Below are 56587 nucleotides of genomic sequence, written 5' to 3'. Positions count from 1 at the left end.
CTGGGAGTGGGGCCAGGCCCAGTGGTTCCTCAACGGCCGGCTCAACGTGTGCCACAACTGCGTGGACCGCCACGCCTCCACCCGCGGGTCCCAGACGGCCATCATCTGGGAGTCCGACACCCCGGGCGAGGGCCGCAGCATCGACTACCGCGAACTGCAGCGCGAGGTGTGCCGGCTGGCCAACGTCCTTCGCCACCACGGCATCAAGAAGGGCGACCGGGTCGCGATCTACATGCCCATGATCCCCGAGGCGGCCTACGCCATGCTGGCCTGCGCCCGCATCGGGGCCGTGCACAACGTGGTATTCGCCGGGTTCTCCGCGGAGAGCCTGCGCGACCGCATCAACGACGCCCGCTGCAAGGCCGTCATCACCGCCGACGAGGGCCTGCGGGGCGGCAAGATCATCCCCCTCAAGCGCACGGTGGACGAGGCCGTCATGGCCTGCCCCACGGTGAAGTTCGTCTTCATCGCCCAGCGCACCGGCAACAAGATCCCCTTCTACCCCCAGCGCGACGTGTGGCTCCGGCCCGCCATGGACAACGAGCGGCCCTTCTGCCCCATCGAGCACATGGACAGCGAGGACACGCTCTTCCTCCTCTACACCTCCGGCAGCACCGGCAAGCCCAAGGGGGTGGCCCACACCACGGGCGGCTACCTCCTGCACGCCGCGCTCTCCCACCGGTACGTCTTCGACTACCACCCCGGCGACGTCTACGCCTGCGTGGCCGACATCGGCTGGATCACGGGGCACACCTACGTGCTCTACGGCCCCCTGTGCAACGGGGCCACGACGGTGCTCTTCGAGTCCATCCCCAACTTCCCCGACGCGGGCCGGTACTGGGACATGGTGGAGCGCCTGGGCATCACCCAGTTCTACACGTCCCCCACCGCCATCCGCGCCGTGGCGCGCGAGGGCAGGACCTTCGTGGACAAGTACGACCGGTCCAGCCTGCGCATCCTGGGCAGCGTGGGCGAGCCCATCAACCCCGAGGCCTGGCGCTGGTACTACGAGGTGGTCGGCGAGAGCCGCTGCCCGGTGGTGGACACCTGGTGGCAGACGGAGACCGGCGGGATCATGATCAGCCCGATGCCGGGGTGCACGCCCCTGAAGCCGGGCTCGGCCACCCTGCCCTTCTTCGGGGTGGACCCGGTGGTCCTCGACGAGACGGGCAAGGAGATCCTGGGCAACGGCGTCTCGGGGCTCCTGGCCATCCGCAGCCCCTGGCCCGGCATGGCCCGCACCATCCAGAGCGATCACCAGCGTTTCGTGCAGACGTACCTGAGGCCCTTCCTGGGCTACTACATCACCGGCGACGGCTGCCGCCGGGACGAGGACGGCTACTACTGGATCACCGGCCGCGTGGACGACGTCATCAACGTCTCCGGCCACCGCATGGGCACCGCCGAGGTGGAGAGCGCCCTGGTGACCCACCCCGCCTGCGCCGAGGCCGCCGTGGTGGGCTACCCCCACGACATCAAGGGCCAGGGCATCTTCGCCTACGTCATCCTCACCGCGGGCTGGGAGGAATCCCAGGAACTCATCGGCGAGCTCAAGAACGAGGTGCGCCACCACATCGGCCCCTTCGCGACCCCCGACATCATCTGCATCACGCCCGGGCTCCCCAAGACCCGGTCCGGCAAGATCATGCGCCGCATCCTGCGCAAGATCGCGTCGGAGGAGTACGCCGAGCTGGGCGACATCACCACCCTGGCCGACCCCACCGTGGTGGAGGACCTCATCGTCAAGCGGAAGTCGCTCTGATCCATGGCCTGCATCCTCGCCCTGGACCAGGGCACCACCAGCAGCCGCGCGCTCCTCTTCGACGAGGGGGGCGCGGTGCTGGGGGTGGCCCAGAAGGAATTCACGCAGTTCTTCCCCGAACCCGGCCGGGTCGAGCACGACGCCCTGGAGATCTGGGCCTCGCAGCTTGACGTGGCCCGGGAGGTCCTGGCCCGGGCCGGGAATCCGGACGTCGCCGCCATCGGCATCACCAACCAGCGGGAGACCACGGTCCTGTGGGACCGGGCCACGGGGGTGCCCCTGGCGAAGGCCATCGTCTGGCAGGACCGGCGCACCGCCGGCATCTGCGAGGAGCTGAAGGCCCAGGGCCTCGCCCACTTCTTCCAGGAGCGCACGGGCCTCGTGCTGGACGCCTATTTCTCCGGCACGAAGCTCCAGTGGCTGCTGGACACGGTCCCCGGCGCCCGGGAGCGGGCCGGACGGGGTGAGCTGGCCTTCGGCACCGTCGACACCTGGCTCACCTGGAAGCTCACCGGCGCCCACGTCACCGATCCCAGCAACGCGTCCCGCACCCTCCTCTTCAACATCCACACCGGCGCCTGGGACGAGGAGCTCCTGGCGGTCCTGCGGATCCCCCGGGAGGTGCTGCCCCGGGTCGTGGACTCCAGCGGCGTCGTGGGCACCACCAGCCTCCTGGGAGGCTCCATCCCCGTGGCCGGCATCGCCGGGGACCAGCAGGCCGCCACCTTCGGCCAGGCCTGCCTGGCGCCCGGCATGGCCAAGAACACCTACGGCACCGGCTGCTTCCTCCTCCTCAACACCGGCGACCGCCCCACCACCAGCCGGAACCGCCTGCTCACCACCACCCTCTGGAAGCTGGGGGACCGCACGTCCTACGCCCTGGAAGGCAGCGTCTTCATGGCCGGGGCCGCCGTGCAGTGGCTGCGGGACGGCCTGGGGATCATCGCCTCGTCGGCCGAGGTGGAGCCCCTGGCGCGCAGCGTGCCCGGCAACGGCGGCGTCTACCACGTGCCCGCCTTCGTCGGTCTGGGCGCGCCCTGGTGGGACGCCGGCGCCCGGGGGGCCTTCTTCGGGCTGACCCGCGGCAGCGGCCGGGGACACATCGCCCGGGCCGTGCTCGAGTCCATCGCCTACCAGACCGCCGACGTCATCGGCGCCATGGAGGCGGATTCCGGCATCCGGCTCACGGAGCTGAGGGTGGACGGCGGAGCTTCGCGCAACGACCTGCTCATGCAGTTCCAGGCCGACATCCTCGACGTGGCCGTGGTGCGGCCCCAGGTCACCGAGACCACCGCCCTGGGCGCGGCCTACCTGGCCGGCCTCGCCGTGGGCTTCTGGAAGGACTCCGGCCAGATCTCGGAGAACTGGCGTCCAGGGGCCCGTTTCGAACCGGCCATGGCCGCCGCGGAGCGCTCGGCCCTCCTGGGCGAGTGGCGCAAGGCCGTGGAGCGCACCCGGGGCTGGGAGTCCTAGGGTGTGCTTCCCGTCCGAGGAATAGGCCGCAACGGCAGGGATCTGCCTGACCGATCTCAGTCGGGTAGGCCGGGGAGCTTGCGCCCCCGGCCCCCCTCAGATCCGGACGTGCGGGACTACCGCATCCGGCTCCTCGTCACGGTCGCTGAGGACGTAGTTTCGATGCGTAACTGATGGCTGGGGCCAGTGGGAACCGAGCCAGAAGCTTGTTCATGCGATCCCAGGTCATGCGGGCCCGCTGGGACCTCCGGTTGAGCCATCCACGCCACCTTCGCCCAACTTCATAGCGGAAGTGCGCCAGGGCCCTGGAGTTCCCCGTGATCCCGTAATACCTGAAGTGACCGACCAGTTTCTGGTTGATCGTCCGCCATTGCTCGCGCACCGGGAGGTGGCGGTGTTTGGCCATCCACTCCCCGATCTTCGTGAGCGCCCGACTCATCCGGCTCTTCGCGGTCTTCCGCTTCACCACCCACCGGCCGTTCTTGGCCGTGGCCCAGTAGTGGGTGAATCCCAGGAAGTCGAAGTGGCCTGGTCCCCCATTGGGGTCCCTGGGCTCCCTCGGCTTCCAGAACTCCACCAGCCGGGTCTTATCCGGGTGGATCGTCAGGCCATACCGCTCGAACCGCTTGGGCAGGACTTCCATAACCCGCTTGGCATCCTCCTCCTGGGCAAAGCCCATCACGAAGTCGTCCGCGTAGCGCACCAGGAAGGCCCGACCCCGGAGTCGGGGCTTGACCTCCCTTTCAAACCACACGTCCAGCACCTCGTGGAGGTAGATGTTGGCGAGCATCGGACTGACCACCCCGCCCTGGGGCGAGCCGGTTTCCGGGTGCGTGATGCATCCTTTCTCCAGCACGCCCGCGTTGAGCCATTTGCCGATCAGGCGCCTCAGAACGCCGTCCTTCATCCGCAGGTCAAGGATTTCCCGCAGCTTCCCGTGGTCCAAAGTATCGAAATACTTACGGATATCCACGTCAAGCACCCAGCCTCCCCCCATGTCCATCAACCCCTGCCAAATCGCCTCCAGCGCCATGTGCGCGGAGCGCCCGGGCCTGAACCCGTAGGAGCAGTCCAGGAAGTCCTGCTCATAGAGCGGTTCCATCACCATCACCACGGCCCTTTGCAGGACCTTGTCTTCGAAGGCGGGAATGCCCAGGGGGCGTTGGCTGCCATCCCCTTTCGGGATGTAGGTTCTCCGGACTGGAGGGGCCTTGTAGGTGTCGCCGTTCTTAGCCCGGTTCAGGAGGCTCTGGAGGTTGGACTCCAGGTTTTCCCCGTATTCCTTGCCCGTCACGCCGTCCACCCCGGTCGCCCCATCCTTGCGGGTGCGCCCGAAGGCTTCCTTCATCCAGTCCAGGTCCATGTGGTAGGCCAAGGAGGTGAAAGCCACCTCCGGGTGGATCCTGGCCAGTTCTGCGATCCGTTGTTGTTTCGTGGAGACGCTGTTGGATGTCATTGCACCCATTATCTTTCCCTTCAACGGTTCCGTGATCCGGCAGCTCCTTGGCTCCAGCGGGTCCCGGCGGCCCGGTTCCCCGCGATCATCGCTACTATGAGCTGCTCCGACTTCCGGCCACCCCTCCCGCGCTCCTTCGTTTCCTTCAGTTTGCGGTACCGCCCTGTGCCGGCTGTTCGCTCCCGCCGGGGGCGGCACCCCCCGGCGAGCCTGGGTTCGTTTTACGTGGCTTCCCTCACCACTGGGTTGTTGGCGGAGATGGCTGGATCTCCCAGGTTCCTGGGGAACCCCTGTGCACGTGCCCTGCTCTATGACCCCGGTGGGACCCTACGGTCAGGCCCTTGCGACCTTCGGGTGCTGTCTTCCGATCGGAGAACGGCGTCGACTCCCACGGTTGGATGCTTTCGGGGCTCCATCACACGGCCCATGCACTCCCTGTCTACGCTTCACGAGGTCGGTCGCCCTTCCCCACGCAAGACTCGGTTCCGGCTGCTGGCCAGCTTTGCCGGGCGGGGCTTGCTGCCTCCCCGCTGGGCTCCATTGCGAGGTTTCAGTCTGTCTTAGGTCATCCATCCTCCTCGCCCAGGCTTGGCCTGGCGCACTCCCCGTCTATCCCTGTGCATCCCCGGCTGATTCCTGCCGGAGTGGGTCCAGGCGAGTGGCCCATTCGCCCTACCCCGGCTGCAATAAGCGATTGAATTTGCCAGGGATGGAGGGTGATGTGAAAGGGATGACGGCCTCTTTGGCTCGATGGCGGCGGCGTCCGGGCCGGACGTGAGGGTGGGCGCCGGGTTGGGCCGCTTCCCGGAAAGGGGCGGGTTCGCCCCGTGGGCAAAGCCCTTGCGCGAATGAATTAATAATATATATTTCCTTCCATCCATCGTGAAGGATTCATAACCGATGCCCCCCACCCCCGGCCCCAACCTCCCCAAGTCCAAGATTCCCCCCTGGGAGCGCCGTCGCGGGCCGCAGACATGGAAGTGGAACGGCGAACGCCGGGGCGACCCCCGCCTGCCGCGCCTGGAGAGGTCCCTGGAGGCGAGCCCCGGACGCATCCTCGTCTATGCCGTGGCGGGGGCCCTCATCGGGGTCGGGATCCTGTTCCTGGCGTTGCACTGATTTTCATTGCGCCGGAGGAGGCCGGAGCGTAGATTGGTGTTTGAACATCTAATTCGGGCGGAGCGGTCTCCGTCCCCCGAGGTTCAAACGCCATGCGCACCCAGCCTGTCCTCTTCGTCTCCCACGGCTCCCCCATGCTCGCCCTGGGGGACTCCGCCTATGCCCGGGCCCTGGGCGCGTTCGCGGCAGGCCTGCCGGAGCGGCCCCGGGCGGTCCTGGTGGTCTCGGCGCACTGGCAGACCCCGGACCTGCGGGTGACCTCCAGCCGAAGGCCCGGGGTGCTCCACGACTTCGGCGGATTCCCACGGGAGCTCTACGCCCTGGACTACCCCGCCCCGGGCGACCCGGACCTCGCGGCCCGGGCGGCCGCGGCCCTGGGCGCGGAGGCCGACCCCCTGCGCCCCCTGGACCACGGGGCCTGGGCGGTGCTGCGCCACCTGTTCCCCGGGGCCGACGTCCCGGTGGTCCAGGTGAGCCTGCCGCGCGCCGCCCCGCCGGACCTCGTGGCCCTGGGCGAGGCCCTGCGCGCCTTCCGGGAGGAGGGGATCCTGATCCTGGCCAGCGGCGGGCTGGTGCACAACCTGAGCCTGGTGGACTGGGCCGCTCCCGATGGGCAGGCGGAAACCTGGGCCCTGGATGCCGAGCGCTGGTTCCTGGAGCGGCTCGGGGACGGCCGCCGGGAGGAGCTGCTGGACCACCGCCGGGCCTGGCCCCAGAGCCGGAGGGCCGCCGCCACGACGGAGCACCTGGATCCGCTCTTCGTGGCCATGGGCGCCGCGGACGGGCCCGTGCGCACCGTCTTCGACGGGTGGCAGCTGGCGACGATGAGCCTGAGGTGCCTGGCCTGGGGCTAGCCCAGCAGCTCCTCCACCAGGGCCGGCACCAGCACGGTGGCCGCCCCCTGGCGCTGCTCGAGGAACCTCGAGCTGACGCTGGAGGCCTCCAGGTTCAGTTCCAGGGTGTGGGTCCAGGCCGGAACCTGCTCCACGAAGCCCGCGGCCGGGTATACGTTGCCGGAGGTGCCCACGGCCACGAACAGGCCGCAGCGCGCCAGGGCCTCCCCGATCCGCTCCATCTCGAGGGGCATCTCGCCGAACCAGACGATGTGGGGGCGCATCGCGCCGCTGCGCCCGCAGGCGGGGCACGGGGTCTCCACGGTGGTCTCCCCTTCCCAGGGGTGGACCCTGGCGCAGCGCGCGCAGCGCACCTTCAGAAGCTCCCCGTGCATGTGGATGAGGTTCCGGCTGCCGGCGCGGTCATGGAGGTCGTCCACGTTCTGGGTGACCACGAGCACCTCGGAGGGCCACTCCCTTTCCAGGCGCGCCAGGGCGGCGTGGGCGGCGTTGGGCTGCGCCTCCTTCAGCTGGGCGCGGCGCTGGTTGTAGAACGCGTGCACCAGCGCCGGGTCCCGTTGGAAGGCCTCGGGCGTCGCCACGTCCTCCACCCGGTGGTTCTCCCAGAGCCCGCCGGCGTCCCGGAAGGTCTTCAGGCCGCTCTCGGCGGAGATGCCGGCACCGGTGAGGATGACGATGGACGACCGCGGCGATGGGCGCATGGGGACTCCGGAGGATGCCCCATTGTCCACCGGACGGGGGATGGGGGATAATCCCGGGATCCCCTGGAGCCGTCCATGCGCATCCTCACGCTCTGCCTCGCCCTCCTGCTCCCCGCCGCCGCCCAGGAGCCGGCCTGGCTCACCGACCTGGCCCAGGCCAAGGCCGCGGCCGTGGCCCAGAACAAGAAGATCCTGGCGGATTTCACGGGCTCGGGCTGGTGCCCCTACTGCGTCCTGCTCGACAAGGAGGTGTTCTCCACCCCGGCCTTCCCGGGCCTGGCCAGGGACTACGTCCTGCTCAAGCTGGACTACCCGCGCATGAGCGGGCGCACCCCGGAGCGGATCGCCGCCGATCCCGCCCTCAAGGCCCTCATGGCGCTCAAGGAGCAGTACCGGATCTCGGGCTTCCCCACGGTCCTCGTGCTGTCGGGGACGGGAGAGGAGCTGGCGAGGCACCAGGGCTACGCCACGGGACAGGGACCCGCGGCCTACATGGCCAGCCTGCGCAAGTAGGTCAGAGGGCCTTGTTCACGGCGCAGTGGATGGAGCCCTTGCGGATGGAGGCGAAGCAGGACAGGCATTCCAGGCACGGCTCGATCTCCGCGTCCCGGCCCGCCAGGAGCTTCTCCGCCACGCGGAAGTCGGCGATGAGGGGCCGGGCCAGGGCCACCAGGTCGGCCTGGCCCGCGTCCAGGACGCGCTGGGCGAGACCGGGGCCGGAGAGCTTGCCCACGGTGATGACGGGAATCCCCACCGCCTGGCGGATGCGCCTGGCGGAGGCGGCGTAGGAGCCCCCGGGGGAGCCCTTGGGGGGCACGGAGCTGGTGTTGAGGAAGGGCTGGCCCTCCCAGTCGCCCAGGCTGGACTGGCCGATGCCGGAGGCGTCGATGACGTCCACGCCCGCGGCCTCCAGGGCCTGGGCGAAACGGACGGCCTCGTCCGTGCCGAGCCCGCCCTCCACGTTCTCCACGCTGTGCATGCGGCAGAAGACGAGGCAGTCGGGGCCCACGGCGAGGCGCACGGCCCTGGCCACCTCGATGCCCAGGCGGAAGCGGTTCTCCTCGCTCCCCCCCCACCGGTCGGTGCGGTGGTTGGTGCGGGGCGACAGGAACTGGGAGAGGAGGTAGTAGTGGGCGGCGTGGATCTCCACGCCGTCGAACCCGGCGCGCCGGGCCCGGGCGGCGCCCTCGGCGAAGGCGCGGATGACGTCCTGGATCTCGGCCTCGGTCATCTCCCGGGGCGCGGGTCCGGGCAGGAGGGCCACGGGGGAGGGCGCGATGCGCTCCGCGGCCGGGTCGGCCCGCACGGAGCGGCCTCCGCCGTGGACGAGCTGGAGGACCGCGGCGGCCCCTCCGGCCTGGATGGCCCCGGCGATGGCGGCGAGGCCGGGGATCTGGGCATCCTCCCAGACGCCCAGGTTCCGGGGCAGGATGATGGCGTCGGGCAGGATGGCGGTCGCTTCGACGATGACCAGGCCCACGCTCGAACGTGCGTGCTGCCGGTACCACTCGACCTGGGCCTCGGTGGCCCGGTGGCCCTCGGCCATGCCGGTGGCCATGGGGGCCATTACCAGCCGGTTGCCCAGGCGGAGGCCTTTGTATTGGAATGGATCGGTTAGCACGGGCATGGACGACCTCGACAAGGGGGAACCTCCATTTCACCATGGCCCACGGGGAAACTTTCAGGAGTTTCCCATCGACTATTATGAGATTGCGTCTAGCATCGGGGTCACTTCCCAACAAAGGAGCTGATCGCATGGCCACCGGACCCCGTGACGACCTTCATGTTGCAGCGCAGTTGAGCGAATCCCAGCAGGCCGCGATCCAGCGCCTGCAGCGGGACGAGAACGTCATTCCCGCGCCGATCTGGCTCTCCCGCCAAGCCCACCTCGCCAACGACGCGGTGGAGCGGGCCCACGCGGAATCCGATCCCGACGGCTTCTGGGCGGACCGGGCCAAGCTCGTGGACTGGATGGAGCCCTACACCGCCGTCAGCCACTTCGACCCCCCCGCGCACCAGTGGTTCGTCGGCGGAAAGCTCAATGTGACGGTGAACTGCATCGACCGCCACGTGTACTCGGAGCGCCGCAACAAGGCCGCCCTCATCTGGGTGGGCGAGGACGGCGAGGAGCACGCCTACACCTACGGCCGGCTCTACCGGGAGGTGAACCGCTTCGCCAACACCCTCAAGAACATGGGGGTCAAGAAGGGCGACCGGGTCATCATCTACATGCCGCTGTGCCCCGAGGGGATCATCACCATGCTGGCCTGCGCCCGCATCGGCGCCATCCATTCGGTCGTCTACGCCGGCATGGGCACCCAGGCACTGCGCGCGCGCATCGAGGACTGCCAGGCCAAGCTGGTCGTGTGCTCCGACTTCACGTTCCGCCGGGGCAAGAAGGTACCCCTCAAGCCCACCGTGGACGAGGCGGTGCGCGACCTGTTCAGCGTCGACCACGTCATCGTGCACCGCCGGGGCTCCCGGCCCGGGGACGAGCCCTTCACCTTCGAGTCCGAGCGCGAGCACGACTTCTACGACTGCCAGGAGGCCCACAGCATCCATTGCACGCCCGAGCCCATGGACGCGGAGGATCCGCTGTTCATCCTCTACACCTCCGGCACCACCGGCAAGCCCAAGGGCGTCGTGCACGCCACCGGCGGCTACCTGGTGGGCGTGACCTACCTGGCCCGCGCCTTCTTCCAGATCACCGACCGGGACATCTACTGGAGCACGTCGGACATCGGCTGGATCGTGGGGCACTCCTTCATCGTCTACGGCCCCCTCTCCTGCGGCGCCACGGTGTTCTGCCGGGAGGGCGTGCCCGACTACCCCAGCGCCGAGGTCACCTGGGAGCTCTGCGAGCGGTACGGCGTGAACCTGATGTTCACGGCCCCCACGGCCATCCGCATGTGGATGAGCCACGGGCCCTCGGCCCCCGCCAAGTACGACCTCTCCCGCCTGCGCCTCATCGCCTGCGCCGGAGAGCCCCTCAACCCCGAGGCCCACCACTGGGCCCAGAAGCACCTGGCGGGCCAGAGCAACGGCATGGTCGTGGACAACTGGTGGCAGACGGAGATCGCCGCGCCGGTGCTGGGCACCCTGCCGACGTTCGAGGCCCGCCCGGGCAAGGTGGGCAAGGCCATGCCCGGCGTGGCCGCCGAGGTGGTGGACGCCGAAGGCAACCCCGTTCCCGCCGGGTCCGGCGGCCTCCTCATCCTCCGCAGGCCCCTGCCCTACATGATGCGCACCGTGTGGGGCGACCACCCCCGCTACGAGCGCTACTGGAACCAGGTGCCGGGCGGCGTCTACACGGCCGGCGACATCGCCGTGAAGGACGCCGACGGCTACTTCGCCGTGCTGGGGCGGTCCGACGACGTGATGAACGTGGCCGGCCACCGCATCGGCACCGCGGACGTCGAGGGCGCCCTGGTGCGCCACCCCGCCGTGGCGGAAGCCGCCGTCATCGGCCTCCCCGACCCCGTCAAGGGTGAGCGCATCAAGGCCTTCGTCGTGCTGCGCGTGGGCGTCGAGCAGGGACCCGGCCTCCTGGCCTCGCTGAAGGACCACGTGCGCCAGGACCTGGGCCCCATCGCGACGCCTTCGGAAATCGAGGTGCGCACGTCGCTGCCCAAGACCCGCTCCGGGAAGATCGTCCGCCGCTACCTCAAGGCGATCGAGATGGGCGAGGACCCGGGGGACCTCTCCACCCTGGCCGACTAGCTAAACCCCGGGCCCCCTTCCGGCGTTACCCTTGCAGGAATCCATCCTGCAGGAGATAGCTATGCGTTCGTTGACCTGGTTGACGGTGCCCATGGTGCTGGCGGCGGGGGCCTCCGCCCACGCCCAGATCGATGCGAGATTAATGCGGTATCCCGATGTCTCGGCCACCCGCATCGCCTTCACCTACGCGTCCGACATCTGGGTCGTGGCCAAGACCGGTGGCCTTGCCCAGAGGGTTTCCACCCCCAAGGGGGAGGAGATGTTCGCCCGGTTCTCGCCCGACGGCAAGGAGATCGCCTTCTCCGCAAATTATGACGGGAACATGGATGTCTACGTCATGCCCGTGGGCGGGGGCGTGCCGGTGCGCGTCACCCACAACCCCGCCCCGGACCGGGTCGTGGGCTGGACCCCCGACGGGAAGTCCATCCTCTTCGCCTCGGGCATGGAATCGGGCCGGGACCGGTTCAGCAAGCTCTTCACCGTGCCCAAGGCAGGCGGCCTCCCCCAGGCGCTGCCCGTGCCCTACGGGGAGTTCGGCGCGCTCTCCCCCGACGGGAAGACCCTGGCCTACATGCCCATCTCCACCGATTTCCGCACCTGGAAGCGGTACCGGGGCGGCATGGCCTCGGAGATCTGGTTCTACGACCTGGAGAAGAAGACGTCCCTGCGCCTCCCCAGCGAAGGCGGGTCCAACGACTCCATGCCCATGTGGCACGGCGACACCCTCTATTTCCTGTCGGACCGCGACGCGGTCAAGCGCGGCAACGTCTGGTCCTACAACATGAAGACCAAGGCCTTCAAGCAGATCACCTTCTTCAAGGAGTTCGACGCCCACTTCCCGGCCATCGGCCCGAGCGACATCGTCCTGGAGGCCGGGGGCCGGCTCCACCGCATCGACCTGGCCACGGAAAGCATCTCCGAGGTGAAGGTGGAGGCGGTGACCGATCGCGCCGCCCTCAAGCCGCGCACGGACAACGCTTCCAAGCTCATCCGCAACGCCTCGCCCTCCCCCCAGGGCAAACGCGCCGTGTTCGAGGCCCGGGGCGAGGTGTTCTCGGTGCCCGCGGAGCGGGGCTACGTGATGAACCTCACCCACACGCCCGGCGTCGCCGAGCGCTTCCCCTCCCTTTCCCCCGACGGCAGGCAGGTCGCCTATTTCAGCGACCGCAGCGGCGAGTACGAACTCTGCCTGAAGGCCGCGGACGGCTCCGGGGAGGAGCGCCAGGTGACCCACCTGGGGCCCGGATTCCGCTACAACATCCAGTGGTCCCCCGACGGCAAGCGGGTGGTCTTCGGCGACCAGGCCATGCGCATCCACGTCTGCGAGCTTGAGACGGGCAAGGTCACGGCCATCGACAAGGGCTTCTTCATGATGGATGGCGGCATGGAGCAGTTCCGGGGCAGCTGGTCCTCCGACAGCCGCTGGTTCGGGTACGTCATCGACTCCCCCCGGCGCAACGGCGTGGTCAAGCTCTACGACACCCGGGACGGCAAGGTCACCCAGGCGACCTCCCCCTACTACAGCGCCGGCGACGTGGCCTTCGACCCGGAAGGGAAGTACCTGTTCCTCACCACGGGCCAGAATTTCAGCCCCACCTACAGCGACCTGGACCCCACCTGGGTCTACGCCAACACCACGCGCCTGGCGGCCATCCCCCTCCGCAAGGACGTGGCCTCGCCGGTGGCGGCGCGCAACGACGCCGACGCCGACAAGAAGGATGAGAAGAAGGACGACAAGAAGGACGAGAAGAAAGCCGAGAAGAAGGCCGACAAGCCCGCCCCCAAGCCCGTGGACATCGACCTGGACGGCCTCGAGGGCCGCATGGTCCTGCTGCCCCCGCCCGCCGGGAACATCGCCGACCTGGCCGCCGTGAAGGGCAAGCTGGTCTACCGGCGCATCCCCCAGCAGAACCCCGACGGGGAATCCAAGGGCAACCTCCACTTCTACGACCTGGAGGAGCGGGAGGAGAAGACGATCCTGGCCGACGTGGACGGCGCGGCCGTGGCCGCCGAAGGCGGCAAGGTCCTGGTGAAGCGCAAGGACACCTATGCCTTCCTGGACATCAAGGCCGACCAGAAGCTGGACAAGAAGATGCCCACCGCCGACCTTCCCATGGAGGTCGACCCCGCCGCGGAGTGGCGGCAGATCTTCAACGACACCTGGCGCCTGGAGCGGGACCTGTTCTACGATCCGGCCATGCACGGGGTGGACTGGAAGGTCATGAAGGCCCGCTACGGCAAGCTCCTGGACGAATGCGCCACCCGCGAGGACGTGAACTTCGTCATCGGCGAGCTCATCTCCGAACTGAACGCCTCCCACGCCTACCGCGGCGGCGGGGACGTGGAGACGCCGCAGAGGCGCGCCGTCGGCCTCCTGGGGGCGGACTTCGCCCTGGAGAACGGCCAGTTCCGCATCAAGAAGATCCTGCGCGGCGCCTCCTGGGACGCCGCCGCCAAGGCGCCGCTGGCCCAGCCCGGCCTCAACGTCAAGGAAGGCGACTACCTCCTGGCGGTGGACCACGTGGCCCTGGACACGAAATCGGACCCCTGGGCCGCCTTCCAGGGCCTGGCGGGCAAGACCGTGCTCCTGACCGTGAACGACAAGCCCGGCAGGGAAGGCGCCCGGGACATCCTGGTCGACACCATCGGCAACGAAGGCCCGCTGCGCTACCAGGCCTGGGTGGAGGCCATGCGCGCCTACGTCGACAAGGCCTCGGGGGGCCGCATCGGCTACATCTACGTCCCCGACACCGGCATCGGCGGCCAGACCGACCTGGTGCGCCAGTTCCAGGGCCAGTGGGACAAGGAAGGCCTCGTCATCGACGAGCGCTTCAACAGCGGAGGCCAGATCCCCGACCGCTTCACCGAGCTGCTGGGACGGAAGGTCCTCAACTACTGGGGCGTCCGGGACGGCAAGGACTGGCAGTGGCCCGTCACCGCCCACAACGGCCCCATGGCCATGCTCATCAACGGCTGGAGCGGATCGGGCGGCGACTGCTTCCCCTTCTACTTCCGCCAGGCGGGCCTGGGCCCCCTCATCGGGCGGCGCACCTGGGGCGGCCTCATCGGCATCAGCGGCGCCCCCGCCCTCATCGACGGCGGGAACATCACCGTGCCCACCTTCGGCATCTACTCCACCGACGGGAAGTGGATGATCGAGGGCCACGGCGTCGACCCCGACATCGAGGTGATCGACGACCCGGCCCTCACGGCCCAGGGCAAGGATCCGCAGCTGGACAGGGCGATCAGGGAAGTGGAGGACGCCCTGAGGAAGAATCCGCCCAAACACCCCGCGAAGCCCGCGTATCCCAACAAGGCCGGCTTCTAGGATCAGCGTGCGGATCCGGCGCCGGGGCCCCTGGGCCCCGGCGTTTCCGCGTCAGGCCCGGCTCAGAGCGAGGTCGCCTCCTGCCAGCCGGCGTTCTTCCGCACGTCGGTGAGCAGCTTCACCAGGTGCTCGTAGAGCTCCTTCTGGGCGGGCGGCACGAGGATGACCCGCTCGAATTCCAGGAAGGGCTTGTTGGACTGGTAGAAGTTGCCCGGGATGTCCAGGCGGAGCTGGGCGTACATCAGCGTCCACTCGCTCACGATGGTCACGTCGGCCTTGCCTCCGGCCACCGCCTGGAGGGCCAGGATCTCGGATCCGCAGTCCAGACGCTGGATGCGGCCCTCCTTCACGGCCTCGGTCAGGGCGGGGTAGGCGTAGCCGCCGACGCCGGCGAGCTTCAGGCCCGCCAGGGACGCGGGTCCGGCGTACTCGACCTTCTTCGCGTCGAGGGACACCACCAGGTTGCGGTCCCACAGGATCGCGGGGGTCCACAGGCTGGCGGCCCGCACCGGTTCCGGGAACCAGACCTTGTTGACGCCCAGGAGGACGCCCTTGAGTTCGCCCTTGTCCACCATGGCCTTGGCCTCGGGGGCCGTGACCACCTTGAGGGTGAAGCGGTAGGTCCGGCTCTCCTTCGTCAGCCACTGGCAGAGGCGGTACTCGAGGCCGTCCTGCTTCGCCTTGTCCACCACGAAGGGGGGCCGGTCGTTGTACGTGTAGACGGTGACGTCGGTCTGGGCCTGTGCGAACGCGCAGGCGGCGAGAACGAGGACGGTCCTGAGCGCATCGAGGAACTTCATGGCTACCCCCTGGCGGTTGGAAGGACTAGCTTACCTTCAATAATTCAAGAGCTCTGTCATAAGTGTTACATGCAGCCGGAAACGCGAACGGCCCCCTGGAAGGGGGCCGTTTCTCCGTTCCGGGTCTTCTACTTGAGGAACCGGGTCTCCAGGGTGCCCCAGGCGAGGTCCTGGCCGTTGTTCTCGACCTTGAGCTCGCGCAGGCGCTTGATCTCCTCGCCGTACCACTCGACCACGGGGCGGCCGATGCGCAGCGCGCCGAGTTCGGAAGCCAGGTCGGCGGGCTTGATGCGGCAGACCCAGCCGTCCTTGTAGGGGCTGCTGGCCACCAGGAAGGGCTCGGCCTTGAGCCGGGCGTTGTCCTCGACCACCTTCCCGGTGATGGGGGCGAAGAACCGGATCTCCTCGGCGCCGCGCTTGAAGGAGAAGAGGGGGTCGCCCACCTGGAAGGTCTTGCCGGGATCGGGCAGGACAACCTCGCTCACTTCGCCCAGGGCCTTGTGCGCGAAGTCGTCAACGCCGACCCGCACCTGTCCGTCGGGCTCGATGCGGACCCAGGCGTGGCCGGGGGAGATGAAGGAGCCGCCGGGGACGCAGTACTCGCCGGCGGGGGCGTTCTCGGCCTGGGTGGGGGAGACGATGCGGACGGTGGGCTCCTTCTGGCCTTCCAGGCGGGACTGGCGCTTGACCAGGAGGCGGTTGACGAATTCGGAGAGCTCCTCGGCGGTGAAGGGCTTCTGCACGTATTCGGAGGCGCCGTGCTTCATGGTCTCCACCGCGGTCTCGATGGTGGCGTAGCCGGTGATGACGACCACGTCCACGTCGGGACGGAGGTGCTTGACGGCCTTGACGACCTCGACGCCGTCCATGATGGGCATCTTCAGGTCGGTGAAGACGAAGTCGTAGTCGTGGCGCTGGACGAGGTTCAGGGCCTCGGGGCCGTTCTCGACGGTGTCGACGTTGTAGCCCTCCAGCACGAGGATGCGGCGGAAGGAATCCAGCACGATGCCTTCGTCGTCCACGGCGAGGATGCGGGCGCGGGGCTCGGGGACCTCGATGCGCTTGAGGGTCTTGACCTCGCCGGCGATGTCCAGGCGGATGGCGACCTTGAGGATCTCCTCGCGGGCGGCCCGCTGGCGTTTCTCGCGCATCCGGCGGGTGGTCTCGCGCACCAGGTAGTCGATGCCCACGAAGGCGAGCAGCATGATTATTACGAGCAGCACGGTCATGGCAATGACTCCTATCAGGATGGGGAGATTCCGGCTTCAGGGTTGAGAATGGGGATGCGGATCGAGAAGGTGGTGCCCTTGCCCAGTTCGGTCTGGACGTCGATCGAGCCGCCGTGACTCTCCACGATACCCCAGGTCACGGCCAGGCCAAGGCCCGTGCCGCGGTTCCCCTTGGTGGAGAAGAAGGGTTCGAAGAGGTGGGGCAGGTCCTCGGGGGCGATGCCCGAGCCGTTGTCCGTGACCTGGAGCTCCACGAACGCGTCGTCGAAGACCCGCGTGGCCAGACGGATCTGGCCGGTTCCGGGCTGCACGACGTCCGCGGCGTTGAGGAGGAGGTTCACGGCGATCTGCTGCACCTGGTTGCCGTCGGCGTAGGCTTCCGGCAGGTCCTGGGCGAGGTCCAGGGCCAGGTTGATGTGATTGAGACTCAGCTGGTTCATCACCACGGCCAGGGAGTGGCGCACCACCTCGTTGAGGTCCGTCGGCCTGCGGGAGGGGGGGGCGGGCCGCGCGAAGTCGAGGAGCTCCTTGATGATGGCCCGGCAGCGCTTGGTCTCGCGGACGATGACCTCCACGTCCTCGGCGTTGGGGTCCCCTTCCGGAAGACGCTTGGCCATGAGGGAGGCGTACGTCAGGACCCCGGTGAGGGGATTGTTGATCTCGTGGGCGATGCCCGCGGCGAGCCGGCCCACGGAGGCGAGCTTGTCGGCCTGGGTGAGCTGGAGCCGGGTTTCGGAAATCTGGCTCGTCATCGCATTGAAGGCCTCGGCCAGATGGCTGAGCTCGTGGTGGCCCTCCACCTTGATGACCGTGGCCAGGTCGCCCTGGGCCACCCGGAGGGTGCCCTCCATGAGGGCCTCCACGGGCCGGACCACCAGCTTGCGGTTGAGCCACCAGATGATGAGGCTGCTGCAGAGGATGGCCAGGGCCGCGAAGCCGGCCATGACCTGGCGGCCTCTGGCCATCTCCTTGTCGGCCTCGGCCATGGAGACGTTCACGTCCAGGACGCCCAGCACGCGCTGGGAGGCGGCGTGGGCGTGGCAGTCGGCGGTGTAGCAGGAGGGCTCGTTGGGAATGGGATTGATGATCCCCAGCACCCGGGTGCCGTCGGCATCCCTGTAGACGCGGGCCCGGGCGTTCACGTCCAGCTTCTCCAGGGGGCGGCCCTCGGCGTGGCAGGCGTAGCAGGCCTCGCCGCGCTTGTCCACGGCGGTGCCGATCTCCGCGCTGTCCGAGGAGAACATGATCCGGCCCTCCTTGTTGAAGAGCCGGACCTTGCGGATGCCCTCCCCGCGCAGGGTGCCCATCGTCCGGATCTGCCTGTGGAGGCCGTCCCGGCGGTTCTCGAGCATGTCGTAGTGGGTGCTGCTCTTGATGGTCTCGCCCAGCTGGTTGGCGTTGCGGGTGAGCTGGGAGACCAGGCCTTCGTTGTGCGAGCGCATGATCAGCCCCGCCATGAGCCCGATGGCCAGGGCCGAAACCAGGCCGGCCCCCAGGATCAGGCGCGTGCCGATGCGCGTGCCCATGTCATTCCCCTTCCATCGCGGGGGTGAGGCTGGAGAACGGGTGTTCGTCGGGCTCGGGAGGGGCCACGTCCGGGAAGATGGGGAGGTAGCGGGCGATGAGGGTGAACGCCGTGAACCCGATGGCCGCGATGCCCGTCATGACGAGCACTTCCAGAAGGGACGGGAAGTAGGTGCGGGTGGGATAGCTCTCCAGGCCGGTGATGGCCACGTTCATGCGGTTGGCGGCGAAGCCCGCCAGCACCATGACGGTGGTGACGTAGAGGCCGCGCCGGGAGTGGCGGATGCGGTTGGACATCAGCAGGATGAAGGGGATGACGAAGCCCACGAGGATCTCGAACCAGAACGCGGTGCTGTGGTAGGTCAGGTGCTTGAGCTCGCCCAGGGCGCCGCGGGTGAACATGTCCTGGAAGCGCACCACGAGGTACACGGCCAGCGCGATGGCGGTGATCTTGGCCAGGTTGGCCCGGAGTTCCGGGGGCAGCAGGGTGCGGCCGCTCCGGGACAGGACGAGGGTCTCCAGGATCACCATCGAGACGCCCGAGGCGATGCAGGAGATGAAGAAGAGGATGGGCAGCAGGGGCGTGTACCAGAGCGGATGGAGCCGGTTGGGCACGATCAGGTAGAGCGAGCCGAAGGAGGACTGGTGGAGGGTGGACAGCAGCACGCCGAGGATCATCAGCGGCAGGGACACGCTGTGGATCCACTTGATGGGGGCGTGGAGGTTGAACTTCTCCAGCACGATCGGCGCGAATTCGGCCGACAGGACCGTGGTGTAGAGGATGACGCACCAGGTGATCTCGAACATCACCGAATGGTGGTTCCACATCACCAGGGGGTGCCAGAAGTGGTCGGGGCGGCCCAGGTCGATGACGAGCACCAGCACCACGAGGAGGTAGCCGATGAAGGCGGTCAGGATCGCAGGGCGCACGATGGGCTCGTAGGCCTTGGCGTGGAAGAGGTGCACCGCCGCGACGATGGTGAAGCCGGCCGCCGCCAGCCCGATGCCCAGGAAGTCGAAGCCGATCCAGAGGCCCCAGGGGAACTCGTCGGTGAGGTTCGTGGTGGCGCCCAGGCCCAGGGTGAACCGGGCGATGGCGGCGCCTACGCCGAGGACGATCAGGGTGGTGGCGACCAGGCCCCAGAAGGTGATGCGGGGGAATTTGAAGGTTTTCATGCTTAACCCCGGTTCTTGTGGTTGGAGTCGTGCTTCGGGTCTTCCTTGCGGGCGACGTCCTCACGGCGGTTGGTGATCCACCAGATGCCGGCGAGCATGACGCTCCCGACGCCGACGACGTTGGGGACCTTGGACAGGGCGTTCATGGTCAGGACGGGCATGGGTTCCTGGCCCAGGTGGGTGTCGAAGCCCAGCTTCTCGAAGGGGACCGGGCTGATGTAGAGGACGGAGGTGCCGCCCACATCGGACTTGCCGTAGATCTTGGGCACGAACTTGCCGGGATCGGCGGTGATCCGGTTCGTGGCTTCGATGAGCAGATCGTTCCGGTCGCCGAACTTCGTGGCCCCGGTCGGGCAGGCCTCGGCGCAGGCGGTGGGCAGGCCCTTGTCCAGGCGGGGGGCGCACAGGATGCACTTCTTGATCCCCGGCCGGGTGCTCTTCCATTCGTAGCGGGGGATGTGGAAGGGGCACGCCTGCATGCAATACCTGCAGCCGATGCACTTCTCGCCGTCGTAGAGGACCGGGCCGTCGGCCTGCTTCTTCAGGGCTGCGACCGGGCAAGCGGACACGCAGGTAGGAATATCACAGTGCTGGCACATGTGCCTCACGAAGAGGCCGTCATGCTCGCTCAGGGCGGTGAAGGCACTCAGGGAGAGGGCCTTTTCGTCCCCTTCCGGCAGCTTGTTCTCGGTCTTGCAAGCGGCCTGGCATGCGTTGCAGCCGATGCAGAGCGTGATATCGATCAGCAGTGCTTTTTTCTGACCCATGGATGTCTCCAAATGAAGATTACTGAACCTTTGCGGGGTCTTTCGTCGGGCGGCAGGGGTTAGATCTCAAGCCTATGTCGCTGGATTCCCTGATATTACTCCTTTCACGACAAAGAGGTCGTTTTATGTGATGGCGATCACCCAATTCGGGCTGGCCGGGCGATAAGGCGGCCCGGAATCGGTGGACAAAAGGGATAAGATGGTCCGGAACCTTTTTCAGGCAGGAGACCGGACCATGAAGACTTTCGCCTTCAAGATCGACCCCATGACGGGCGAGGAGTACTACGAGGTTTACGCCCGTGGCCGCCAGCTCCTCAACGACCCCCATCTCAACAAGGCCGCCAGCTTCACCAAGGAGGAGCGCCTGACCCTCGGGCTGGAGGGCCTGGTGCGCTCCGCGATCCTGCCCCTGGAGCACCAGGTCAGCCGAGCCTACGAGGCGTTCAATCACAAGCCGGATGATCTTGAAAAATACATCTTTCTGGTGGCCCTGCAGGACCGCAGCGAGGTGATCTTCTACAAGCTGGTCACCGACCACCTCAAGGAGATGGTGCCCATCGTCTACACCCCCACCGTCGGCACGGCCTGCCTGCAGATGAGCAGCATCCAGCGGCGCTTCCGGGGCGTCTACATCACGCCCGAGAACATCGACCACATCGACACCCTGCTCAAGAACATCACCCTGCCCATGGTCAACCTCATCGTGGTCACCGACGGCGAGCGCATCCTGGGCCTGGGGGACCTGGGCTCGGACGGCATGGGCATCCCCGTGGGCAAGGTGAGCCTCTACGTGGCCGCCGGCGGCCTGCATCCCCACGTGTGCCTCCCGGTGTGCCTGGACGTCGGCACCAACAACCAGCGGCTCCTGGACGACCCCTACTACCTGGGCTACCGTCAGCCCCGCCTGCGCGGCGAAGAATACGAGAAGATCGTCGAGACCTTCGTGATGGCCGTGAAGCGCCACTTCCCCGACGCGCTCCTGCAGTGGGAGGACTTCGGCAAGTCCACCGCATTCAAGAACCTCGAGCGCTACAAGGACCGGATCCTCTCCTTCAACGACGACATCCAGGGCACCGGCTCCACGTCCCTGGCCGCCCTCATGACCGCCATGCGCATCAAGAAGAGCCGCTTCAGCGACGAGCGGTACATGATCGTGGGCATGGGCCAGGCGGGCACCGGCATCTCCATGAACATCCAGGCCGCCCTCAAGGCGGAGGGACTTTCGGACGAGGAAGCCCGCGCCCGGGTCTTCTGCATCGACATGCAGGGCCTCCTGGTGGAGGACGACCCGCTTCTCGAGGAGCCCCAGCGCCCCATGGCCCAGCGCCGCGCGGCGGTGGCCGGCTGGAAGCTGGACGCCCCCGGGAAGATCGGCATGCTCGACGTGGTGCGCAACGGCCGGCCCACGGTGCTCGTCGGCGTCACCGCCCAGACCGGCCTGTTCAGCGAAGCCATCCTCCAGGAGGTGGCCAAGGTGACGGACCGCCCCATCGTCTTCGCCCTGAGCAACCCCACCTCCAAGTGCGAGGCCACCCCCGAGCAGGTGTGGAAGGCCACGGACGGCAAGGGCCTCGTGGCCTGCGGCAGTCCCTTCCCGCCCATGGAGTGGAAGGGCCAGGTGCTGCGGTCCTCCCAGTGCAACAACATGTACATCTTCCCGGGCGTGGGCCTGGGCGCCCTGGTGGCCAAGGCCTCCAAGATCACCGACGGCATGCTCCTGGCCGCGAGCCGCGCCATCAGCGAGATGGTCACGCCCGAGCAGGAGGCCCAGGGCATGATGCTCCCGGAGATGGAAGACATCCGCAAGGTCTCCACCGCCGTGGCCGTCGCCGTGGCCCGCCAGGCCCGGGAAGAGGGCCTGGGACGGATCATGGACGACGCCACCATCGAGAAGACCGTGCTCCGCGCGCAGTGGGATCCCCACTTCACCCCCTACCGCGCCGGCTAGAAGTCCCATTTCCATCTGATCCCGGCGAACCTCGGCCCCTCGGCGACGGGCCGAGGTTCGCCGGGAAAGGATGGCTAGTCGCTCCAGGCATGCCCGATGAACTCGGGCCTGCAGGGGCTCAGCACGTGCCTGAGCACGCTCCCCGTGTGCGATTCGAGGAACAGCGGCTTCATCACCTCCTCGAACCTCGTGAGCGTCGTGCCCTTGGCCACGTCCTCGTCGAAGAGGAGCGCGGGGCCCTGCCGGAACGCGGCGAGGTGGGCCAGGTCGCTCCCTGCCAGGATGGGGTCCTGGTCGTTGCGCTTGAACATGGAGAAGCGCACGAAATACAAGGGGGCATCCACCAGGGTGGCGAACACCAGGCCCGACATGATGGACCCGTGGGCCGCGCCCACCACCACCGCGGGCCGGAAGGACGCCGTCACGGAGTCGGCCAGGCTCCTGATCCACTTGGGATTGGAGGCCCGCCAGGTGTACTTGTCCTTGGCGTTGGCGTAGACGAACCCGCGCAGGACTTCGGGCAGGGCCTTCCGGAAGCGCCTGAGCGCGGCGGGGGCCTCGTCCGTCAGGGCGTAGAGGGCCCGGGCCGTGGCGATGGAATCCAGGAAGATCCGGTTGGCGTGCTCGACCATGAGGGGCGGATAGTGGGCCTGGAACCGGCTCCTTTCCGACACCTCGAAGTAGTACGTGGGATGCAGGGGCAGACCCTGTTCCACGCAGATCTTGTAGTTGAGGGCCACGTTCACCAGGGCCGGGGTGAGCAGGTACAGCTTCATGCAGGCGTCCCAGAACGGGGCCGGGGCCGCCGCGGGGTCGGCCAGGGCGGCGTCCCGGCCCGCCAGGACCCCGGGCAGGAGGGCGCGGATCTCGGCCAGCACGTCCTCGTACGGGGCCTCGAAGTCCATGGCGTCGGGGGGATTCTCCCAGTCCGCGTAGACGAGCCGGTGGAGCATCAGGCCTTGGCCTTGAGGGCCTTGAGGATCGCCGGGAGGCGGTTCAGGGCGGCCTGGCACTCCAGCCACTGCCGGTGGGGCCGCGCCAGGTAGCCGGACATGAAGCTGTTGTCGGGCACGTCCTTGCCCACCATCGTGTTGCCGGTGAGCGTGCTGCCGCGGCCGATGTGGATGTGGCCCGCGGTTCCCACCTTGCCGGCCAGGGTCACGTGGTCGCCCAGGGTGGTGCTGCCTGAGATGCCGGTCATGGAGGCGAGGACGCAGTGCTCGCCCACCTGGACGTTGTGGGCGACCTGGCAGAGGTTGTCGATCTTGGTGCCGGCGCCGATGCGGGTGGGTCCGAGCGCCCCGCGGTCCACGGTGCTCGCGGCGCCGATCTCCACGTCGTCGCCCACCTCCACCCAGCCCACCTGGGGGATCTTCATGTGGACGCCCTGCACCGGCACGTAGCCGAAGCCGTCCGAGCCCAGCACGGCGTTGGCGTGGATGCGCACGCGGTCGCCCAGCACGGTCCTGCGGTAGAGCACGACGCCGGGAAAGAGCTCGCAGCCGGCGCCGAGCACGCAGTCCTCGGCGATGTGGACGCCGGGATGGATGCGGGCCCCGTCGCCCACCACGGTCCGGGCGCCGATGGTGGAGCCGTGGCCCACCTTGCAGTCCAGGCCGAGCTTCGCGGAGGGGTGCACGGGACGGTCGCACCACTCGGTCTCGGGCTCGGGGTTCAGCCACCCCAGGGCCTGGGCGAAGCCCCAGTAGGCGTTCTTCATGACCAGCTGGGGACGGTCCCCCAGGTCGGTGCCGGGGTCCACCAGGATGAGCCCGGCCGCGCTCTGCAGGGCCCGGGCGTGGTACTTGGGGTTGGCCAGGAAGCTCACGGACCCCGGGCCGGCCTGGTCCAGGGGCAGCACTTCGCCCAGGACCCGGTCCCCGGGGCAGTTCCGGAGGTCGCCCCCCAGGCGTTCGGCGAGTTCCGCTGCGGAGATGGGAGTCGTGGGCATCGGTTCGTCCTTTGGGATCCACCGACATTATCCGGCGGAACCTCGGGAAATCTAGTCTCCAGAACGCCGCTGGGAGGCGAAGAGGTTGTAGAAGGCCGGCACCACGAAGAGGGTGAAGACCGTCCCGATGGAAAGCCCCGTGAAGATCACCAGGCCCATGGCCCGCCTCCCGGCGGCCCCGGCGCCCCCGGCGATCACCAGGGGGAACACGCCGAGCACCATGGCCGCGGTGGTCATGAGGATGGGGCGGAGCCGGATGGCGGAGGCCTCGGCGATGGCCTCCAGGCGGGTTCGCCCCGCGGCCTGCAGCTCGTTGGCGAACTGCACGATGAGGATGCCGTGCTTGCTGATCAGGCCCATGAGGGTCACCAGGCCCACCTGGGTGTAGATGTTGAGGGAGGCCAGGCCCAGGTTGATGAAGATCAGGGCCCCGAAGAGCGCCATGGGCACGGAGACCAGGATGATCAGCGGGTCCCGCAGGCTGTTGAACTGCGCGGCCAGGGCCAGGAAGACGATGATGACCGCGAAGCCCAGGGTGATGACGAAGCCCCCGGCCTCCTGCATGTACTGCCTGGAGACGCCGGAGTAGTCGGCCTGGTAGCCCGGGGGGGCGCTGTCGCGCAGCGCCTTGCGGAAGAAGTCCAGCACCTGCTCCTGGGAGAAGTTCGGGCCGTAGACGCCCGAGATCGTGGCGGAATTCAGCTGCTGGAAGCGCCGGATCGCCTGGGGCGCCACGGAGTCCTTCAGGGTGGCCACGGTGCCCGCGGGGAAGAGGGTCCCGTCCCCGTTGCGCAGGTGGAAGTCCAACACCTGATCGGAGTTGAGGCGGTCCACCTGCAGCACCTGGGGGATGACGCGGTAGGACCGGCCGCCGATGGCGAAATAGTTGACGTAGTTTCCGCCCAGGGCGTCGGTGAGGGCCCCGCCCACGTCCTGCTGGGTCAGGCCCAGGGTCGCCACCATGTCCCGGTCCACCACGAGGGTGCTCTGGGGCTTGTCGATCTTCAGGTCGGTGTCCACGAAGTAGAACATCCCGCTGGCGCGGGCCTTGTCCAGGACGGCCCTGGAGACCTCGTCCAGGCGCTCGAAGGGCTCGGTGGTCTTGATGACGAACTGCACCGGCAGGCCCGAGGCCCCGGGCAGGGAGGGCGGCTGGAAGGTGGCCACCTGGGCCCCGGCGATGCCCGAGGTGTCCCCCTGGAAGGCCTGCTGCACCGTCTCCCCGGACCGGGTCCGCTGGTCCCAGGGCTTCAGGATCAGGCCCGCGAAGGCGCTGCCGGCGTTGGTGAACTGGAACATGGCCTGGTATTCGGGGTAGGACTTGGCGATGCCGTACACCTGGTCGGCGTAGGTCTGCATCTGCTGCACGGTGGAGTTGGGGGGGCCGGTGATGGAGGCCAGGATGAAGCCCTGGTCCTCCTGGGGCGCCAGCTCGGACTTGGAGGTGGCGAAGAGGAAGCCCGTGGCGACGAGGATCAGCAGGCCCATGACCGCCGGCACCGCCGAGGTGGCCAGGACGCTCCTCAGGAGGCGCAGGTAGTGCCCGTGGAACCACTCGAACTGGCCGTCGATGAATCTCACGAACCGGTTGGAGTCCTGTTCGGCCTTGAAGAACTTCGCGCACATCATGGGCGAAAGCGTCAGGGCCACCACGGCCGAGACGGCCACGGCCCCGGCCAGGGTGAAGGCGAACTCGGTGAACAGGCTCCCCGTGAGGCCCCCCTGGAAGCCGATGGGCACGTACACCGCCACCAGCACCACGGTCATGGCCAGGATGGGCCCGCCCAGCTCCCGCGCGGCGAGGATGGCGGCCTCCAGGGGGCTCTTGCCCTCCCGCATGTGGCGGTCGGCGTTCTCCACCACGATGATGGCGTCGTCCACCACCAGGCCGATGCCCAGCACCAGGGCCAGGAGGGTCAGGAGGTTGATGGTGTAGCCCAGGGCCAGCATGACCGCGAAGGTGCCCACCAGGGACAGCGGCATGGCGATGACCGGCACGGCCACGGCCCGCAGGGTGCCCAGGAAGAGGAAGATGACCACCGTGACGATGAGCAGGGCCTCCACCAGGGTCTTGATGACCTCCTCGATCGAGGTGTTGATGAAGTGGGTGCCGTCGTAGACGATCTGCCCGGTGAGCCCGGTGGGCAGCTGGGACTGGATCTCGGGGAAGGCGTTGCGCACCCGCTTGGCCACCTCCAGGATGTTGGCCTCGGGGGCCACCTTGATGCCGATGAAGACCGACTGGCGCCCGTCGAAGGAGACGTTGAAGGAGTAGTCGTCGGCCCCGAGGCTGACGGTGGCCACGTCCTCCAGGCGCACGATGGCGCCCCCGGCCTGGCGCACCGAGAGCTTGCGGAACTCCTCCACGGTGTGGAGGTCCGTGGCCGCCAGCAGGTCCACGGTGACCATCTGACCCTTGGTGCTGCCCAGGGCCGAGAGGACGTTGTTGTTCTGGATGGCCTTGCTCACGTCCGTGGCGGTCACGCCGTGGGCGGCCATGCGCACCGGGTCCAGCCAGGCCCGCAGGGCGAAGTTGCGGGCGCCCAGGATCTCGGCGGTCTGCACGCCGGGGATGGAGTCGAGCCGGGGCTTGACCACCCGGGAGAGGTAGTCGGTGATGTTGTTGGTGGGCAGGACCTCGCTGTAGAAGCCCATGTACATGGCGTCGGTGTTGTCGCTCATCTGCACCGTGATCACCGGCTGCTGCGCGGCGGGGGGCAGCTGGTTCTTCACGGCGTTCACCTGGGTGGTGATCTCGGTGAGGGCCTTGTTGGCGCTGTAGTTCAGGCGCAGCGTGGCGACGATGGTGGAGAGGCCGTTGACGCTGGTGGAGGAGAGGTAGTCGATGCCCTGGGCCTGGGCGATGCTGGACTCCAGGGGCTGGGTGATGAAGCCGCCCACCGTGCCGGAGTCGGCGCCGTAGTAGGAGGTGTTCACCGTCACCACGGCGTGCTCGGTCTTGGGGTACTGGTTGACGGGCAGGTTGAAGATGGAGCGCAGCCCCAGCACGAGGATGAGCGCGCTCACCACCGTGGCCACGACGGGCTTGCGGATGAAGAGATCGGTGAAGTTCATGCGCGCGGCCTCACTTTTCCTGGGGGGCCGGGCTGGGATCGTTGGCGGGCGTGACGCGGTTGTCCACCTTGATCGGGGTGCCGTTGCGCAGCTTCATGCCGCCGCTGGTCACCACCTGGGCCCCCGGTTCCAGCCCCTTCAGGATGGCCACCTGGTCGCCGCGGGTGGGGCCGGTGGTCACGAAGGCCTGCTGGGCGTGGAGCCCGCCCTGGCCCTGCACGGCGAGGAAGACGATCGAGCCGTAGGGGTTGTAGGTCACCGCGGTCTGGGGGAGGGTCAGGTAGGAGGCCGGGGCGCCTTCCTCCAGGGTGACGGTGGCGAACATCCCCGGCACCAGGGCCTGGCCCGGGTTGGCGAAGGTGGCCTCCACCTGGACGTTGCGGGTGCCGCCGTCCACCTTGGGGTTCACGGTGGTCACGCGCCCGGCGAAGGTGCGGCCCGGGTAGGCGTCCAGGGCCAGGGCCACCTTCTGGCCGGGCTTGACGCGGCCCATCTCCCGCTGGGGCAGGGCGAAGTCCACGAAGACCTGGTCCAGCTGCTGCAGGGTCACCACGGCGGTGCCCGGCGTCACGTAGGCGCCGGGGCTGGTGGCGATGATGCCCACGCGCCCCGCGAAGGGCGCGGCGAGCCGCTTCTTGGCGGCGGCGGCCTTCAGGGCCTGGGCGGAGGCGTCCTTGGCCTTGAGGTCGGCCTCGATGGAATCGTAGTCGGCCTGGCTGATGATGCGGGACTGCATCTGCTCCTTGGCGCGCCGGAAGGTGACCCTGGCCAGGTCGGCCGCGGCCTGGAGGGCGCGGTACTGGGCCTGCTCGGCCTCGTCGTTGAGCGAGACCAGCAGCTGCCCCTCGCGGGCGGTGGCGCCCGCGGCGGCCTCCACCTTCACCACGACCCCGGGCACCTCGAAGGCGAGGTCGGCGCCGCGGATGGCCCGCACCGTCCCCACCGCGCTGAGGGCCGGCTGCCACCTTTCCAGGCGGGCCTCGCCGGTGGTCACGCTCTGCGGGGGCTCGTGGCCGCCCTGCAGGCTGCGTCCGATCATGACGTTCCTGAACAGGTTGAAGCCCGCCAGGAGCCCGAGCAGGAGTCCCAGGGCCAGGAGCATGATCACCATCCTCCTGCGGGTGCTGGGGGGGGCATCCATCGTGGTATCGGTAGCCATGGAAGGTCTCCTGGGGTGGGAAAGAGCATGCCGGACGGGTCGTTCATCCGGCGGTTGATCATTGTAGGTGATTCAATCGGTCGGATAAATGGTTATAACTACCCTTTCTGCAGGGAATGATTCTCAACTTATGAAGACGTCCACCTCCGTAAACGGCGGCGGCCCACCCCAGCCCCGCCAATAGGTCTATTCCAATTCTGAAAGTACCCAGTAATTCATTGGGGGTCGGAGCGGGTCTCGTCTATTCCTGGAAGATGGAACGCCCTCCCCAGCCCCCCACCTCCGCCTCCGCCTCCGCCAAGGTGGAGCTCTCCGGCGCGAAGATCATCTGGGAGTGCCTTGAACGGGAAGGCGTGGACGTGGTCTTCGGCTACCCGGGGGGCACCATCCTCCCCACCTACGACGCCATGGTGGACGCCAACGTCCGCCACGTCCTGGCCCGCCACGAGCAGGGCGCGACCCACATGGCCGACGGCTACTCCCGGGCTTCGGGCCGCACCGGCGTGGTCATCGCCACGTCCGGCCCGGGCGCCACGAACCTCGTGACGGGGCTGGCCACGGCCATGATGGACTCGGTCCCCCTGGTGGCCATCACGGGCCAGGTGTCCGGGCCCCTGCTGGGCACGGACGCCTTCCAGGAGGTGGACGTCACCGGCGTGACCATCCCCATCACCAAGCACAACTACCTGGTGCGCGACCCCCGGGACATCGCCCCGGCCCTGCGCGAGGCCTTCGCCCTGGCCCGGTCGGGCCGGCCCGGCCCCGTCCTGGTGGACATCACCAAGGACGCCCAGACCCGCACCGCCCTGTTCGACTGGGAGGCCGCGGCGCCCCGCCGCCACCTGCGCCACGTGCCCCCGCCCGTGCCCGAGGAGCTGCTGGCCAGGGCCGTGGCCATGATCCAGAGCAGCCGGAGGCCGCTGATCCTGGCCGGCCACGGCATCACCCTCAGCGGCGCCAACCGCGCCCTCGTGGAGTTCGCGGAGAGGGCCGGGATCCCCGTGGCCGCCACCCTCCTGGGCCTGGACGCGTTCCCCCCGGGGCACCCGCTGTTCCTGGGCTTCATGGGCATGCACGGCTCCCCCTGGACCAACCTCGCCATCCAGGAGGCGGACCTGCTCATCGCCCTGGGCATGCGCTTCGACGACCGGGTCACCGGGGACCCCGCCACCTTCGCGCCCCACGCCCGCAAGATCCACGTGGAGATCGACGCCACCGAGGTGGGCAAGAACATCCCCGTGGACCTGGCCCTGCTGGGCGACCTCAAGGCCGTCCTGGACCGCCTCGTGCCGCGGACCCCCGTCCTGGAGACCGGCCCCTGGCTGGAGACCCTGGACGGCATGAAGGCCCTGTTCGATTCCCCCCAGTGGCCCCGGGTGCGCAAGGGCGAGGGCATGAGCCCCGTGGACGTGCTCCGGGAGCTGCAGACCCAGGCGCCGGGCTCCGTGATGGTCTCGGACGTGGGCCAGCACCAGATGTGGGAGGCCCAGGTCATGCGCCACCAGCGGCCCCGCACGCTGATCACCTCGGGCGGGCTGGGCACCATGGGCTTCGCCCTCCCCGCGGCCATCGGCGCCAAGATCGCCTGCCCCGACGCGGAAGTCTGGGTGGTGGCCGGCGACGGCGGCATCCAGATGAACTCCCAGGAGCTCATGACCCTCACCCAGGAGGGCCTGAAGATCGACATCGCGGTGCTCAACAACTTCAACCTGGGCATGGTGCGGCAGTGGCAGACGCACTTCTACCAGGACCGCCGCTCGGCCTCGACCCTCACGATCAGCCCCGACTTCCCCATGCTGGCGCGGGCCTACGGCCTGCGCGGCGCCCTGGCGCGCACCCCGGAGGAGGCCGCCGAGGCCATCCGGGAGGCCCGGGCGAGCGCCACCTCCACGCTCATCGAGTTCCAGGTGGACCCGGAGGCCAGCGTCTACCCCCTCATCCCCCCTGGCGCGCGCATCCAGGACATGATCCACGAACCCCCGAGCTAGGAGGAGCCATGCTGAGGATCTTCATCGCCATCACCGACAACGAGCCCGGGGTCCTGGACCGCCTGGCCTCCACCTTCCGGCGCCGCGGCTTCAACATCCACAGCCTCACCGTCAGCCCCACCCTGGACCCGGCCGTGAGCCGGTTCACCCTCGTCACCGACCTGGACGACAAGGCCGCCCGGGCCGCCAAGAACTTCCTGGAGCGCCTGGTGAACATCCACAGCGTCGTGGACGTCACCGGCGCCACGCCCCTGCTGCGCGACACCGTCCTCCTGCGGGTCGCGGCCACCGGGGCCACCCAGGCCGGGCTCTTCCAGATCGCCAACCTCTTCCAGGCCGAGATCCTCGACGTGGGCGCCGACAGCATGGTCATGGCCAGCTCCGGCAGCCCCGAGCGCATCGAAGCCTTCATGACCTCCCTGCGCCCCTACGGCCTGCTGGAAATGGGCCGCACCGGCGCCGTGGCCATGCAGCGGTGCGCGGTGCAGGCCGCCACCTCCCTCGAGACCGCCGTCTCCTTCTGAAAGGTTCCCGCCATGGCCAAGCTCTACTACGACGACGACGCCGATCTCGGCCTCATCCGGGGGAAGCGGATCGCTGTCCTCGGCTACGGATCCCAGGGCCACGCCCACGCCCAGAACCTCCGCGACAGCGGCGCCCTGGTGCGCATCGGCCTGCCCGCGGGGTCCAAAAGCCGCGCCAAGGCCCAGCAGGACGGCTTCGAGGTGCCCGAGCCCGCCGAGGCCTGCGCCTGGGCCGAGGTCATCATGGTGCTCACCCCCGACACCGGCCAGGCCGCGCTCTACGATTCGGCCATCAAGCCCGCCCTGACCGCCGGCAAGACGCTCATGTTCGCCCACGGCTTCAACATCCGCTACGGCCTCATCGTGCCTCCGGAAGGCGTGGACGTGAGCATGATCGCCCCCAAGGGCCCCGGGCACCGCGTGCGCGAGGTGTTCGTGGAGGGGGGCGGCGTTCCGGCCCTGGTGGCCGTGCACCAGGACGCCTCGGGCACGGCCAAGGCCTTCGCCCTGGCCTACGCCAAGGCCCTGGGCGCCACCCGCGCCGGGGTGCTGGACACCACCTTCACCGAGGAGACCGAGACGGACCTCTTCGGGGAGAAGGCCGTGCTCTGCGGCGGGGTGTCGGCCCTGGTGAAGGCCGGCTTCAAGACCCTGGTGGACGCGGGCTACCAGCCCGAGATCGCCTACTTCGAATGCTTCCACGAGCTCAAGCTCATCGTGGACCTTATGTACCGGGGGGGCCTCACCTACATGCGCCACTCCATCAGCGACACCGCGGAATACGGCGACTACACCGGCGGCCCCCGGATCATCAACGACGAATCCCGCGAGGAGATGAAGAAGATCCTCAAGGAGATCCAGGACGGCTCCTACGCCGAGGGCTGGATCAAGGAGAACCGCACCGGCCGGAACTGGTTCGAGGCCCAGCGGGCCTCGGAAAAGCAGGAGCCCATCGAGAAGGTGGGCCGCGACCTCCGCAAGGCCATGCCCTTCCTCGATCCGGTGGATATGCTCGCTCCCTCGGAGGCAAAGGTATAACCTAACCCCTTGGGGGAGGGTTTGGGGACCGATGGACTTTCCGGAACTGGAAGTGCTGATCAGCCTGGCGCAGGAAGGGAGTTTCTCCCGGGCGGCGGAGAAGCTGAACCGTTCCCAGCCGGCGGTCAGTCAGGCCCTGCGCCGTCTTGAGGACGAGCTCGACACCCCCCTCCTGGACCGGTCGAGCCGGAAGGTGACCCTCACGGCCTCGGGTTCGGCGCTGCTGGACTATGCCCTGCGCATGGCCCAGCTGCGCCAGGACGCCTTCCACACCCTGGAGAACCTGCGCCACTTCAAGCGCGGAGTGCTGCGCCTGGCGGCCAACGAGAGCGTCAGCGGCTATGTGCTGCCCCCCCTGGTGCGGGCCTTCCGGAGGGCCTACCAGTCCATCAAGATCGAGGTGGCCCACTGCCCCTCCTCCGGGATCCCCGCCCTGCTCATGGACCAGGACGTGGACTTCGGGTTCCTGTCCTACGCCCCGGTGCACAAGGACCTCACCACCCGGCTCCTCTTCCGGGACGAGCTGGCCCTGGTGCTGTTCCCCGGGCACCCCTTGGCCTCCCACAAGGTGGTCGACCTGGAGCAGCTGGGCCGGGAAAGCTTCATCGCCCACCACGCCCAGACCCCCACCCGCACCCACCTGCTGGACTTCTTCGCCCGGGAGCGGGTGCCCCTGCGCATCGTCATGGAGCTCTCCAACCTGGAGACCATCAAGGACTTCGTCAAGGCCGGGGAGGGCATCGCCCTCATCCCCCGCATGTGCGTCAAGCAGGAGCTGGAATCCGGCGAGCTGGTCTCCCCCCCGGTGAAGGGGATGGCCATCGGACGCGACGTTCGCATCGTGTACCGCACCTCCAGGTCGCACTCCATCGCGGGCAAGGCCTTCCTGGAGATGGTGGGCAGGGAGTTCCCCGGGCCGCAGGCGTAAACCGCCGGGAGGGGTCGGGCGTAACCCGCCTGATTGCCCACGGATGTGATCTTTGCGAAGCCTTGTCCCCAGCCTTCTGTTCCTGGTGGTCCTCGCCCTGCCCGGCCTTGCGGCCGCCCCAGAGCTGCGTCCGGTGCGCCTGGACCACGGCCCCGTCCTCACCGGCGATCTGAGCGACCCCGCCTGGGCGGGGGCCAGGCTCCCCACGGGGGCCTTCGGCACCTACAACCCCATGCGCGGCAACCCCATGCCCCAGGAGACGGAGGTCTACCTCGCGTACGACGCCGAGGCGCTGTATGTCGGATTCAGGTGTCATGACACGGAACCGGACCGCATCAAGGCCAGCCTGAGCAAGCGGGACGACCTGTGGAACGACGACTGGGTGGGCTTCTCCCTGGACACCTTCGGCACGGGCCACAACGCCCTCCATTTCTTCGTGAACCCCCTGGGCATCCAGGCCGACGCCCTGGATTCCGTGAACGGGGGCGAGGACCCGGCCCCGGACTGGGTGTGGGAGTCCAGGGCGAAGCGGCAACCCGACGGCTACACCGTGGAGGTCCGCCTGCCGCTCAAGAGCATCCGCTACCAGAGCGGCAGGGACGTGCGCATGGGCGTGCTCTTCTGGCGGCGCATCAGCCGTTTGGGCATGAGCGGGTCCTGGCCGGCCATGGCCCCGGGGCAGTGGGTGTACCAGACCCACGCCGCCCTGCGCTTCCCCTCCCTGGACGCGCCGCTGCGCCTGGAGGTCCTGCCCTCGTTCACCCACAGCCGCTCGGAACAGCAGACCCGGCCCGGCCAGTGGACCCGCACGGACACCACCAACCTGGGCATCGGGGTGAAGGCGGGCCTCACCTCGTCCGTGACGGCCGACCTCACCTGGAAGCCCGACTTCAGCCAGGTGGAATCCGACGCCTTCCAGTCCGAGGTGAACCTGCGCTACCCCGTCTTCTACGCGGAGAAGCGGCCCTTCTTCATGGAATCCATGGGGATCTTCAGCCTGGCCGGCGCGGGCAACAACGACGCCAACATGCAGGTGCCCGTGCACACCCGGCGCATCGCGGACCCCCTGTGGGGCGCCAAGGTCACCGGCGACACGGGTCCGGTATCGTTCGGCGTGCTGGCCGCGGGGGACCGCGCCCCGGGGGCGGCCTGGGACGGCGAGGTGAACCCGGACCTGGGACGCCGAGCCGTGTTCTCCATCGGACGCGCCCTCTACGGCTTCGGACGCGGCTCCTACGTGGGAGGCATCTACAGCGGCCGGGAGTTCGCCGGCACCTACAACCGGGTCGGCGGCATGGACTTCTCCTGGCAGGTGGCGGGCCGCCACACCTTCGCGGGCAACCTGCTCCAGACCTGGTCCACGGCGCCCGGCACCCGGGTCCCGGCACAGGGGGAGGGGCACCTCCTCTCCTACAACTACAGCACCCGGCCCCTGGACTTCTCGGTGACCTCGGAGCACTACGGGGCCGACTTCCGCATGGACACCGCCTTCTACAACCGGGTGGGCATCGACCAGGAGACCGCGTACCTGGGCCCCAACTTCCACCCGAAGTGGGCCTGGGCCCCCTGGATCATCAAGGTCAATCCCTTCCTCTACACGATCATCACCCGGGACAACGCCACGGGCCTCACCGACCAGCTCTACCTGGCGGCGCTGCGGCTTAACACGACCCGGTCCGGCAGCCTCCGCCTGGATGTGCAGCGGTGGCGGGAAGGCTGGATGGGCCGCTACTTCCACAAGACCGTCTACCGGATCCAGGGCTCCGCCCAGGCCACCTCCTGGCTCAACCTGGGCGGCAGCCTCCGCGCCGCCGACGACATCTGGTACGCCTCGCCCACGCCCTACCAGGGCCACGTGGCCACCGCCAGCCTCGACACCGTCCTGCAGCCCACCGACGAGCTGCGGCTGACCGTGAACCTCTACCGCACCCGGATGACGGACCCGGACACCGGCGCGCAGGTCTTCGACGTGCGCACCACCAACACCCAGCTCACCTACCAGTTCAACAGGTTCTTCTTCCTGCGCGCCATCGCCCGCACCGACACCTTCCGGCGCCGCATGCTCACCGACTACCTGGCCTCCTTCACCCTGGTGCCGGGGACCGTGCTCTTCCTGGGGTACGGGGAGGTGCGGGACAAGGCCGAGTGGCGGGAGGAGCGCTGGCAGCCGGGAGGGGCGCGCTACGAGACCATGAACCGCGGCCTCTTCTTCAAGCTCAGCTACCTCTGGCAGAGCTGAGCACCCACCCGGCCGATGACTCCAGGAATGGCGACCCCGCCTCGTCCACGAGGGGCGCGTCCGGCAGGAAACCGGCCTCGCGCAGGAGGCGGGCCGCGGCTTCCGGGCGGATGCGGCGGTGCCGCACGAGGCTGGTGACCGGTTCCCCGGCGGTGGGGGTGAACCGGGTCTCGAAGGTGGCCAGGGTGTCGGAGACCACGGTGCGCCGCCGCTCCAGGACGCCGGCGGCGGTGCGCAGCACGGGCAGTTCGCGGACCCCGGCCGCCGCATCGTGGACCGCCTGGATGACGAAGCGCCCCCCGGGCTCCAGGATCGTTCGCACCTGGCGGAAGAAATCCAGCCACTCCGCCTCCTCCAGGAGGTGGGGCAGCGTCTGGCCCAGGCAGGTGACGAGCCGGAAGCGCGCGGAGCCCACGGCGCGGGCGACGTCCAGCATGCCGGCCTCATGCCAGACGGCGTCCAGGCCCGACTCCCGGGCCCTGAGGCGGGCCACCTCCAGGAAGGCGGGTTCCAGGTCGAGCCCGTGGGCGACGCGGCCCCGGGTGGCCAGGGCCCGCACGAGGCTTCCCGTGGCGCACCCCACGTCCAGCGTCCGGGTCCCTTCCGGGGCCAGGGCGAGGGCGAGGTCCACCCGCGGCTGGCGCAGGGGGAAGAGGTCCTCCCAGATGGAGGCAAGCAGGGCCCAAGGGGGAAGATCAGCGGCGCTCATGGCCACCACTCTACCCTAGAGCCAGGCGGACTCCGCCTTTCTCCGGGCCTCGAAGGCCTCGATAGCGGGCAGGCGGTGGAGCGTCGTCTCGATCTCGTCCAGGCCCTCCAGGAGGGCGGTGCGGCCCCAGGGCTCGCAGGTGAAGGCCCAGGAGGCCCCTCCCTGGGCGAGCGTGAGCGTCTCCAGGTCCACGGTGACGGGCCCGGGGTTGGCGGCCAGGGCCTCCAGGGCGGCGGGCTCCACCACGGCGGGAAGCAGGCCGTTCTTGAAGGCGTTGGTGCGGAAGATGTCCGCGAAGGAGGGGGCCAGGATCGCCCGGAAGCCGAAGTCCATGAGCGCCCAGGGGGCGTGCTCGCGGCTGGAGCCGCAGCCGAAGTTCGGGCCGCCCAGGAGGATCGTGGCGCTCCGTCCCGGTTCCCGGTTCAGCACGAAGGCCGGGTCCTCGGACCCGTCCTCGCGGTAGCGCAAGTCGTTGAAGAGGTGCTTCCCGAGGCCGCTCCTGAGGATGGTCGTCAGGAACTGCTTGGGGATGATCAGGTCCGTGTCGATGTTCTCGCGGATGAAGGCGGCGGCGGTCCCGGTGTGGCGGATGAAGGGATTCATGGCTGCCTCACAGGAATTCGCGCACGTCGGAAAGGCGCCCCCGCACCGCGGCGGCGGCGGCCATGGCGGGGGAGACGAGGTGGGTGCGCCCCAGCCTTCCCTGCCGGCCCTCGAAGTTGCGGTTGCTGGTGCTCGCGCACCGCTGGCCGGGTTGGAGCCGGTCGTCGTTCATGGCCAGGCACATGGAGCAGCCGGGTTCGCGCCACTCGCAGCCCGCCTCCCGGAAGACCCGGTCCAGGCCCTCCGCCTCGGCCTGGGCCTTGACGAGCCCGCTGCCGGGCACCACCAGCACCTGCACGCCGGGGGCGGCCCTGCGGCCCCGGAGGACCCCGGCGGCCTCCCGCAGGTCGGACAGGCGGCCGTTGGTGCAGGAGCCGATGAACACCACGTCCACGGCCAGGTCCTGCAGGGCCTGCCCCGGCCGGATGCCCATGTACTCCAGGGAGCGCTCCACGCGCCGTTCCTTCTCCTCCGTCGCGGCCTCCCCCGGCAGCGGGGCGCGGCCGGTGATGCCCGCCACCTGCTCGGGGTTGGTGCCCCAGGTGACCTGGGGCTCCAGGTCCGCCACGTCCAGGACGTGCTCGCGGTCGAAGGGGGCGCCGGGATCGGAGGGGAGGGCGCGCCACTGGCGCAGGGCCTCCTCCCACAGGGCGCCGGCGGGGGCCATGGGGCGACCCGCGAGGTAGGCGAAGGTGGTCTCGTCGGGGGCCACCAGCCCGGTGCGGGCGCCGGCCTCGATGGCCATGTTGCAAAGTGTCATGCGCCCGTCCATGCCGAGCCCGCGCACGGCCTCCCCGGCGAACTCCAGGGCGGAGCCGGTGCCGCCGGCCATGCCGATGTCGCCGATGATCCGGAGTATCAGGTCCTTGGCCCCGGTGCCCCTGGGCAGGGCGCCCCGCACGAGGATGCGGAAGTTGCGGGCCCGCTTCTGCACCAGGGTCTGGGTGGCCAGGACGTGCTCCACCTCGCTGGTGCCGATGCCGAAGGCCAGGGCCCCGAAGGCCCCGTGGGTGCTGGTGTGGCTGTCCCCGCAGACCACGGTGCTGCCGGGCAGGGTGAAGCCCTGCTCGGGGCCGATGATGTGGACGATGCCCTGGCGGGGGTCCAGGAGGGGGATGTAGGGGATGGGGCAGGCGGCCATGTTGGCCTCCAGCGTCTCCACCTGGAGGCGGCTGGTGGGGTCCTGGATGCCGGCGATCCCCGAGGCCCGCTCCCGGGTGGGAACGTTGTGGTCGGCCACGGCCAGCGCGGCCTGGGGACGGCGCACGGCGCGGCCCGCCATGCGCAGGCCCTCGAAGGCCTGGGGGCTGGTCACCTCGTGGACCAGGTGGCGGTCGATGTAGAGCAGGGCCGTGCCGTCGCCCAGCTCCTCCACCACATGGCTTTCCCAGAGCTTGTCGTAGAGCGTCTTCATGCGGGGGTCCCCAGCAGCAGGTTGCCGACGTTCAGGCGCACCATCTCGGCCAGGCCGCGGGTGCTCATGGTGTTGCGCTCGCACTTGAGGTCCGGCGTGCCGTAGCCCCCGTCCAGGGTGCGGCCCACGGCGGCCTCCAGGGCGGCGGCCTCCGCCTCCAGGCCCAGGCTGTGGCGCAGGAGCATGGCGGCGCTGAGGATGGAGCCCAGGGGGTTGGCGACGCCCCTGCCCTTGATGTCGGGGGCGGAGCCGTGGACGGGTTCATAGAGCCCGACCTTCCCGCCCAGGCTGGCGCTGGGGAGCATGCCCAGGCTGCCGGTGAGCACGGAGGCCTCGTCGCTGAGGATGTCCCCGAAGAGGTTGTCCGTGACCACCACGTCGAAGGAGGTCGGCCGGGTGACGATGGCCATGGCGCACGAATCCACGTACTGGTGCTCGAGCGCGACCTCGGGGTAGGCCTGGGCCACCTCCTTCACCACCGCCCGCCACAGCAGGCTGGATTCCAGGACGTTGGCCTTGTCCACGCTGGTGACCTTGCGCCGCCGGCCCATGGCCAGCTCGAAGGCGACCCTGGCGATGCGCTCCACCTCGTACCGGGAATAGGCCAGGGTGTTGGTGCCGGTGTCGGCCGTGAGGCTCCGGGGCTCGCCGAAGTAGAGGCCCCCGGCCAGTTCGCGCACGATGACCAGGTCGGTGCCGCGCACGACCTCGGGCCGCAGGGGCGAGGCGTTCACCAGGGCCGGGTGCAGGAAGGCGGGACGGATGTTGGCGAAGGCGCCCAGGCCCTTGCGCAGGGCCAGGAGGCCCTTCTCGGGCTTCTCGGCCGCGGGCAGGGCGTCGTGCTTCGGATCGCCCACGGCGCCCAGGAACACGGCGTCCGAGGCGAGGCAGCCCTCCAGGGTCGGGGCCGGAAGCGGCGTTCCGCAGGCGTCGATGGCCGCGCTGCCGATGGGCAGTTCGAGGAACTGGAAGGTGTGCCCGGCGAGCCTGGCCACCTGTTCCAGGCAGGCCACGGCCTCCCGGGCGACTTCGGGACCGATCCCGTCCCCGGGCAGTACAGCGATGCGGGCGCGCATGGAAACTCCTGGTCAGGCGTGGGTGCTGGTCATGGACTCCCGGCACGACCGGGCCAGGAGGACCTTGTTGATGGCGTCGAGGTAGGCCTGGGCGCTTCCGTGCACAATGTCGGTGCTGGCCGCCCTGCCCGTGAAGATCCCCTCGGGGAACTTCACCCGCACGTGCACCTCGCCCTGGGCGTCGGCGCCGCCGGTGACGGAGTGCAGGCGGAAGTCCCGGATCTCGCCCTGGAGCCCGGTGATGCGGTTGATGGCCTCGCACACGGCGTTCACGGGGCCGTCGCCCGAGGCCGTCTCGGTGGTCTCGCCGCCTGCGCAGGCCAGCGTGACCAGGGCCGTGGCGATGGAGTTGGTGCCGGAGTTGGCCTGCACCGCCACCAGGCGGCAGGTCTGGGGATCCTCGGTGATGCCGTCGTAGAGGAGGGCGATGAGGTCCTCGTCGAAGATCTCCCGCTTGTGGTCCGCCAGGTCCGTGAAGAGCTTGTAGACCCCTTCCAGGGTGCCCTTCTCCAGGGGGTAGCCCAGCTCCTCGTAGCGCTGCTTGAGGGCGTGGCGGCCGCTGTGCTTGCCCAGCACCAGGCTGCTGGTCTTCACGCCCACGCTCTCGGGGGTCATGATCTCGTAGGTCATGGGGTTGGCCAGCATGCCGTGCTGGTGGATGCCGGACTCGTGGGCGAAGGCGTTCTTGCCGACGATGGCCTTGTTGGGCTGCACCTGCACGCCGGTGATGTTGGAAAGGATCTGGCTGGTGCGGTACAGCTCCTGGGTGACGATGCCGGTCTCGAAGGGGAAGTGCTCCCCGCGCACGCGCAGGGCCATCACGACCTCCTCCAGGGAGGCGTTCCCGGCGCGCTCGCCGATGCCGTTGACGGTGCACTCCACCTGCCGGGCCCCGGCCTCAAGGGCGGCCAGGGTGTTGGCCACGGCCAGGCCCAGGTCGTTGTGGCAGTGGACGCTGATGACGGCCTTCTCCAGGGCCGGGACCCGCTCGCGCAGGGAAAGGATCAGGTTCCGGTACTCCTCGGGGAAGGTGTAGCCCACGGTGTCGGGGATGTTGATGACGGTGGCGCCCTCCTCCAGGGCGACGGCCACCACGTCGGCGAGGAAGGCCAGGTCGCTGCGGCTGGCGTCCTCGGCGCTGAACTCCACGTCCCTGCATAGGGAGGCCGCGCGGCGGACGCCCTCACGGGTCATGGCCAGCACCTCGGCCCGGGTCTTCTGGAGCTTGTGGGCCATGTGCAGGTCGGAGGTGGAGACGAAGGTGTGGATGCGGGGGCGCGAGGCCTCCTTGAGGGCGGCCCAGGCGCGGTCGATGTCCAGGGGCAGGGCGCGGCAGAGGGCGGCGATGACCGGGCCCTTGACCCGCCTGGCCACGAGGCTGACGGCAGCGAAGTCCTCCTCGCTGGCGACGGGGAACCCGGCTTCGATGACGTCCACCTTGAGCGCCGCGAGCTGGAGGGCCATGCGCAGCTTTTCCTGGGGCTGCATGCTGCAGCCGGGGCTCTGCTCCCCGTCCCTCAGTGTGGTGTCGAAGATGGCGATGTGCTGGCGCGTCATGGGACCTTCCGGTCTAGGAAAATTCCATTACGCGTCCCGGCCCCCCCCTGCGTCCATCAGTATTCGGATTCCTTGGGTTCCAATAAATCTATTCAATGCTGGGAACCCGGCCTCAGGAGCACCCAGGGCTCCCCGCACTGCCCCAGGAAGGCCAGGGAGTAGGCCCGGAAGAAGACCGCCACCGGCAGGAACACCACGGAGCTGACATAGGGCAGGCCCGCCAGGCAGCAGGTGAGGCAGGTCCCCACCAAGACCGCGACGCCCGCGGCGATGGAGAGGACCAGCTTCAGGAGATAGAAGAGCACGAAGCTGCCGCCGTTGCCCGGAACCAGCTCGCGCCACCAGACCCCGAAGCCCTCGGCCACGGTGGTTCCCCGCAGGTACATCACCGGCACCACGAAGTCCCGGAGGACCTGGCCCACCAGCATGGCCGCGAGGCCCAGGGGGAGGATGATGGCGGCGGCGGCGAGAATGCCCTTGACGGCCTGGAGCCCGAACTCGAAGTCGGCCGCGCCGGCCCCCGCGATCCGCCAGCCCGCGTAGCTCCCGAAGGCCACCAGGGCGAGCCCTGCGGCCTGGAGGACCAGCAGGAACACGAAGACCCGGTTGCCGTGCTCCCGGTACCGGTTCCAGGGCTCGGCCACCCGCCCGCGATCGTTCACCACGTTGTCCAGGAACAGGAACTGGCCGCGGGCCCCCAGCCAGGTCAGGAGCACCAGGAAGGCCAGGACCAGCACCCCCAGGGCCGCGACCAGCCCGAGGTGGGCCAGGAGCCACAGGCGGACCTCGTCCAGGCCCTCCAGGGGCGAGGCGGCCTTCGCCGCGGAGCCGAAGCCCCGGAAGGGCCTGCCCGAGGGGGCGTTGAGGCCTCCGCCGCCGAGGAGCGCGGCGAGGAAGGAGGTGAAGCCCATGACGCACCACTTCCCCAGGGAGAAGGGGTCGAACAGGAGTTTGCGGGTCCATTCGAAGGACCGCTGGATGGCATCGGTGGCCGAAAGCATCGTGAGCCTCGTCTTTCTCGGATTTCGCTGAGCCGATTGTGACAGAACCCGGGGTTGGATCTAGAATCGGGGGCCGTCACTCATCACCGGGGGTCGCCATGCCTGCGAAGGATCCAAGGGACGCGTTCCAGCTCAAGATCCTCCTGGCCGACACGAAGCCGCCGGTGTGGCGACGGCTCCGGGTCCCGGCCTCGATCAGCCTGGCCCGGCTCCACCGGGCCATCCAGGCCGCCTTCGGGTGGGAGGACGACCACGGCCACGTCTTCCGCATCCGGGGGGGCGAGTACGGGCGCAGCGGCTCCGAGGCCGCCTTCGACCTCCGGGGCGAGCGCGCCTCCCTGGCGGGCCTGGGGGTCGAGCCGGGCGAGACCTTCCACTACGAGTACGACTTCGAGGACGCCTGGACCCACGTGGTGACCGTGGAGGACCGCCTCCTCCTGGAAGCCCCCCTGCGGGGCCCCTCCTGCCTGGGAGGCCGCCGGGCCTGCCCCCCCGAGGGCTCCGGGGGCCCCTTCGCCTTCCGGGACAGCCTGGCCGCCGCCCAGGATCCCAGCCACCCGGAGCACGGCCAGGCCCTGGCCTGCTTCCCCCGGGGCTGGAAGGCCGAGTCCTTCGACCTCAAGGCCGTTCAGGCCGCCCTGAAAGAAGTCTAGTACGCGGGAACATCCCGGCCCATTAGACTGTCCAACATATGAGCCGGCGTTCGGTGGATGAGGGGAGCGGGGATGCGGAGCTGGTCGAGGCCTGCCGGGCGGGGGATCCCGACGCGTTCGGGATCCTCGTGCGGCGCCACCAGAAGGCCATGCTGAACCTGGCGTACCGCATGGTGGGCAACTACGAGGAGGCCTGCGAGGTGGCCCAGGACGCCTTCGTGGCGGCCCACCGGGGCCTGCCGCTGTTCCGCTCCGAGGCGCGCTTCACCACCTGGCTCACCGCCATCACCCTGAACCTGGCCCGGAACCGCATCGCCCAGCTGGCCTCGCGGCGGCGCAGGGAGGCCTGCTCGCTGGACGCCCCCATCCCCACGGCCCGGGGCGACGTGTTCCCGGACCCGCCGTCCGGGGCCCCGAGCGCCCTGGACAACCTGGAGGCCCGCGCCCTGAAGGCCCAGGTGGAGGCCTGCGTGGGCGAGCTCCCGGTGGACTTCCGGGAGGTCCTGATCCTCCGTGACCTGCAGGACCGCTCCTACCAGGAGATCGGCACCGCCCTGGAGCTGAAGGAGGGCACCGTGAAGTCCCGCCTGGCCCGGGCCCGGGAAGCCGTGAAAGCGTGCCTGCAGCGCGCCCTGGGGGCCCCATGAGCGCCTGCCGGGACTTCCGCGACCTCCTCTCCGCCCATCTCGACGGGGCCCTCGCCCCCGCGGAGGCGGCGGCCCTGGAGGCCCACCTGGCCTCCTGCGGGGACTGCGCCCGGGCCCTCGCGGAACTGCGGGAGACGGTGGCGCGCGTCCGGTCCATCGAGGCCGTGGAGCCTCCTCCCGGGTTCGCGGAGGGGGTCCTCGCCCGGGTGGCGCCCAGGCGCCGGCCCCTGGCCACGCGGCCCTGGGTCCAGGCTGCCGCCCTGGTCCTGATCTGCTTTTCCGGGTACGTGGTGATGCGGGTGGCCGCGCCGGCCCGGGGCATCGTCCCGCCCGCCGTGCCGGAGGCTCCCGCTCCGCGGGAGGCGGCCCCGGAGCCCGCGGCGAAGGAACGCGCCGCCCCGGCCCCCAGGCGGGAGCCGGCGAAGAGGAAGGAGGCGCCGCCCGCGCCGCCTCCGGCGCCCGCCCCGCCCCCGCCGGCCGTGGCCTCCGGGGCCGCCGCCCAGGACCGCATGGAGAACCGGGCCCTGAAGGCCTCGGCGCGGTCCGCCGTCGCGGAGGCCTTCGCCCCGGCGCAGGTCGCCCTCCGCCTGGAGGCCCCCGGGGCCCGCACCGCGGCCCTGGAGGCCCTGCGCACGTGCGGGGGCGCACTCCTGGCCTCGGGAGCGCGCTCGGTGTCGGCGCGCATGGACAGCCGCCGCCTTCCGGAGCTGAGGGCCCTGCTGGAGAAGGCCGGCAAGGTGGGCGGGGAGCTCCCCGCCCAGCCGCCCCCGGAGGTGGTGGTGACGATTTCCTGGTAGGCGGGGGAACTTTCCCCGGGGCGCCCTTGTCCAACAGAGCGGCATCCGAGGAGGACCCCATGAGAACCGCCATCCCATTCGCCCTCGCCGCAGGCATCCTGGCCTGCCCTTCCCAGGCCCGCTCCGTGGGGCAGGCCGTCACCGTCGAACTCCGCATGGACGACGGGCGCACCGTGAACCTCTACCCCGCCCCCGGCCGGAACCGCGCCTACGCGGAAGCCGTGAAGGGCGCCGGCTACCGCATCGTGGTGCGCAACACCACCTCGCGCCGGGTGGGCCTGGTCATCGCCGTGGACGGCCGCAACATCGTCTCCGGCGCCAAGTCCTGGCTGCGCAACGACGAACGGATGTACATCCTGGAGCCCCACGCCACCCAGGAGCACGCCGGGTGGCGCACCGGCCAGGACCGCATCAACCGGTTCTTCTTCACCACGGCCGACGATTCCTACGCGGGCCGCTTCGACGACACGTCGGCCATGGGCGTGGTGGCGGTGGCGGTGTATCCCGAGGTCCAGCCTCCCCCCTGCCCCCTTCCGGCCACCGCCGGCGCCGCGCGGAACCTCGCCCGCAAGGAGAGCCGGGACATGGCCTCCGAGGCGGCCGCGGGCACCGGCTACGGGCGGGAGGAATACTCCCCCTCGCGCGTCGTGGCCTTCGAGCCGGAGGCGGCGGCCCTGGAGAAGACCTGCATCAAGTACGAGTGGCGGGACACCCTCCGGCGCCTGGGCGTGGTCCGGGACGGGAACCGGCTCTGGGACGGCGGATACGCGCCTCCGCCCCCCCGGGGCTGATCCCGGCGGATCCGGGAATCCCGCCCGGAATTCTCCTCATTCAACCTTTTTCGCGGAGATTCCGTCCAAACTGGGTGATCCCCCTGTGAGGCCCCATGCCCCGACGATTCCCCTTCCCTTCCGCCCTGCTCGCCCTCGCCCTGCTCCCGGCCTGGGCCCAGGGGCCCACCCGGCTCATCCAGTCCATCCCCCGGGAGACCCCCCTGGCCCACCCGGACCTGGCCTTCGCCAAGGACGCCTGGATCGAGGTCATCCGGGGCGCGAAGAGCCGCCTGGACTTCGCCGAGTTCTACATCGCCCAGGAGCCCGGCGGGGCGCTGGAGGAGGTCCTCCAGGAACTGGAGCGCGCCGGGGCGCGGGGCGTGAGGATCCGCTTCATCCTTTCCGGCGGGCGCATGCTGGAGCAGGACCCCGCCTCCCTGGCCCGCCTGCGCAAGGTGCGGAACCTCGAGCTTCGGGTCTTCGACCTCAAGGGCGTCTCCACCGGCATCCTCCACGCCAAGTACTTCCTCGCCGACGGTCGGGAGGGGGTGCTGGGCAGCCAGAACTTCGACTGGCGCGCCCTGGAGCACATCCACGAGCTGGGCATCCGCACCACCGACCCCGCCCTGGTGGACCGCCTCCAGGAGGTCTTCGAGGTGGACTGGCGCTTCGCCGGGGACAAGAGCCTGCCGCCGGCCTCCAGGCCCGCCGCCGCAACCCAGGGCTCCGCCGAGCTGGTGGCGAGCCCCCCCTTCCTCTCCCCCGGCACCGTCCGCCCCGCCCTGGGCGCCCTGGTCCAGCTCCTGGGCGAAGCCCGCTCCAGCATCCGCATCCAGCTCCTCACCTACTCCCCCGTCGCCCGCGGCCACTACTGGCCTGCGCTGGACGGCGCCCTGCGGGCCGCGGCCGTGCGGGGCGTGAAGGTCGACCTGCTGGTCTCGGACTGGGTCTTCAAGAGCCGGGGCCTCGACCACCTCAAGTCCCTGGCCCTGATCCCCAACATCGACGTGCGCATCGCCTCCATCCCCGAGGCGTCCACCGGCCACATCCCCTTCGCCCGCACCGTCCACAGCAAGTACGTCGTCCTGGACGGCGCCACCCTGTGGGTGGGCACCAGCAACTGGGAGGAGGACTACTTCGAGGCCTCCCGCAACGTGGAGGCCATCCTGCGCCAGCCGGCCCTGGCGAAGCAGGGCGGGGAGATCTTCGAGAAGCTCTGGACCAGCGGATACGTGAGGAAGCTGGAGCCGATGAAGGCCTACACGCCCCGGAAGGTCGACTGACTACACCGCCCCGGCCTTCCCCGCCAGGCGCCTGAGGAGCCCCAGCTGCCCCAGGTGGTAGGCCTCGTGCCACGCCAGGAAACCCACGAGTCCGGCCACGTCGTTCGTGCCGTCGGGCAGGGTGCGGCCGACGGGTTTGGCCAGCATCTCCTCCGTCACCCCCTCCCAGGCCCCGGCCATGGCGGCGTTGGCGGCGTGGAAGGCGGCGACCATGGCCGCGGCATCCAGGTCGGCGGGCAGATCCGCGGGCGAGGTGCCCCGGGCGAAGAGGGCCTCCCAGGGGGCCGTCTCCACGGGCAGGCCCAGCGCGGCGGCCACCCGGTTCCGGTACGTGGCGAGGTGCCCGACCAGCCAGCGGGGATCGTGGCCGGCGGCGTCGCGCACGGCCCATTCGGCGTCGGTGAAGTCCCCGACGAGACGGTCCAGCATCGCGTTCCCGGCCTTGTAGCTCCGGGCGGCGGTCGCAATCACGGGCAGCATGGGCACCTCCTTGGCTGTACGGAATCAGGCTAACCGGAATTTGCCGGTGAGGCGGTGGAGATCCCCGGCCTGGCGGGCCAGGTCGTCGATGGTGCGGGAGGTCTCGTGGAGGCTCGAGGCCAGCTGGACCGTGGCCGAGGCGTTCTGCTCGGTGAGCTGGGCCGTGGTGCTCACCGCCTCCACCACCTCGTTGCAGGAGAGGGTCTGCTCCTCCACCGAGGTGGTCACGCGCGCGGCGCCCGTGGACAGGTTGCGGATGTTGGCCTCCATGGCCACCAGGATCTCCCTCACCGCGGCGGTGGAGACGGCGCCGTCCTTGACCCGCCCGGTGCTCTCCTGGATGAGCTGGCTGATCTCCTTGGCCGCGCCGGCGCTGCGCTCGGCCAGCTTGCGGATCTCCTCGGCCACCACGGCGAAGCCCTTGCCCTGGGCCCCGGCCTTGGCCGCCTCGATGGCGGCGTTCAGGCTGAGCAGGTTGGTCTGGCGGGCGATGTCGGCGATGACCGAGGTGATGCGGCCGACCTTGGCCGAGCTCTCCTCGATGGCCTCCATGGCCTGGGAGGAGCCCCTGGCGCAGTCCAGGCCCCGGGCGCTCATGGCAAGGGACTCCTGGGAGAACCGGTCCGTCTCGTGCGCAGTTCCGCGCACGTCCGTGATGGAGCTGGCCACGTCGTTCAGGGCCGAGGTGGACCGGTCCATGGCGGCGCGCTGGTGCTCGGCGCCCCTGCTGATCTCCTCGGTCGCGCCGTTGAGCTGGTCGGTGGTGGCGGCCAGTTCCGTGGCGCCGCTGGCCACGCGCTCGGCGATGCCGGCGAGGGTGGAGATGTCCTGGCGCAGGCCGCGGGTCAGGTCGTCGAGGCTCCCGGCGATCTCGGCGAACTCGTCCCGGGTGTCCACCTTCGGGGAACGGGTGAGGTCGCCCCCGCCCACCGCCACCAGGGCCGTGCGGATCTCCGCCACCGCCGCGCCCACCTGCCGCCCCACGACCACGGTCATGACGATGCCGGCGAGGATGGCCACCAGGCTTCCCGCCAGGAGGTAGAGCTGCATCCTGCCGGCGAAGCCCGACGTGAGGCGGACGTCCTCCCGGGTGCGGGCGTCGATGGCCGCCAGGGTCTTCTCGAAGCCCTCCCGCCCCAGGCGCTGGTCCTGGACGTTGGCCTCCATGAGGCCCGGATCGAACCTGGCCGCCGCCTTGGCCTTGGCCAGGGCCTCGGGGAACCCGGCGTCGTATTTCCGGATGGAGGCCAGGCCCTGGGTCACCAGGGCCTTCTCCTCCGGACCCCAGGCCACGGTCTCCAGTTTGGCCAGCTTGACCGCGGCCTTGTCCTGCAGCTCCTTGAGGCGCTGGCCGCGCTTGGCCTGGTAGGCCTCGTCCTTGGCCGCGGCGATGAGGGAGACGTGCACGGTACGGATCGTGTTCACGTCGTTGAGGGCGCTGGAGAGCATCCGGGCCTTGTCCAGGTCCGCCCCGGAGACCTCCAGGCGGCTCACGACCCGGTCGATGGTGAAGGCGCCGGTCAGGGCCACCACCGCCAGGAGGAGGACCTGGCCCGCGAAGAGGAACGCGAACTTCCCGCGTATCCTCAGACGCCCGAAAATCCTGACGAAAATGCCCATGGTCGGCTCCTGGTAAAGAACAGTTCAAGGTGGAAGAGGATACCTTTAACCGATAAATCGTGCATTCCCGTTTATCATTGAAACCGCATGATCAAGACCATCGGCAAATACGAAATCCTCCGGCTCCTGGGCAGGGGCAACATGGGCGAGGTGTACCTGGGCCGGGACCCGGTCCTGGAGCGGCCGGTGGCCGTCAAGACCATACGGCCCGGCGCGGCCTTCGAGGGGGAGGGCCAGGCCCGCTTCGAGCGGGAGGCCCGCGCCATGGCGGCCCTGAACCACCCCAACATCATCACCGTCTATGATTTCGGCATGGTGGAGGAGGTCTGCTACCTGGCCATGGAATTCCACGAGGGGGAGGACCTCGCCACCCTCATCCAGCGCGGCTCCCCGGGCCGGGCCGACCTGCTGGAGGCCCTGGCCCAGGCCTGCGACGGCCTGGGCTTCGCCCACGCCCGGGGCATCGTCCACCGGGACGTCAAGCCGGCCAACATCCTCGTGGGCGGCAAGGGCAGGCACCCCGTGGCCAAGCTGCTGGACTTCGGCGTGGCCAGCGTGGACCGCTCGAGCCTCACGGAGCAGGGCACCTGGATGGGCACGGTCAGCTACATGGCCCCGGAGTACCTGGAGAGCGGCAAGGCCGGCCCCGCCGCGGACATCTTCGCCGCCGGGGTCATCATCTTCGAGATCCTCTCCGGGGGGGACCGGCCCTTCACGGGCGAAGGCCCCACGGCCATCCTCAACGCCATCCTGCACAAGCCCCCCAGGGAGCTCGCCCCGGACCACCTGCATGGCGTGCCCCGGGCGGTGGTGGACGTGATGGACAAGGCCCTGGCCAAGGATCCCTCGCGCCGCTACGCCACCGCCGAGGAGCTGGCGGCGGCCCTGCGGGAGGCCCTCGCGGCCCCGGCCCAGGCTCCGGAGCCCCCCCAGCGCATCGTCGTGGGCAGGGGCGGCGGGGCCACCTGCCTCAGCCTCCGGGTGGCCCTGCGCCTGGCCCGGAGCGGGGCGGTCATCGAGGTCCTGCCCGGCGTCTACCGGGAGGCGGTCCTCGTGGACAAGGAACTCACCCTCCAGGGCTCGGGCGACCCGGCCCTCATCGTGGTGGAGTCCCCCGCGGGCCCCTGCGTCACCGTGGACGCGCCCCGGTGCGACGTGCGGGGCCTCACCCTCCGGGGCGCCGGCCCGGGACCGGCCGCGGACCTGCGCTCCGGCCACACCACCCTGGAGGCCGCGCTCGTCACCAGTCCCGCGGGCCTGGGCCTGCGGCTCCACGCCGGGGCGCAGGCCACGGCCCTGGACTGCGTCTTCGAGGACCACGCGGGCGGGTCCGTGGAGCTGGGGCCCCGCAGCTCCTCCCGGTTCGTGCGCTGCGAATTCAGGCGGAGCGCCTGTGCCGGGGTGCTGGCCCTGGAGGGCGCGCAGACCGCCCTGGAGGGCTGCCTGGTCACGGGCCACGCGGGGGCCGGCGTGCACGCCACGGAGGGCGCCCGGGTCCAGCTCGCCGGGTGCCGGGTGGCGGGGAACCCCGGGCTGGGCCTTTGCGCCGTTGACGGGGGCCGGATCGTCCTGGCCGCCTGCGAAGTCACCGGCAATGGGCAGCCCGGGCTCCTGCTGCACCGGGGCGGTTCAGCGCAGGTGTCGGGAACCCGGGTGGTCGACGGCGCCTCCCTGGGCATCGCGTGCCACCTGGAGGCCTCACTGGCCATGGACCACAGCCTCGTGCGGGGCAACGCCCCCGGGGGGCTGCTGCTGGCCGCCGGGTCCCTGGCCCCGGAGCTGGGCGAGGGCAACACGATCGAGGACGCGATCCTAAGGTAGGAGCTCTCCCCAGCCCGTCCCCTCCAGGGACAGGCCCCGGTAGGCGGGGTTCCCCAGGAGGTCCAGCATGGGATCCGCCTTCCGGGTGACGAAGGCGATGGGCAGCTCCCCGAAGGACCGGAGCAGCGGCTCCAGGTGCCGCACGGCGCCGACGGCCTCCAGGCCCCCGGCGAGGCTGGGCTCCAGGTCCACCAGGAGGAGCCGCACCGGCGCGGACCCCGCCTCCTTCCAGAGGCCGTGGGCCCCGAAGAGGTCCGGCGCGGCCTCGAAGCGCCAGTAGCCCGCGGCCCTCAGGTTCGCCTCCAGCCGCTCCCGGTCCTCGCCTGGGGGCCCCACCAGGAGGAGCCTGGCGCACCTGCGGTCCAGGGCGCCCAGGGCCTCCAGGCCAGGCGCCGCGGGGGCCGGAGGAGGGGCCTGGGCCCGGGCCGGGGCGCTGACCTCCAGGGGGCCGGCCTCCGGCCGGTAGCCGCCCGAGGACAGGCCGCTCTGGCGGTCCCGCAGTTCCAGGAACCGGGAAAGGAGCAGCTTGTCGGCCTCGCCCATGCCCATGAACTGGACGCCCAGCTGCAGCTCGGAGTCGGCCTGCTGCACCCGCACCACCTGGCCCCGGAGCTCCAGGTGCTCGCCCTTGGGGAAGCCGCTGACGCGCAGGAGGCTGAAGATCATCCCCCGGTCGAAGAGCACGGCGTGGGGCGGCAGGGGCATCCCGTCGTCGAGCCTCAGCATGCGGTCCACCCGGAAGGCCAGGCCCCCCATGGACAGGCTCAGCAGGGGTCCGGTGAGGCCGTGCCCCGGGACCTCGGAGTCCTGCCCGGCCACGTAGAAGTTCTCCCGGGGGCGGAAGGGGTAGCGCTTCCAGAGCCGCCGGTCCGACGCCGTCAGGGTCGCCGGGCCCTGGAAGCGGTACTGCAGATAGCCCTCCCGTCCCACGAACCGGATGCGCCCCTCCAGGCGCTTGCCCTGGGTGGCGAACACGAGCTCGAACGGCGCCCCCTCCGCCAGGGCCGGCGGCAGGGGCCGCAGCAGCTTGAGGACCAGGTCCCCGGAGCCGGCCTCCACCTTCAGCAGGACGGCGGTGTACGGCAGGGTCCGCGTGCCCTCCACCTTGATGGGGAACTCCGCTTCGGTGGCCATGAGGTCCCGGAGGGCCTCGGCGACGAGGGCGGGTTCCCGGATCTGGGCGCCGGTGGACATTCAGCCCTCCGCCGCCCGGGGCGTGGCATGGATCGGGGATTCCTGGATTCGCACGGTCTTACGATACCCCGCCGCGTCGCCTCGCGCCACTCACCGGGCCGAGTGGCCCTTGACGTCCTCGAAGGGCGCCCGGAGCAGGGGAAGGTCCCGCTCCAGGTCCCCGCTGGGGTGGAAGGGGGGCAGGAAGCGCACCACGTGCTCCGGGTAGTCCAGGGCCACCGGCAGGATGGGGACGCCGGCCCTGGAGGCGATGTGGTAGAACCCGGACTTCCACTGGCCCACCTGCTTGCGGGTGCCCTCGGGGGACAGCGCGATGTAGAGGGCGGGGGCCGCCTCGAAGGCCGACACGCAGGCCCCCACCACGCCGCTGGCGGCCCTGCGGTCCACGGGGATGCCGCCCAGCCAGCGCAGGAGCCCGCGGAAGGGGGGCTTGAAGATCGTGTGCTTGCCCAGCCAGGAGGAGCGCAGTTCCAGGGCCAGCACCACCGCCAGGCCCAGGGTGAAGTCCCAGTTGGAGGTGTGGGGCGCCACGATGACCACGGCCCGGGGGTCCTCGGGGAACCCGCCCTCCACCCGCCAGCCTCCCCAGGCCAGGTAGAGCTTTCCGAGCCACCGCCAGAGGCCGCCGCGGGCATGGCGGAGGGCGGCGGGCGGCGCGGGGAGGTCGGTCTGGAATCGCACGGTGGCCTCTCGTCTACAGCGTCTGGAGGGAGAAGGTCACGTCCAGGCGGATGGGGGCCTGGACCCTCATGCGCTCGGGCACGTGGAAGCGCCAGAGGAGCACGGTCTCCACGATCCTCGGCCAGGTCTCCGGGGGGCCCCCCAGGGGCGTGGCGGACAGCGGCACGCCGTCGGCGCCGATGGAGAGGCGCACGAGGACCGAGCCCTTGAGGCCCCGGACCGTCCCCTTCACCACCGGGATGGGCTGCAGGACGATGCGGAACTCGTCGTCGTCCACGGGCGCGGCCAGGATGCGCCGCACCGGGGCCGCCGCGGCGGGCCTGGAACCGCCGTCCCCCCGCGCCATGCCGTTGCCGCCCCGGGCCACGGGCAGGCCCTGGGGCACCTCCGGGGCGGCGGCTTCCGCCGGCAGGCCGCGAGGCTCCAGGTCCAGATCCGGCGTGAAGCTGGCTGCCCTGGGGAGGCTCGCCTGCAGCTTCTGGTATTTCAGCAGGTCCGGGTCCACCGTCCCCGTCCCGGCGGGATCCCCGGGGTGGGCGGAGGGCGGGGCCTCCCGGGGGGCGGGGTCCAGGACCTGATCCACCGCGAGCCGGACGCCCAGGACCCGGGTCCGTTCCACGCCGGCGGCGCGCAGGCGCGCCGCGCCGAGCGCCCACACCAGGGCCAGGGTCAGGCCTGCCGCGAGGGCCAGGCTCAGCCCCCTCCGGCTCTCCCCGACGCCGGAGAGGGCCAGCTCCAGATCGAGATCCGGCTCGAAAAGCTTTTCCATGGGTACATTAGGCCAGCAATCCGGGAATAATTCCTGTTCAGATCACCTGGCTGATATGCATGGCCTTGAACCTGCCGCCGCTGGCCTCCGCGGCCCGGGTGAGCTGGATGAGGCAGCCGGGGCAGGCCGTGACCACCACGTCGGCCCCGGTGGCCTCGATGTTCGAGGTCTTGCGGGCCAGCACCTGGGCGGCGGCTTCGGGGTGGTCCATGTGGAAGGTGCCGGCGCCGCCGCAGCAGGCGTCGGACTCGCGCATGTCCACGAAGGTGCCCGCGGCCTCCAGGAGCTGGCGCGGCTGGCGGCGGATCCCCTGGCCCCGCACCAGGTGGCAGGGGTCGTGGAACGTGTACGTGCGGTCCCGGCGTTCCGGGGACTGGTAGCCCATGCGCACGAGGTACTCGGTGAGGTCCAGCACCTTGGCGCTGAAGGCCGCGGCCCGGTCCCGCCAGAGCGGATCCTCCCGGAAGTGGGAGGCCAGGTGCTTGAGGGCCCCGCCGCAGCTGGCGCAGTCGGTCACCACCAGGTCGGCGTCCTCGAAGAGGGCGATGTTCTCCTTGGCCAGGTCCAGGAAGGTGGCGCCCATGCCGTGGGCCAGGTGGGGAAGGCCGCAGCAGGGGTTGTCCGGGGAGGTCACCTCGCCCAGGCCGCCCAGGAGCTTCAGGGTGGCCTCGGCGGCGTCCGGGAACATGAGCTTCATGCCGCAGCCCTGGAAATAGGCCACCCGGGCGTGGGTGCCCAGCTGCGCCGGGGACACCGGAGCCTCCCCGCCCAGGGCCGCGGGACCGGCGAAGGCGGCCAGGAAGGCCTTGCGGGGGAATTCCTTCGGGACCAGGGCCGAGGGGAGGAAGCGCAGGAGCCCGAGGCGCCGCAGCGCCCCCAGGGACAGGGCGCCCAGGCCCACCAGGGCGCGGCTGCGCAGCACGGCGCCCACCAGGCGGTACTTCGCGGTGGGACCGCCCGCGCGGTCCGTGAGGACCTGGCGTACCCGGATCATGGCCTCGTCGGTGGCCACCTTGTTGGGGCAGCTGTCGGCGCAGGCCCGGCAGAGCAGGCAGAACTCCACCGCCCCGCGCACGCCCGCGCCGGGCTCGAGGCCGCCCTCGGCCAGGCCCCGGGCGATGGCGTTCTTGCCGCGGGCGCTGGAGCGCTCCACGTCGCGCACCTTGAACAGGGGGCACACGGTGAGGCAGGTGCCGCACCGGTCGCAGCCCGCCACCAGGTCCTTGGCTTCCTTGAGGAGGTCGTTCACCAGATCTTCCCCGGGTTGAGGATCCCCTTGGGATCGAGGCCGGCCTTGATGGCCTTGAGGGTGCGCACGCCCGTTTCGCCCAGGGCCTGGGCCAGGTAGGGGCGCTTGGTGATGCCGATGCCGTGCTCCCCGGTCAGGGTTCCCCCCACGGCCAGGGCCGCCTCGAAGATGGCGTCGACCGCATGGTGGACCCTTTCGGCCTGCCCGGCGTCGGCCATGTCGCAGAGCACGGACGGGTGCAGGTTCCCGTCCCCGGCGTGGCCGAAGACCGGGATGAGGAGGTCGAACTTCTTCGCGATGGCGCCGATGCGGCGGACCACCTCGGGGAAGGCGTCCCGGGGCACGGAGATGTCCTCGCCCAGGCGGTTGGGGGCCAGGGAGGCCACGGCCGAACTGAGGCCGCGCCGCACCGCCCAGAGCTCGTCGCTCTCGGCCTTGTCCTTGGCCACCTTGAATTCGAGGCAGCCGCAGGCGGCGGCCACGTGGCGGATGCGCTCGTACTGGCCGTCCAGCGAGGCGGCATCCTCGCCGTCCACTTCGATGATCACGCAGCAGCCGGCGCCCGCCGGCAGGGTCATCTTGCGGTGCCTGGCCACGGCCTCGAGGCTGACGTCGTCCATGATCTCCGCGGCCGAGGGGACGATGTCCTCCTTCAGCATCCGGTGGACCGTGGCGCAGCCGTCCTCCATGTCGGCGAACATGAGCCGCAGCACCCCCCGCTGCTTGGGCAGGGGGATGAGCCGCAGCAGCACCTTCGTGATCACCCCGAGGGTCCCCTCCGAGCCCGTGAAGAGGCTCGTGAGGTCGTAGCCGGTGACGTTCTTGATGGCCTTCCCGCCGGTCTCGAGGATGGCGCCGTCGGCCAGGACCACCTGGAGGCCCATGACGTAGTCCCGGGTGACGCCGTACTTCACGGCCCGCATGCCCCCGGCGTTCTCGGCCACGTTGCCGCCGATGGTGCTGAACTTCCAGCTGGCGGGGTCCGGGGGATAGAAGAGCCCCCGGGCGGCGCAGGCGTCGTGCAGGTCCATGGTGCGCACGCCCGGCTCCACCGTGACCATCATGTTGGCCTCGTCCACTTCGAGGATGTCGGTCATGCGGTCCAGGGCGAGGGAGATGCCGCCCTCCAGGGGCACGGAGCCCCCGGTGCGCCCGCTGGCGGCGCCCCGGGGGGTGACCGGGATGCCGGCGGCGTGCGCCAGGGCCATGACCCTGGAGACCTCCTGCACGGTGCGGGGCCGCACCACCAGGTCCGGCTTGCGGGCCGGGACCAGGGGCAGGAAGGAGGAGTCGTAGGAGTAGCCGAACCGGTCCACCTCGCCGTCCAGGACGTGGTCCTGGCCCACGATCAGCCGCAGTTCGTCGAGAAGCGTGGTCACCGGCATGTCATTCTCCTACTTCGTGAGCCCGAGCCAGGTCCAGTACGTCAGGGCCATGACCGTCATGAAGACGGCCGCCAGCAGGCTCATCACGGCGCCGGTCTTCAGCATCTCCTTCGAGGTGATGTGGCCGCTGCCCATGGCCACGGCGTTGGGCATGTTGGTCACGGGGAGCAGGTACTGGTGGGGCATGTTGATGCCGATGATCAGGGCGAAGGCCATGGGGTCGGCGCCGATGGCCACGGCGTGGGCGATGATGATGGGTGTCAGGGCCGTGGTCTTGGGGCCGCCGCCGGTGAAGAACACCTGCAGGGCGGTGATGAGCCAGATGATGATGATCAGCTGGGCCACGTGGGGCAGGTGGATGAGGGGGCCGAGCATGGTCCCGGCCATCCACTTGGCCGCGCCCGAGGAGGCCAGGGCTGCGCCCATGGAGAGGCCCGCGCCGTACAGCACGAACACGTTCCAGGGCACCTTGGACTGCGCCTCCTTCCAGCCCATGATCCCCTTGGCGGGCCAGAGCAGGACGATGACGGAGGCCATGCCGACGATCACCACGTTGACCTTGTGGAAGGAGTCCGTGGCCCAGAGCACCAGGGTCAGCAGGAAGACCACCAGGGTGTACTTCTCGGCCTTGGAGAAGGGGCCCAGGGCCTCCAGCTCGCTCTTGATGTAGTCGTGGCCGCTGCCCAGGGTCTTGATCTCGGGGGGCCACATGAGGCGGAGGATGTAGACGGAGAGGAAGGCCAGCGCGAAGGCCGGCACGCCGCCCACCTTGAACCACATGGACCAGGAGATGGTCTTCTTGGTGGCGGCCTCGATGAGCCCGACGGTGATGGGGTTGCCCACGTGGGCGGTGAGCACGCCCATGCTCATCATGGTGCCGCTCATGGCGACGATGAACATGAGGGCCTTCATGATGTTGCTCTTGCCGTGCTCGGCGTTGAAGGCCTGCCCGATGCCCAGGATGATGGGCAGCATGAGCAGCGTCCGGGCCGTGATGGACGGCACCAGGAAGGTCATGACGGCCATGACCGCGGCGACGGCCCAGTAGATCTTCACGGCGCCGCCGCCGGCCATGTTCACCAGCGTCAGGGCGACCCGCTTGGAGAAGCCCGACTTCTCCATGCACCCGGCCATGATGAAGCCGATGACGATGAGCCAGAGCGCCGTGTTGGCGTAGCCCCCGAAGGCGTTGGGCAGGGTGGTGGCCTTGAGGGCCGCCAGGAGGAAGACGATGAGGAGGCCGCTGATGGCGTCCTCCAGGGCCTGGGTGACCCAGACGATGATGGCGAAGACCGCCACCCCCAGGGCCGCCTTGCTGGTGGGGGTCAGTCCCTTCACTTCGGGAGTGAGCCACATGATTCCGGCCAGGGCCGCGAAGGCCACGACGAGCGCGACGAGTTTCTTGCGTTCCACGTCAGATCCTCCTATGGGGCATGCCAGGGTGTACCTTCCATATCGGGCCACGGGAAGGTTCACGTCCAGCCTGGAGCCACCGGCGACCCTCCCTGGCGTACCAGCGGCCCGGATGCCGCTACAGGCCGAAGACGCTCTTCAGCCGGGGCAGGTACATCCGCCCCACGGGGATCTCGGCCGGGGCGCCGTCCCGCAGGGGCTTGAGGTGGATCAGGTAGGCGTGGTTGAACCAGGGGGTGAGGTTCGCGACCTGGTCGACGTTGACGATGTAGTTCCGGTGGCACCGCAGGAAAAAGGCGGGATCGAGCCGGGCCTCGAACTCCGTGAGGCGGGTGCGGGTGGGCCGGCTCCGGCCGTCCAGGGTCTCCAGGAAGACCTCGCGCTCCCGGGCCACGATCATCCGGATCCGGTCCACCGGCACCACGTCGAACCCGGTGGCGCCCTCCACGAGGATGGTGCGCGGGAACCGGGGCGCTTCGGCGGCGATGCGCCCCGCTCCGGCCATGCGGTCCCGGATGCGCAGGAGGTCCGCGGCGTCGAAGGGCTTCAGGAGGTAGTCCATGGCCCGGACCTTGAAGGCCTCCAGGGCGTACTGCGCGTACGCCGTCACGAAGACCACCCGGGGCGGCCGGGGCAGCTCCGCCAGGCGCGCCGCCAGCTCCAGGCCGCCCATCTCGGGCATCTGGATGTCCAGGAAGACCAG

Annotated in this window: 46 protein-coding genes (2 of these 46 cut by a window edge); 19 read left to right on the top strand and 27 right to left on the bottom strand. The window is 69.8% G+C overall.

What is annotated here, in order from left to right; translation table 11 throughout:
- Together acs (ACZ5MC_RS03440) and glpK are read left to right on the top strand one after the other, a co-directional pair.
- Positions 1-1762 carry the 3' portion of an acetate--CoA ligase gene (gene acs / locus ACZ5MC_RS03440; protein WP_306598914.1) on the top strand. 209 nt of this gene lie to the left of the window's left edge, so the window shows 1762 of its 1971 coding nt (coding positions 210-1971); the start codon falls outside the window, past its left edge; it ends in the stop codon at positions 1760-1762.
- A gap of 3 nt (positions 1763-1765) precedes the next feature.
- Positions 1766-3235, top strand: coding sequence for a glycerol kinase GlpK (glpK, locus tag ACZ5MC_RS03435; protein WP_306598913.1), 1470 nt, complete (start codon positions 1766-1768; stop codon positions 3233-3235).
- A 136-nt stretch (positions 3236-3371) separates the two neighbouring features.
- On the opposite strand, the gene ltrA is transcribed toward glpK, so the two are convergent.
- On the bottom strand, positions 3372-4700 hold the full coding sequence (ltrA, locus tag ACZ5MC_RS03430) for a group II intron reverse transcriptase/maturase (protein ID WP_464516197.1): 1329 nt from the start codon (positions 4698-4700) through the stop codon (positions 3372-3374).
- A gap of 891 nt (positions 4701-5591) precedes the next feature.
- Here ltrA and ACZ5MC_RS03425 point away from each other — a divergent pair.
- Both ACZ5MC_RS03425 and ACZ5MC_RS03420 read left to right on the top strand, forming a co-directional pair.
- Entirely contained in the window at positions 5592-5810 is a 219-nt protein-coding gene (locus ACZ5MC_RS03425) for a hypothetical protein (protein WP_306598912.1), read from the top strand.
- 92 nt (positions 5811-5902) lie between these two features.
- On the top strand, positions 5903-6664 hold the full coding sequence (locus ACZ5MC_RS03420; protein WP_464517032.1) for a dioxygenase family protein: 762 nt from the start codon (positions 5903-5905) through the stop codon (positions 6662-6664).
- On the opposite strand, the gene cobB is transcribed toward ACZ5MC_RS03420, so the two are convergent.
- A complete protein-coding gene (cobB, locus tag ACZ5MC_RS03415) occupies positions 6661-7365 on the bottom strand; it encodes a Sir2 family NAD+-dependent deacetylase (protein WP_306598909.1) in 705 nt (234 codons plus the stop codon). The genes ACZ5MC_RS03420 and cobB overlap by 4 nt on opposite strands.
- 75 nt (positions 7366-7440) lie before the next feature.
- Here cobB and ACZ5MC_RS03410 point away from each other — a divergent pair, with 75 nt between their 5' ends.
- The gene (locus tag ACZ5MC_RS03410) at positions 7441-7878 is read left to right on the top strand and encodes a thioredoxin family protein (RefSeq protein WP_306598908.1); all 438 of its coding nucleotides are present in this window, start codon (positions 7441-7443) and stop codon (positions 7876-7878) included.
- Between the two features lies 1 nt (position 7879).
- On the opposite strand, the gene ACZ5MC_RS03405 is transcribed toward ACZ5MC_RS03410, so the two are convergent.
- Positions 7880-8992 (bottom strand): NADH:flavin oxidoreductase, encoded by a 1113-nt coding sequence (locus ACZ5MC_RS03405; RefSeq protein ID WP_306598907.1) that lies wholly within the window; start codon positions 8990-8992, stop codon positions 7880-7882.
- 128 nt (positions 8993-9120) lie between these two features.
- On the opposite strand from ACZ5MC_RS03405, the gene acs (ACZ5MC_RS03400) reads away from it, so the two are divergent.
- A complete protein-coding gene (acs, locus tag ACZ5MC_RS03400; RefSeq protein WP_306598906.1) occupies positions 9121-11085 on the top strand; it encodes an acetate--CoA ligase in 1965 nt (654 codons plus the stop codon).
- A 61-nt stretch (positions 11086-11146) separates the two neighbouring features.
- Entirely contained in the window at positions 11147-14413 is a 3267-nt protein-coding gene (locus tag ACZ5MC_RS03395; RefSeq protein ID WP_306598905.1) for a S41 family peptidase, read from the top strand.
- 62 nt (positions 14414-14475) lie between these two features.
- On the opposite strand, the gene ACZ5MC_RS03390 is transcribed toward ACZ5MC_RS03395, so the two are convergent.
- The 5 genes from ACZ5MC_RS03390 to ACZ5MC_RS03370 all read right to left on the bottom strand — a co-directional run bounded on the left by ACZ5MC_RS03390 (position 14476) and on the right by ACZ5MC_RS03370 (position 19909).
- The gene (locus ACZ5MC_RS03390; protein ID WP_306598904.1) at positions 14476-15213 is read right to left on the bottom strand and encodes a type 2 periplasmic-binding domain-containing protein; all 738 of its coding nucleotides are present in this window, start codon (positions 15211-15213) and stop codon (positions 14476-14478) included.
- A gap of 128 nt (positions 15214-15341) precedes the next feature.
- Positions 15342-16442 (bottom strand): response regulator, encoded by a 1101-nt coding sequence (locus tag ACZ5MC_RS03385; protein ID WP_306598903.1) that lies wholly within the window; start codon positions 16440-16442, stop codon positions 15342-15344.
- A gap of 14 nt (positions 16443-16456) precedes the next feature.
- Positions 16457-17968 (bottom strand): sensor histidine kinase, encoded by a 1512-nt coding sequence (locus ACZ5MC_RS03380; RefSeq protein ID WP_306598902.1) that lies wholly within the window; start codon positions 17966-17968, stop codon positions 16457-16459.
- 1 nt (position 17969) lies between these two features.
- The gene (nrfD, locus tag ACZ5MC_RS03375; RefSeq protein WP_306598901.1) at positions 17970-19142 is read right to left on the bottom strand and encodes an NrfD/PsrC family molybdoenzyme membrane anchor subunit; all 1173 of its coding nucleotides are present in this window, start codon (positions 19140-19142) and stop codon (positions 17970-17972) included.
- Between the two features lie 2 nt (positions 19143-19144).
- Positions 19145-19909: a 4Fe-4S dicluster domain-containing protein gene (locus ACZ5MC_RS03370; protein ID WP_306598900.1), complete on the bottom strand. Its 765-nt coding sequence runs from the start codon at positions 19907-19909 to the stop codon at positions 19145-19147.
- 235 nt (positions 19910-20144) lie between these two features.
- Between ACZ5MC_RS03370 and ACZ5MC_RS03365 the strand changes: the two genes are divergently transcribed.
- Complete coding sequence (locus ACZ5MC_RS03365) at positions 20145-21857, top strand: NAD-dependent malic enzyme (protein WP_306598899.1); 1713 nt, start codon at positions 20145-20147, stop codon at positions 21855-21857.
- Positions 21858-21931: 74 nt separating this feature from the next.
- Here ACZ5MC_RS03365 and ACZ5MC_RS03360 read toward each other — a convergent pair whose 3' ends face one another.
- The 4 genes from ACZ5MC_RS03360 to ACZ5MC_RS03345 are packed head-to-tail and all read right to left on the bottom strand — an operon-like array spanning position 21932 to position 28042.
- Positions 21932-22810, bottom strand: coding sequence for a hypothetical protein (locus ACZ5MC_RS03360; RefSeq protein ID WP_306598898.1), 879 nt, complete (start codon positions 22808-22810; stop codon positions 21932-21934).
- Positions 22810-23808: a UDP-3-O-(3-hydroxymyristoyl)glucosamine N-acyltransferase gene (gene lpxD / locus ACZ5MC_RS03355; RefSeq protein ID WP_306598897.1), complete on the bottom strand. Its 999-nt coding sequence runs from the start codon at positions 23806-23808 to the stop codon at positions 22810-22812. The genes ACZ5MC_RS03360 and lpxD overlap by 1 nt, the downstream gene beginning before the upstream one ends.
- Before the next feature lie 51 nt (positions 23809-23859).
- On the bottom strand, positions 23860-26883 hold the full coding sequence (locus ACZ5MC_RS03350) for an efflux RND transporter permease subunit (RefSeq protein ID WP_306598896.1): 3024 nt from the start codon (positions 26881-26883) through the stop codon (positions 23860-23862).
- Between the two features lie 10 nt (positions 26884-26893).
- On the bottom strand, positions 26894-28042 hold the full coding sequence (locus ACZ5MC_RS03345) for an efflux RND transporter periplasmic adaptor subunit (protein ID WP_306598895.1): 1149 nt from the start codon (positions 28040-28042) through the stop codon (positions 26894-26896).
- A gap of 254 nt (positions 28043-28296) precedes the next feature.
- Here ACZ5MC_RS03345 and ilvB point away from each other — a divergent pair, with 254 nt between their 5' ends.
- The 5 genes from ilvB to ACZ5MC_RS03320 are packed head-to-tail and all read left to right on the top strand — an operon-like array spanning position 28297 to position 34759.
- The gene (gene ilvB / locus ACZ5MC_RS03340; RefSeq protein WP_306598894.1) at positions 28297-30030 is read left to right on the top strand and encodes a biosynthetic-type acetolactate synthase large subunit; all 1734 of its coding nucleotides are present in this window, start codon (positions 28297-28299) and stop codon (positions 30028-30030) included.
- Between the two features lie 8 nt (positions 30031-30038).
- Positions 30039-30554 carry an acetolactate synthase small subunit gene (gene ilvN, locus ACZ5MC_RS03335; RefSeq protein WP_306598893.1) on the top strand — a complete coding sequence of 172 codons (516 nt, stop codon included), beginning with the start codon at positions 30039-30041 and terminating at the stop codon, positions 30552-30554.
- Positions 30555-30566: 12 nt separating this feature from the next.
- A complete protein-coding gene (ilvC, locus tag ACZ5MC_RS03330) occupies positions 30567-31592 on the top strand; it encodes a ketol-acid reductoisomerase (protein ID WP_306598892.1) in 1026 nt (341 codons plus the stop codon).
- Positions 31593-31623: 31 nt separating this feature from the next.
- Positions 31624-32520 (top strand): LysR family transcriptional regulator, encoded by an 897-nt coding sequence (locus tag ACZ5MC_RS03325; protein WP_306598891.1) that lies wholly within the window; start codon positions 31624-31626, stop codon positions 32518-32520.
- Between the two features lie 52 nt (positions 32521-32572).
- On the top strand, positions 32573-34759 hold the full coding sequence (locus ACZ5MC_RS03320) for a carbohydrate binding family 9 domain-containing protein (protein ID WP_306598890.1): 2187 nt from the start codon (positions 32573-32575) through the stop codon (positions 34757-34759).
- On the opposite strand, the gene ACZ5MC_RS03315 is transcribed toward ACZ5MC_RS03320, so the two are convergent.
- The 6 genes from ACZ5MC_RS03315 to ACZ5MC_RS03290 all read right to left on the bottom strand — a co-directional run bounded on the left by ACZ5MC_RS03315 (position 34737) and on the right by ACZ5MC_RS03290 (position 41119).
- Positions 34737-35468, bottom strand: coding sequence for a class I SAM-dependent methyltransferase (locus ACZ5MC_RS03315; RefSeq protein ID WP_464517031.1), 732 nt, complete (start codon positions 35466-35468; stop codon positions 34737-34739). The two genes, ACZ5MC_RS03320 and ACZ5MC_RS03315, sit on opposite strands and share 23 nt — an antisense overlap.
- Before the next feature lie 15 nt (positions 35469-35483).
- Positions 35484-36071, bottom strand: a complete 588-nt coding sequence (gene leuD, locus ACZ5MC_RS03310) for a 3-isopropylmalate dehydratase small subunit (protein WP_306598888.1) — start codon at positions 36069-36071, stop codon at positions 35484-35486.
- Between the two features lie 7 nt (positions 36072-36078).
- The gene (gene leuC, locus ACZ5MC_RS03305) at positions 36079-37485 is read right to left on the bottom strand and encodes a 3-isopropylmalate dehydratase large subunit (protein WP_464517030.1); all 1407 of its coding nucleotides are present in this window, start codon (positions 37483-37485) and stop codon (positions 36079-36081) included.
- Positions 37482-38561 carry a 3-isopropylmalate dehydrogenase gene (gene leuB, locus ACZ5MC_RS03300; RefSeq protein WP_306598886.1) on the bottom strand — a complete coding sequence of 360 codons (1080 nt, stop codon included), beginning with the start codon at positions 38559-38561 and terminating at the stop codon, positions 37482-37484. Before leuB ends, leuC begins: the two co-directional genes overlap by 4 nt.
- A 12-nt stretch (positions 38562-38573) precedes the next feature.
- Entirely contained in the window at positions 38574-40118 is a 1545-nt protein-coding gene (locus tag ACZ5MC_RS03295) for a 2-isopropylmalate synthase (protein WP_306598884.1), read from the bottom strand.
- A 92-nt stretch (positions 40119-40210) separates the two neighbouring features.
- Entirely contained in the window at positions 40211-41119 is a 909-nt protein-coding gene (locus ACZ5MC_RS03290; protein ID WP_306598883.1) for a DUF7544 domain-containing protein, read from the bottom strand.
- A 98-nt stretch (positions 41120-41217) separates the two neighbouring features.
- Here ACZ5MC_RS03290 and ACZ5MC_RS03285 point away from each other — a divergent pair, with 98 nt between their 5' ends.
- The 5 genes from ACZ5MC_RS03285 to ACZ5MC_RS03265 all read left to right on the top strand — a co-directional run bounded on the left by ACZ5MC_RS03285 (position 41218) and on the right by ACZ5MC_RS03265 (position 45272).
- Positions 41218-41772 carry a plasmid pRiA4b ORF-3 family protein gene (locus tag ACZ5MC_RS03285; protein ID WP_306598882.1) on the top strand — a complete coding sequence of 185 codons (555 nt, stop codon included), beginning with the start codon at positions 41218-41220 and terminating at the stop codon, positions 41770-41772.
- A gap of 38 nt (positions 41773-41810) precedes the next feature.
- Positions 41811-42419: an RNA polymerase sigma factor gene (locus ACZ5MC_RS03280; protein ID WP_464517029.1), complete on the top strand. Its 609-nt coding sequence runs from the start codon at positions 41811-41813 to the stop codon at positions 42417-42419.
- On the top strand, positions 42416-43216 hold the full coding sequence (locus ACZ5MC_RS03275; RefSeq protein WP_306598880.1) for an anti-sigma factor family protein: 801 nt from the start codon (positions 42416-42418) through the stop codon (positions 43214-43216). The genes ACZ5MC_RS03280 and ACZ5MC_RS03275 overlap by 4 nt, the downstream gene beginning before the upstream one ends.
- 59 nt (positions 43217-43275) lie before the next feature.
- A complete protein-coding gene (locus ACZ5MC_RS03270) occupies positions 43276-44007 on the top strand; it encodes a hypothetical protein (RefSeq protein ID WP_306598879.1) in 732 nt (243 codons plus the stop codon).
- Positions 44008-44102: 95 nt separating this feature from the next.
- Entirely contained in the window at positions 44103-45272 is a 1170-nt protein-coding gene (locus tag ACZ5MC_RS03265) for a phospholipase D-like domain-containing protein (protein WP_306598878.1), read from the top strand.
- Here the strand turns inward: ACZ5MC_RS03265 and ACZ5MC_RS03260 are convergent, their stop codons facing one another.
- Positions 45273-45752 carry a DinB family protein gene (locus ACZ5MC_RS03260; RefSeq protein ID WP_306598877.1) on the bottom strand — a complete coding sequence of 160 codons (480 nt, stop codon included), beginning with the start codon at positions 45750-45752 and terminating at the stop codon, positions 45273-45275. It lies immediately after the preceding gene.
- A 24-nt stretch (positions 45753-45776) separates the two neighbouring features.
- Positions 45777-47372: a methyl-accepting chemotaxis protein gene (locus ACZ5MC_RS03255; protein ID WP_306598876.1), complete on the bottom strand. Its 1596-nt coding sequence runs from the start codon at positions 47370-47372 to the stop codon at positions 45777-45779.
- Positions 47373-47459: 87 nt separating this feature from the next.
- Here ACZ5MC_RS03255 and ACZ5MC_RS03250 point away from each other — a divergent pair, with 87 nt between their 5' ends.
- The gene (locus tag ACZ5MC_RS03250) at positions 47460-49193 is read left to right on the top strand and encodes a protein kinase domain-containing protein (protein WP_306598875.1); all 1734 of its coding nucleotides are present in this window, start codon (positions 47460-47462) and stop codon (positions 49191-49193) included.
- Here the strand turns inward: ACZ5MC_RS03250 and ACZ5MC_RS03245 are convergent.
- The 7 genes from ACZ5MC_RS03245 to ACZ5MC_RS03215 form a co-directional block, all read right to left on the bottom strand.
- The gene (locus ACZ5MC_RS03245) at positions 49185-50387 is read right to left on the bottom strand and encodes a PilZ domain-containing protein (RefSeq protein WP_306598874.1); all 1203 of its coding nucleotides are present in this window, start codon (positions 50385-50387) and stop codon (positions 49185-49187) included. The genes ACZ5MC_RS03250 and ACZ5MC_RS03245 overlap by 9 nt on opposite strands.
- A 90-nt stretch (positions 50388-50477) precedes the next feature.
- Positions 50478-51068 (bottom strand): 1-acyl-sn-glycerol-3-phosphate acyltransferase, encoded by a 591-nt coding sequence (locus ACZ5MC_RS03240; RefSeq protein ID WP_306598873.1) that lies wholly within the window; start codon positions 51066-51068, stop codon positions 50478-50480.
- A gap of 13 nt (positions 51069-51081) precedes the next feature.
- A complete protein-coding gene (locus ACZ5MC_RS03235; protein ID WP_306598872.1) occupies positions 51082-51837 on the bottom strand; it encodes a hypothetical protein in 756 nt (251 codons plus the stop codon).
- 37 nt (positions 51838-51874) lie between these two features.
- Positions 51875-53086, bottom strand: coding sequence for a (Fe-S)-binding protein (locus ACZ5MC_RS03230; protein ID WP_306598871.1), 1212 nt, complete (start codon positions 53084-53086; stop codon positions 51875-51877).
- Positions 53083-54471 carry an FAD-binding oxidoreductase gene (locus ACZ5MC_RS03225; protein WP_306598870.1) on the bottom strand — a complete coding sequence of 463 codons (1389 nt, stop codon included), beginning with the start codon at positions 54469-54471 and terminating at the stop codon, positions 53083-53085. The genes ACZ5MC_RS03230 and ACZ5MC_RS03225 overlap by 4 nt, the downstream gene beginning before the upstream one ends.
- Before the next feature lie 9 nt (positions 54472-54480).
- On the bottom strand, positions 54481-55884 hold the full coding sequence (locus ACZ5MC_RS03220; RefSeq protein WP_306598869.1) for an SLC13 family permease: 1404 nt from the start codon (positions 55882-55884) through the stop codon (positions 54481-54483).
- Positions 55885-56002: 118 nt separating this feature from the next.
- A protein-coding gene (locus ACZ5MC_RS03215; RefSeq protein ID WP_306598868.1) for a LytR/AlgR family response regulator transcription factor crosses the window boundary here: on the bottom strand, positions 56003-56587 show its 3' portion. Its footprint extends 153 nt past the window's final position; the window shows 585 of its 738 coding nt (coding positions 154-738); its start codon lies off the right edge, out of view; it ends in the stop codon at positions 56003-56005.

This window comes from Mesoterricola sp. JemC181 (assembly GCF_055384585.1).
Note: the sequence above shows the minus strand (reverse complement) of the source record. Positions and strands in the feature narration are given on the sequence as shown.

Bases quoted from the DNA above. Each gene is read 5' to 3' on its own strand.
- acs (WP_306598906.1), top strand. From the start codon at position 9,121: ATGGCCACCGGACCCCGTGACGACCTTCATGTTGCAGCGCAGTTGAGC.
- glpK (WP_306598913.1), top strand. From the start codon at position 1,766: ATGGCCTGCATCCTCGCCCTGGACCAGGGCACCACCAGCAGCCGCGCG.
- ACZ5MC_RS03235 (WP_306598872.1), bottom strand. From the start codon at position 51,837: ATGGAAAAGCTTTTCGAGCCGGATCTCGATCTGGAGCTGGCCCTCTCC.
- ilvC (WP_306598892.1), top strand. From the start codon at position 30,567: ATGGCCAAGCTCTACTACGACGACGACGCCGATCTCGGCCTCATCCGG.
- cobB (WP_306598909.1), bottom strand. From the start codon at position 7,365: ATGCGCCCATCGCCGCGGTCGTCCATCGTCATCCTCACCGGTGCCGGC.
- leuB (WP_306598886.1), bottom strand. From the start codon at position 38,561: ATGCGCGCCCGCATCGCTGTACTGCCCGGGGACGGGATCGGTCCCGAA.
- ACZ5MC_RS03225 (WP_306598870.1), bottom strand. From the start codon at position 54,471: ATGCCGGTGACCACGCTTCTCGACGAACTGCGGCTGATCGTGGGCCAG.
- ACZ5MC_RS03390 (WP_306598904.1), bottom strand. From the start codon at position 15,213: ATGAAGTTCCTCGATGCGCTCAGGACCGTCCTCGTTCTCGCCGCCTGC.
- lpxD (WP_306598897.1), bottom strand. From the start codon at position 23,808: ATGCCCACGACTCCCATCTCCGCAGCGGAACTCGCCGAACGCCTGGGG.
- ACZ5MC_RS03275 (WP_306598880.1), top strand. From the start codon at position 42,416: ATGAGCGCCTGCCGGGACTTCCGCGACCTCCTCTCCGCCCATCTCGAC.
- ACZ5MC_RS03350 (WP_306598896.1), bottom strand. From the start codon at position 26,883: ATGAACTTCACCGATCTCTTCATCCGCAAGCCCGTCGTGGCCACGGTG.
- ACZ5MC_RS03345 (WP_306598895.1), bottom strand. From the start codon at position 28,042: ATGGCTACCGATACCACGATGGATGCCCCCCCCAGCACCCGCAGGAGG.
- ACZ5MC_RS03405 (WP_306598907.1), bottom strand. From the start codon at position 8,992: ATGCCCGTGCTAACCGATCCATTCCAATACAAAGGCCTCCGCCTGGGC.
- ACZ5MC_RS03365 (WP_306598899.1), top strand. From the start codon at position 20,145: ATGAAGACTTTCGCCTTCAAGATCGACCCCATGACGGGCGAGGAGTAC.
- leuD (WP_306598888.1), bottom strand. From the start codon at position 36,071: ATGAATCCCTTCATCCGCCACACCGGGACCGCCGCCGCCTTCATCCGC.
- ACZ5MC_RS03285 (WP_306598882.1), top strand. From the start codon at position 41,218: ATGCCTGCGAAGGATCCAAGGGACGCGTTCCAGCTCAAGATCCTCCTG.
- ACZ5MC_RS03420 (WP_464517032.1), top strand. From the start codon at position 5,903: ATGCGCACCCAGCCTGTCCTCTTCGTCTCCCACGGCTCCCCCATGCTC.
- ilvB (WP_306598894.1), top strand. From the start codon at position 28,297: ATGGAACGCCCTCCCCAGCCCCCCACCTCCGCCTCCGCCTCCGCCAAG.
- ACZ5MC_RS03255 (WP_306598876.1), bottom strand. From the start codon at position 47,372: ATGGGCATTTTCGTCAGGATTTTCGGGCGTCTGAGGATACGCGGGAAG.
- ltrA (WP_464516197.1), bottom strand. From the start codon at position 4,700: ATGGGTGCAATGACATCCAACAGCGTCTCCACGAAACAACAACGGATC.
- ACZ5MC_RS03245 (WP_306598874.1), bottom strand. From the start codon at position 50,387: ATGTCCACCGGCGCCCAGATCCGGGAACCCGCCCTCGTCGCCGAGGCC.
- ACZ5MC_RS03265 (WP_306598878.1), top strand. From the start codon at position 44,103: ATGCCCCGACGATTCCCCTTCCCTTCCGCCCTGCTCGCCCTCGCCCTG.
- ilvN (WP_306598893.1), top strand. From the start codon at position 30,039: ATGCTGAGGATCTTCATCGCCATCACCGACAACGAGCCCGGGGTCCTG.
- ACZ5MC_RS03395 (WP_306598905.1), top strand. From the start codon at position 11,147: ATGCGTTCGTTGACCTGGTTGACGGTGCCCATGGTGCTGGCGGCGGGG.
- nrfD (WP_306598901.1), bottom strand. From the start codon at position 19,142: ATGAAAACCTTCAAATTCCCCCGCATCACCTTCTGGGGCCTGGTCGCC.
- ACZ5MC_RS03315 (WP_464517031.1), bottom strand. From the start codon at position 35,468: ATGAGCGCCGCTGATCTTCCCCCTTGGGCCCTGCTTGCCTCCATCTGG.
- ACZ5MC_RS03260 (WP_306598877.1), bottom strand. From the start codon at position 45,752: ATGCTGCCCGTGATTGCGACCGCCGCCCGGAGCTACAAGGCCGGGAAC.
- ACZ5MC_RS03410 (WP_306598908.1), top strand. From the start codon at position 7,441: ATGCGCATCCTCACGCTCTGCCTCGCCCTCCTGCTCCCCGCCGCCGCC.
- ACZ5MC_RS03270 (WP_306598879.1), top strand. From the start codon at position 43,276: ATGAGAACCGCCATCCCATTCGCCCTCGCCGCAGGCATCCTGGCCTGC.
- ACZ5MC_RS03360 (WP_306598898.1), bottom strand. From the start codon at position 22,810: ATGCTCCACCGGCTCGTCTACGCGGACTGGGAGAATCCCCCCGACGCC.
- ACZ5MC_RS03325 (WP_306598891.1), top strand. From the start codon at position 31,624: ATGGACTTTCCGGAACTGGAAGTGCTGATCAGCCTGGCGCAGGAAGGG.
- ACZ5MC_RS03370 (WP_306598900.1), bottom strand. From the start codon at position 19,909: ATGGGTCAGAAAAAAGCACTGCTGATCGATATCACGCTCTGCATCGGC.
- ACZ5MC_RS03385 (WP_306598903.1), bottom strand. From the start codon at position 16,442: ATGACCGTGCTGCTCGTAATAATCATGCTGCTCGCCTTCGTGGGCATC.
- ACZ5MC_RS03250 (WP_306598875.1), top strand. From the start codon at position 47,460: ATGATCAAGACCATCGGCAAATACGAAATCCTCCGGCTCCTGGGCAGG.
- ACZ5MC_RS03280 (WP_464517029.1), top strand. From the start codon at position 41,811: ATGAGCCGGCGTTCGGTGGATGAGGGGAGCGGGGATGCGGAGCTGGTC.
- ACZ5MC_RS03290 (WP_306598883.1), bottom strand. From the start codon at position 41,119: ATGCTTTCGGCCACCGATGCCATCCAGCGGTCCTTCGAATGGACCCGC.
- ACZ5MC_RS03380 (WP_306598902.1), bottom strand. From the start codon at position 17,968: ATGGGCACGCGCATCGGCACGCGCCTGATCCTGGGGGCCGGCCTGGTT.
- ACZ5MC_RS03295 (WP_306598884.1), bottom strand. From the start codon at position 40,118: ATGACGCGCCAGCACATCGCCATCTTCGACACCACACTGAGGGACGGG.
- ACZ5MC_RS03425 (WP_306598912.1), top strand. From the start codon at position 5,592: ATGCCCCCCACCCCCGGCCCCAACCTCCCCAAGTCCAAGATTCCCCCC.
- leuC (WP_464517030.1), bottom strand. From the start codon at position 37,485: ATGAAGACGCTCTACGACAAGCTCTGGGAAAGCCATGTGGTGGAGGAG.